Origin of the sequence: Aurantimonas sp. 22II-16-19i (genome assembly GCF_002088275.1) — a bacterium.
Taxonomy (GTDB): domain Bacteria; phylum Pseudomonadota; class Alphaproteobacteria; order Rhizobiales; family Rhizobiaceae; genus Jiella.
Map to the genome: position 1 here is coordinate 1 of NZ_AQQS01000022.1, position 57671 is coordinate 57671.

Here is a 57671-nt window from a genome sequence, read left to right on the forward strand (position 1 = left end):
CGACGACGAGGAGCTGCTCGAGCTGGTCGAGCTCGAGGTTCGCGAGCTGCTCTCGTCCTACGAGTTCCCGGGCGACGACATTCCGATCGTCAAGGGCTCGGCGCTGGCCGCTCTCGAAGACAGCGACAAGAAGATCGGCGAAGACGCGGTGCGCGAGCTGATGGCGGCGGTCGACGCCTACATCCCGACGCCGGAGCGTCCGATCAACATGCCGTTCCTGATGCCGATCGAGGACGTGTTCTCGATCTCGGGCCGCGGCACGGTCGTCACCGGCCGCGTCGAGCGCGGCGTCGTCAAGGTCGGCGAGGAAGTCGAGATCGTCGGCATCCGCGACACCAAGAAGACCACGGTCACCGGCGTCGAGATGTTCCGCAAGCTGCTCGACCAGGGCCAGGCCGGCGACAACATCGGCGCGCTGATCCGCGGTGTGGATCGCGAGGGCGTCGAGCGTGGACAGGTGCTGTGCAAGCCGGGTTCGGTGAAGCCGCACACCAAGTTCAAGGCCGAGGCCTACATCCTGACCAAGGAAGAGGGTGGCCGTCACACGCCGTTCTTCACCAACTACCGCCCGCAGTTCTACTTCCGCACGACGGACGTGACCGGCGTGTGCACGCTGCCCGAGGGCACCGAGATGGTGATGCCCGGCGACAACGTGACCATGGACGTGACGCTGATCGTCCCGATCGCGATGGAAGAGCGCCTGCGCTTCGCCATCCGTGAAGGCGGCCGCACCGTCGGCGCCGGCATCGTCGCGGCGATCGTCGAGTAGTCGGCGCTCGCGCAAGGTTGGTCGTCAGCGCTGACGACACATCGATCCAACATTGCGAACGGGCCCCGAGCGGGCCCGTTTTCGCATCCCGGTCTCGTGGCCGTCTTGGGATCGTCTCCGGGATCGCACGGCCCTCACAAACCGGCCGTGTGGACCTGCGTCGGCGCTTTCGGAACGCAGAAAAGAAAAAACAGGCCCGCCGGGGCCTGTTTTTGTGTCGCCATCCGGAGCAGCTGTCGCCGCGCCTTGCCGGCGCGCCCGCTTTCGTCGCGGCCCGAGCCCTACTTGTCGAGCTGGCAGGTGGTCTCGGGCCGGTCGAAGCCGAGGGTGTCGAGCTCGGAGACCTGGTGCAGGAAGCCTTCCTGCGGCGAAGCGCTGACGACCGAATCCTCGGTGCCGAGCAGCACCGGCTGGCGCAGCTGCCAGTCCCAGTCCCGGAAGGTCAGGCGCTGTCCCTTGAACGCGGCGACGGTGAAGTCGTCGCTCCGGATGAAGGCGTCGATCTTCTCCGGATCGACCGAATTGGTCCGCGAGGCGGCCTCGCCGATGGTGCGCACCGCCGTCCAGGCCTGCATGTCCTTGGATTCCATCCGCCGGCCGGAGGCATCCTCGAAGCGGTTCTGGATCTGCGCGCCGCCCCACTGTTCGCTCGCCGGATGCCAGGAGCCGGGCACGAGGCCGGCTGTCCCGGCGACCGGGCGCGGGATCCAGGTCCGCCAGGGAATGTAGGTGCCGAAGACCTCGCTCTCGTCGGCGACGAGCAGCACGTCGTGGTCGGGCAGGTCCTGCAGGAAGACCGGGATCTGCCGCTGGACGAGGGCCTGGCCGGAATCCGTCGCGCGGGCGCCGCCGCGATCCTCGAAGACCTTCTCCGCGACGATCCTGCCGCCGAACTTCGTCGCCGAGCGCTTCAGCGCCTCGGCGAAGAGCTTGTCCTTCTCGTGGGAGCCCTCGACCAGCGCCCAGTTCCGCCACTGCTTCCACATCAGATATTGCGCCAGCCCGTCGGTGAGCATGGAGCGCGACGGTGCCGTGTGGAGCATGTTGTTGCGGCAGTCGTCGTTGCGCAGGCGGTCGTCCTCGGCACCGGCATTGAAGATGATCGCGCCCGTCTCTGCGGCGAGATCGGCGGCCTTCAGGGTATCGTCGGCGGAGAGGTCGGTGACGACGTAGTGGGCGCCGTCATCCAGGAGCTTGCGGAGTGGCGCGGCGATGTCGTCGCCGGGCTTCAGCGTCACCACGTCGAGCTCGAACTTCTGGCCCATGAAGGAGCCGGTGGTGTCGTTGTCCTTGATCGCCACCTTTGCGCCGGCAACGCCGATGTCCTCGGGCGGAATGTCGAGGACGGACAGGGCCAGCGTGCGCTCGTAGCTGCGCAGATAGCCGATCCGGATCGTCCGCATCGTCTTCTCGGCCGGACTTGCGGCGGGTGCGGCGGGCTTGGCCTCCTGGCCGGTTCCCTGTGCCGCGGCCGACAGCGTCAGCGCGATGGCCGTCAGCGGTGCGAGCGCGAGTGGCAGAAGCCCCCGTCCCAGGCGATCGAGCTCGAACATCTTGGCATTCCTCCCGCATGTCGCGCGGCGACGCCCGGCTTCCTGCCGCGTCGCCGCAATCATTGCTCCTCACGCCCAACGCGCTATCACTTGCCTCGGGCACCGCACATTGCATCCACGGAGAAGCCGAATGTTTGCGTCCACGATGTGTCGCGGAGCAGGTCTCATCAGGCAAGCGCGATTTTTTCCCGTTGTTCTGGTCGCAGTCTTCGCGGCCGGGCCTGCCATGGCTGAGGACGACAAGGTCGCGGTCTTCGGCTTCGAGCTGATCGATTCCAGCCTCGAGGGGTCGATGCTGGGCAAGGACGAGGCGCAGGAGGCCCGGCTGGCCCGGCTGGCCCCGGAGCTGCGCGACAACATTGCCGGCGTCGGCGGCTACGAGATCGTCGACGTCGGTCCGGTCGAGGCGAAGGCCAGCGCCGCCAATCTCCAGAGCTGCGGCAATTGCGCGCTGACATTCGCGCGCGAGATCGGGGCCGACATCGCCGTCGTCGGAACCGTGCAGAAGGTCTCCAACCTCATCCTCAACATCAACGCCTATGCTTTCGACGTCGAAACCGGTAAGGCGCTCGCACGCGGCAGCGCCGACATCCGCTCGAACACCGACGAGAGCTGGGACCGCGGCCTGCGCTACCTGTTCAAGAACACCCTGCGGAAGCAGCTGGAGGCCGCGCGTTGACGAAACTCCTGGCGAGTGTCACCGGGCCCGGGGAAGCCGAGACGGCACTCCTCGGCGGCGCCGACATCATCGACCTGAAAGACCCGGCGAGGGGCGCGCTCGGCGCGGTGTCGCCGGAGGTGCTTGCCGCGACGATCGCCACGGTCGCCGGCCGCCGGCCGGTCTCCGCCGTGGCTGGCGACCTGCCGATGCGGCCTGACCTCGTCGTGGGGGAGGTCGAGGCGCGGCGGGCGGCGGATTTCGTCAAGATCGGCCTCTTCCCGGCGACGTCCGTCGAGCGTCTCGCGGTGATCGGCGCGCTTGCCGCGGTGGCGCGCGACATTCGGCTCGTCGCCGTGTTCTTCGCCGACGGCGAGCCGGATTTCGCGCTTCTCGGTCCGCTCGCCGAGGCGGGGTTCCATGGCGCGATGATCGACACGATGGACAAGGCCGGCGGCGGCCTGTTGACCCGGCTTTCGGTCGGCACCCTGGCCCGCTTCGTCGAGACCGCCCGTGATTTCGGCCTGATGACCGGCCTCGCCGGCTCGCTGGAAGCGCCGGACGTTCCCCGCCTGAAGGCCCTTCGGCCCGATTATCTCGGCTTTCGCGGCGCGCTCACCGGCGGCGCGCGCGGCGATGCGGTCGAGGAGACACAGGTGCGCCGCATCGCGTCGCTGCTGCGCCCCGAAACGGGCGCTGCGGCCGGGGCCGGACCGGCGCCGACGGTTGATCCGGCGCCGGCGGGGCATTCCGGGCTCGACCGCATCTTCGTGCGCGACCTCGTCCTCGACCTGGAGATCGGCGCCTATGGCCACGAGCGCGGGCGCCGGCAGAAGGTGCGCTTCTCGGTCGAGGCGCTGATCGCCCGGATCGCGGCGAACCGCGACGACATCGCCGAGGTCTATTCCTACGATCTGATCACCGACGCGGTCCGGGCCTTGGCCGAAGCCGGCCATACCGATCTCGTCGAGACGCTCGCCCTCGATCTCGCCCGAACCGTCCTGTCGGACGGCCGCGTCTTCGAGGTGAGCGTCCGGGTCGAAAAGCTCGAACTCGGCGCCGGCGCCGTCGGCATCGAGATCCGTCGCCGCCGGTCGGACTTCGCCGACTGATCCGGCGCGGCATCCCGTACCGTCACCCCGATTCGTCCCGGCCGACCAGCCACCGATCGCCCGTCTCGGGACTGCGACCGGCCAGCTTGGCAGCCTGACGGACGGCGGACGGCGGCTTGCGCCAGCCAAGGCTTCCGAGGGTCAGGCAGCACCGCGGCTGGCCGGCGGCGAGCATCGCGCAGACGATCCCACAGACGATGCCGCGCGGCGCGAGCGAGCCCCGCCCTTGCGCCCGGTCCGATCCTGGCGTTCACTACCTGCCAGGCGCACGATCGGCAGATCCAGCGCTCTGGTCGGCGGTGGGCGGATTCGCCACGGCGCTCCAGAGAACCATCTGAATCTGCAAGTGGAAGCCGCAATCGACTCGCAGAGGTCGAAGCGGGTGGGAGACGGCAGCCGGTGTGTCATCACGGGCTGCCGGCAGGAAACGTCAACGGGGCAGGGCATCATGGGTACACTCAAGCAACTTGTTGTCGTCAAGCTGGGCGGCAGTTCGGCGTCCTCGCCGGATCTCGTCCGCTGGGTCAGGGCGATCGAACAGGCCACGGTTCCGCTGGTCGTCGTCCCCGGCGGCGGCCCCTTCGCCAACACGGTGCGGCGCTACCAGCCGAAGCTCGGCTTCGACGACCGCGCCGCCCACGAAATGGCGATCCTCGGGATGGAGCAGTTCGGCCTGGCGCTGATCAGCCTGTCGTCGCGGATGGTCAGGGCGCGCGACCGGGAGGACATCGAGACGGCCATCGAAGCCGGGCGCATCCCGGTCTGGCTGCCGCGCGACGTCGCGCTGACCGCGCCCGACATCGCCCAGGACTGGAACGTGACGTCGGATTCGCTCGCCGCCTGGCTCGCCCGCAGGCTCTCGGCGCGCCATCTCTGCCTGATCAAGCAGCTCGACGTTCCGGAGGGCTCCAGCGTCGAGGCGCTGATCGGCGCGCAGATCGTCGACGAGAGTTTCGGCGAGCATCTGGGCGACACGGCGACCGTCCATGTCGCGGGGCCGGGCGATCTTGCGACCGCGGGGCTCCGGCTGTCGGACGGCGAGGTGCCGGGCAACCGGCTGGCGCGCGCCTCCATGGGCATCGCCACCGCGGCGGAATGAGGCAGGCGAACTTGCGGTCATCGGCGACGCCGGCCTTTTCATCGGCCGGCGAATGTCCGACATAGCCGCAATGGCGAAACCGCGACTTCTCTTCCTGACCGGGCATCTCGCCCGCCCGCGCCTCGAGCGGATCCTGTCCGGCCTCGGGGCTGCGGATTTCGACTGGGCGATCGCCGACATCGGCGTGAAGGTGGCCGCGCTCGCCACCGGCGAGATCATCGAGCGACGCCTGCCACGTCCGGTCGAGGCGACGCAGGTCGTCCTGCCCGGCCGCTGCCGTGCCGATCTCGACCGGCTCGCGGCCTCGTTCGGCGTGCCCTTCGTGCGCGGCCCGGACGAGCTGGCCGACCTGCCGGCCTTTCTCGGCCGCAAGGGCGGGCCGCCGGATCTCTCCCGCCATGCCATGCGGATCTTCGCCGAGATCGTCGACGCCACCGCCCATCCGGTCGAGGCGATCGTCGAGCGGGCGCAAAGGATGCGCGGCGAGGGCGCCGACGTCATCGATCTCGGCTGCCTGCCGGATACGCCGTTTCCGCATCTGGAAGCGACGATCGGTGCGCTGAAGGCTGCCGGCCACCGGGTCAGCGTCGATTCGGCCAACCCCGATGAGCTGTCCCGCGCGACCAGGGCCGGCGCCGACTATCTTCTCAGCCTCACCGAGGAAACGCTGGAAATCGCCCGGGAGGGCGACGCGGTGCCGATTCTCGTGCCGGCCGTGCCCCACGACATGGGCTCCCTCGACCGGGCGATCGACAAGGCGAAGGGGATGGGGATCGACTTCATCGCCGATGCGATCCTCGATCCGATCCATTTCGGCTTTTCGGCCTCGCTCGTGCGCTACCACGAGCTGCGACGACGCCATCCCGACATCTCCATCCTGATGGGCACCGGCAATCTCACCGAGCTGACCGACGCCGACACCTCGGGCATCACCGCGACCCTCCTCGGCATCTGCTCGGAGCTGTCGATCGACAACCTCCTGATCGTCCATGTCAGCCCGCACACCCGCGCGACCATCGCCGAGCACGACGCGGCGCGGCGCATGCTGTTCGCCGCCAGGGAAGACAACGCCCTGCCGCGCGGCTATTCCAACGCGCTGCTGCAGGTCCACGACGTCAATCCCTTCGCCGCGACGCCGGACGAACTCCGCGAGCTGGCGGCGACGATCAAGGACCGCAACTACCGGATCGAGACCGCCGAGGACGGCATCCATCTCTACAATCGCGACATGCACGAGGTCGCGACCGACGCCTTCGAGCTGTTCCCGCATATCGCGGTCGATGGCGACACCGGCCACGCCTTCTATCTCGGCGCGGAACTCCAGAAGGCGGAGATCGCCTGGCGGCTCGGCAAGCGCTATGCCCAGGACGCGCCGCTCGACTTCGGCGTCGGCGCGCAGCGGGACGAGGAGGACCGCACCCGGCTGGAAGAGGCGGGCCATACGCTGAAGGCGAAGAAGAAGAACACGGGGACCGCAGCGGCGGCCGACGAGACCGGCGAAGGGAGTTGAGGCCATGGCCTATATTCGCGAGACCATCCTGACCACCATCTCCGAGGCCGGCGAAGTCCATATCGCGCCGCTCGGGATCATCCAGGAGGCCGACGGCTGGGTGATCGCGCCGTTCCGGCCCTCGACGACGCTCGCCAACATCGAGGCGAACGGCCTTGCCGTCGTCAACTACACCGACGAGGCGAAGATCTTCGCCGGCTGCCTCACCGGGCGCAAGGACTGGCCGCTGGCACCGCTCGACGACTGCCCGGTGCCGCGGCTGGAGGCGGCGCTGTCGCACGACGTCCTGAAGGTCGAGCGTGTCACCGATGACGAGACCCGCCCGCGCCATTTCTGCAAGGTCGTCTCTTCCGGCCAGCACCGGCCCTTTCTCGGCATGAACCGCGCCAAGGCTGCGGTGCTGGAGGCGGCGATCCTGGTCAGCCGGCTGAAGATGCTGCCGGCCGAGAAGATCGAGACCGAAATCGCCTATCTCAAGATCGCCATCGACAAGACCGCCGGGCCTGACGAGGAGCAGGCGTTCTACTGGCTGCTGGAGAAGGTGATCGAGCACCTGGCGGAGGTGGAGGGGGCGGGCTGAGCGCCAGGCGCCCGGGAATGTCGCAGGTGGGCTGCTTCATTGGTGGCGTTGGACGATCATGCTATCATCCGGTCTGACTGAGAGGGAAGACGTTCGTGCCCCAGATCACGATCCGCAAGCTGTCCGATGAAGTCCACCGCGCTCTGCGCGCGCAGGCGGCCAATGAAGGCATCAGTGCCGAGGAAAAGGCACGCCGCCTTTTGGCAGAAGGTCTTTTTCCGTCGGCGCAGTCTGGGTTCGGGGACCGTCTGCGCGAACTTGCCAGGAACGTCGACCTGGACGGTGTGGACTTGGAGCGGGATCGCTCCGGCATAGACGCTGCCGATCTGTCGTGATCGTGCTCGACACCAATGTCTTGTCGGAGACCATGAAGCCTGATCCCGATCCGAATGTCATTGCATGGTTGAACAGGCAGTCGCCGTCGTCGCTCTGGTTGACGACGATCACTGTTGCGGAACTACGCTACGGCGCCGCCAAGCTGCCACACGGCAGGCGCCGCATGGCGTTCGAGCGCATGATCGAGGCCTACGTCTCCGACGCGTTCAGGAATCGGATCGCGACGTTCGACCTCCCGGCGACGACGATGTTTGCCAGGCGTGCTGCAGACGCTGCGCGCGCTGGCCGGGAGGTCAAGGGTTTTGCCGATGCGGCGATTGCAGCCATAGCCTTGGCGAAGGGTTTTTCCGTTGCGACCCGAGACGTTCGCCCCTTCGACGACATGGGCGTCGCGGTGGTTGATCCTTGGTTGCCGCTGTGAACCGACGGTGCCTGAGCATCATTCGATACGTTGCTGCCTATCCACGGGGCGTGGGACGAAACGATAGCTCCACCCCCCGCTGCTGCTGAACACTTCGTCACCGCACGAAACCATCCCGCCCGCCGTCCGTTAGCGTACGGATTTCGAACCGTTCCAATTTGGGCGTGGCCATGCCTCACGCCCCTCGGACGCCAACGAAGGGCAACTCAACGCGATGAAGTTGAAGATCAACGGAACCGAGCACGAGCTCGACGTCGACATGCGGACCTCGCTGCTCGACGCCTGCCGTGACCATCTCGGCCTTACCGGCTCGAAGAAGGGCTGCGACCACGGCCAGTGCGGCGCCTGCACCATGCTGGTCAATGACCGCCGCATCAATTCCTGCCTCACCCTCGCGGTCATGCACGAGGGCGACGAGATCACCACCATCGAGGGCCTGGGCGGTCCGGCCAACCTGCATCCGATGCAGGAGGCCTTCCTGCATCACGACGGCTTCCAGTGCGGCTACTGCACGCCGGGCCAGATCGTCTCCGCGGTCGGCATGCTGGGCGAGGTTTCCGACGGCTGGCCGAGCCACGCCACCGCCGACGTCAAGGACGGCGCGTCCCTGTCGCAGGGCGAGATCCGTGAGCGGATGAGCGGCAATCTCTGCCGCTGCTCGGCCTATCCCAACATCGTCGACGCCATCGAGACCGCCAGCGCCAAGATGAAGGAGACCGCATGAGACCGTTCGAATACGCCCGGGCCGGTAACGTCTCCGAGGCCGGCCAGCTCGCGGGGCGGTTCATCGCCGGCGGCACCAACCTCCTCGACCTGATGAAGCTCGAGGTCGAGACGCCCGAAAAGCTCGTCGACATCACCCGCCTGCCGCTGCGCGAGATCGTGGAGACCGAAGACGGCGGCCTTCGCATCGGGGCGCTGGTGACGAATTCCGACCTCGCCGCCGAGCCGCGCATTCGCCGCGACTACGAGGTCCTGTCGCGGGCGCTGCTCGCCGGTGCGTCCGGCCAGCTCCGCAACAAGGCGACCACCGGCGGCAATCTCCTGCAGCGCACCCGCTGCAGCTATTTCTACGAGACCTCCCAGCCCTGCAACAAGCGCGAACCCGGCTCCGGCTGCGGCGCCATCGGCGGCTTCAACCGCATCCACGCGATCCTCGGGGCGTCCGACAAGTGCATCGCGACCCACCCCTCCGACATGGCCGTCGCCATGCGGCTGCTCGACGCCGTCGTCGAAACGCTGAAGGCCGACGGCTCGAGCCGGGAGATTTCCGTCGGCGAGTTCTACCGGCTGCCGGGCGAGACGCCGCAGGTCGAGACGGTGCTGGAACAGGGCGAGCTGATCACCGCCGTGCGCCTGCCGAAGCCGCTTTCGGGCGAGCATCGCTACCGCAAGGTGCGTGACCGCGCCTCCTACGCCTTCGCCCTCGTTTCCGTCGCCGCGGTCGTCCGGATGGATGGCGGCCGGATCGCTGAGGCCCGTCTCGCCTTCGGCGGTCTCGCCCACATGCCTTGGCGCGACGCGGCGGTGGAAGATGCGCTGGTCGGCGAAGCGCCCTCGATGGCGCTGTTCGACAAGGCCGCCGACATCCTCCTCGCCGAGGCCAAGCGGCAGGGCGAGAACGACTTCAAGATCCCGCTCGCCCGGCGCACGCTGAAAGCGGTGCTGGCCGACGCGACGAAGGGAGCCTGATCATGAACGAGCACGTGATGAACCAGCCGATCGGCGAGACGCGCCTCGATCGGAACACCCAAGGGGTGATCGGCAAGGGCGTCGATCGCTACGAGGGCAGGCTGAAGGTCTCCGGCAAGGCGCCCTATGCCTATGAGCACCTGATCGGCGAGAAGGTCGCCTACGGCTTCGTCGTGCCGGGGCCTGTCGGCCGCGCCAGGGTCCGCTCGATCGACACGTCGAAGGCGATGGCCGAGCCCGGCGTCCTCGCCGTCGTCACCGGCGACGGGCTGCCGCGCTCCTCCGCCCAGCCGATGTCTCCGGCCGGCCAGACGATGGACGGCGAGATCTTCCACTACAACCAGCCGGTCGCGCTGGTGGTGGCGGAAAGCTTCGAGATCGCCCGCCACGCCTCGCATCTCGTCAAGGTGGATTACGAGGAGATCCCGGGTCGCTACGAGATCGAGAGCCGTCGCGGCACCGGTCGCGCCACCGAGGAAGGCCCGATGGCCGCCGACACTAATCGCGGCGACTTCGAGAAGGCCTTCGCCGCGGCCGAGGTCCAGTTCGACCAGACCTATCGCACCCCGGCCTACCATTCGGCGGCGATGGAGCCTCACACCTCGGTGGCCAAGTGGGACGGCGACCAGCTGACCGTCTGGTCCTCCTGCCAGTTGCTCGAGACCAACGTCCAGCAGATCGCCAGCGGCGTCGGCGTCGACGTCTCCAAGGTCCGGCTGCTCAGCCCCTATATCGGCGGCGGCTTCGGCTCCAAGCTCGGCATCGGCCCGGACGCGGTCCTCGCCGCGCTCGGCGCCCGCGAGGCGGGGCGGCCGGTGAAGCTGGCGCTGACCCGCCAGAACGTCTTCCAGACGACGTCGCGGCGCGGCGAGACGATCCAGCGGGTGCGCATCGGCGCGACCAGGGACGGCAAGATCACCTGCTTTGCCCATGAGACGGAGACGCCGAACTCGGAAGGCGAGGGCTTCTTCGAACCCTCCGGCATCTCCAGCGTCTTCCTCTATCCCGGCGCCGACCGGCTGGTGACGCACCGGGTGATCACTTCGGACGTGCTGATGAGCTCGGCCGTGCGTGCCCCCGGCGAGGCGACCGGCATGCTCGCCACCGAGAGCGCCCTCGACGAGCTGGCCGTGCGCTTCGCCATCGATCCGGTCGAGTTCCGCCGGATGAACGAGCCGGAGAAGGACCCGCAACAGGACGTGCCGTTCTCCTCGCGCAAGCTCCTCGAATGCATCGACGTCGGGGCGGAGCGTTTCGGCTGGGCCGACCGTCCGAAGACGCCGGGATCGCGCCGCGAGGGCGAGTGGCTGATCGGCTATGGCATGGCGTCGGCGAGCCGCGCCAACTCGCTGATGCAGTCCTCGGCCGAGATCGAGATGACGCCTGACGGCCGCGCCACGGTCAAGACGGCGATGACCGACATCGGCACGGGGACCTATACGATCCTCCAGCAGATCGCGGCGGAGATGCTCGGCATGCCGCTGGATCAGGTCGACGTCCTCCTCGGCGACACGTCGTTGCCGGCCTCCTCCGGCTCGGGCGGCTCCTGGGGTGCGAACTCCGCCGGCTCCTCGGTCTATGTCGCGGCCGAGGCGGTCATCGCGGAATTCGCCAAGCGCCTCGGCGTCGAGGCCGAGACGCTGACCCTGAAGGACGGCCACGCCATCGCCGGCAACCGCCAGATCCCGTTCACCGAGATCCTGAACGGCGACACCATCCGGGTCGTCGGGACGATCAAGCCCGGCGAGACGTCCGAGAAGACCAACCAGGCGAGCTACGGCGCCCATTATGCCGAAGTCGCAGTCAACGCTACCACCGGCGAGACCCGGGTGCGGCGTCTCCTCACGGTCGGCGCCGCGGGCCGCATCCTCAACGAGAAGACCGCCACGTCCCAGTGCTATGGCGGCCAGATCTGGGGCATCGGCTACGCGCTGGAGGAGGATCTCGTCGTCGACGCGCGCAACGGCCTGATCGTCAATCACGACCTCGCCGAATACCACGTGCCGGTGCATGCGGACGTCCCCAAGCTCGACGTCGTGCTGCTCGAGGAGCGGGACCGGCATGCCAGCCCGCTTGCCGGCAAGGGCATCGGCGAGCTCGCCATCGCCGGCGTTGGAGCCGCGATCAACAATGCGATCTTCAACGCCACCGGTGCCCGGATCCGCTCCTACCCGGTGACGATGGACAAGCTCCTGCCGCATCTGCCGGAAGAGGTCGGCGCGGCGGCCTGAGGTTGGCCGTTGCCAGAAACGGAAAGGCCGGCGTCCACGCGCCGGCCTTTTCTTTCGTCGGTCTCTCGCCGCGATTCCGCCAATGTCCGTCGGAACGCGAATGCGGACGTTACTGGACTGCGTATTCGCCCGCGCTCGGCCAGACGCACTGGGCGGAAAGGTCAGCATAGAAGAGATCGGCGAGGCGTCTCCTCTCGGCTTCGACCAGCGGGCCGTCGATGGCCACTTCGCGGCAACGGCCGTGCTGGCCGGCGGGGACGAAATCGGGATTGGCGAGGACATCGTCGAGATCGCCGTCGAACCAGCCGCGCGAGCCCATGTCGAAGAAGCTCTCGGCCGGCAGGCCGTCAGCGAGCAGCACGTCGTGCTGATCGAGTTCGATGTGCCAGTAGGTGACGGACGGCATCGACGTGCGCTCGATGGTCGTGCCGTTGATCAGGTTCATGATCGGTACGAGCACTTCTTCGCCGTTCTGCCTCACCAGCACGGGATGGCCCGGCGACAGCAATACGTCGCGCTCGGGCACGCCGACGCCGAAGGCGTTCGCCCGCACCTTGACCGGCGCCATGTGCCAATACTCACCAGAACAGTCAGTCGTCCGACTACCGATCCAGACGATCTTGCGCTCGCCACCTGACGCGGTCACTGCCACATCCCCGACAGCCAGTCGTTCGATCGCAACGGGACCGATCGTCGTTTCTATGCTCGCGCCCGTGGTAAAGCACTGGATGGCAAAATCGGCGTCGACAGAAGTCAGTGTATCGCCAAGCCCGTAATTTGCATTATACTGAAAAGCATACAGCCGGCCATTACTGTTCCAGCTGCCAATGAATCCGTCTCCGTTAGACAATGCCGCCACATAGGTTAATACGTTCCCTCCTAAGCCAAACGTATCAACCGCGATATCACCAAGGACGGTCGTGTCATCACCACCTCCATCGTCGACATCTGTCAGGGTGAACCCGCCGCCAAAGTTGGCATTGATATCGTATGTACCGTCTCCATTCGCAACGACTCGGTCTAAGAACATACTGGCTGTTGTGCCCATTTACTCTTTCCTTAGCTCTTTTCCTCAGCTCTTTTCCTTGGACGCGGCGATCAACCAAGATCAATTCAGGAGAGCCGCTGACCCATCCAACATGCAGAAAACCGGTTCCACAGCGAAATGCCTCGCAAGTTCGCATGGCAAATTTCGTCGAACCTCCGATTTCGCTGTCAAAACAGTTCTTCTTTGCATCAGCGGGATTTACTTCACTGCATACTGTCTTCCTCAACGGCATGAGAAGAGGATATGGCGCTCAATCCGCCACTTGCCGCAGAGACGGGCTTGCCGCTTCGTTGGGTCCGAAAGCGGCGACCGAGATGATCTCATTCGCTATTCAATCGCTAAGGTTATTATCGCCTAAAATCAAGTTGCGTCATTCAAGGATTCACTGGCGCCACGCCTCATATCCACGCATTGCGATGACGCCAGGGCGGTGGTGAAATCGGGGCGCTCGCGGCAAGCGCCAGTGCCGCCAATGGCCTCGACCTGAGCGATGTCGTCCGCCCCCTCCGGCTGGGCCAAAGTCTGCTTCAGACGGCCAAGCGCTTGGCCATTCGCTCTTCGATTCGCTTGAACACGTCCCGATGGCGTCGGGGAACTGGTGGCGAGCCGGTGACGACGGAAGGATGCGGCAGCGCAGAACTTGACCTTCACCGGAACGACGTGCCCACCGCGTCGAGCGCAACGGGCGAAATTCCGGTGTCATGGTGACGATCAGGTCGAAATAGCCACTCTCTATGGCCCTCGGAGCGATCGCGCGCGACGTCAGAGGCCGGCGACGTGTCCGGCCACTGGCCAGGCGCACTGGGCGGAAAGATCGGCATAGAACAGATCGGCAAGACGCTTGCGCTCGGCCTCGACCAGCGGGCCGTCGATCGCCACGTCCCGGCAGCGGCCATGCTGGCCGGCAGGGACGAGGTCGGGGTTGGCGAGGACGTCGTCGAGGTCGTTGTCGAACCAGCCGCGCGAGCCCATGTCGAAGAAGCTTTCGGCCGGCAGGCCGTCGGCAAGCAGGATGTCGTGCTGGTCGAGTTCGATGTGCCAGTAGGTCACGGACGGCATCTCGGTGCGCTCGATGGTCGTGCCGTTGATCAGGTTCATGATCGGGACCAGCACTTCGCGACCATCCTGCTTCACCAGGACCGGATGGCCGGGGGAAAGGCGAACGTCGCGTTCCGGGACCCCGGCTCCAAACGCGTCGGCCCGAACTTGCACCGGCGCAGAACCCGATCTTTCGCCTGAACACTCGATTGTTCGTTTGCCGATCCAGGTTACGGGTCGCTCACCGCCGGAGGCGGTCAAAACCATGTCGCCAAGGCAAAGCGCCTCGATCCCAACGGGACCACCAGGCGTCTCGATGCGGACACCGGACGTAAAGCACTGAATGGCAAAATTCTGGCCGCTGGAAGCGTTTATGACTTCGTAATAATTGTATGTGTTGTATGAATAGAGAAAATATCCGCCCCCGACGCTGACGACAATTCCGTTTGCGTTCGAGGCAAAAAAGGTAGCTCCAAAATAAATCGTGTTGCTGGTGGAAATATATTTAACATCCAGCGTATCATTTGTTATGTCTCCGAGAATGGTCAAATCATCATCGGGGCTATCGGAGATATCTACAAAATAATAGTATGATCCAAAATAATTATCTACAGTAAACGTTCCGTCGCCATTGTTCGTGACCTTGTGGCCGGTCATGGGAGTAACGCTTCTCATGACACCCTCTCTCTACAGCTTTGCAGCGCGCGCTCATCGCACTCCAACGCTTGGGCCAAGATCACGAGGGGTCGGTTCACCAGCATCAGAAACCGTCGCGGGATCGAACTACCAGGAGAACATACGGGCCAAGGTTGTGAGAATGCAAGTTCGATTGACGCTGCGGTAGCAGCATTTCTTTCCTTGCGTAACAGGTCAGCGCGACGCTTTCTCTCGGCTTCGACCAGCGGGCCCGTCGATCGTGACCTTGCGGCAGCGGCCGTGCTGGCCGGCGGGGGCGAGGGCGGGATTGGCGAGGAGATCGTCGAGATCTCTCTCGAACCAGCCGCGAGTGCCCATGTCGAAGAAGCTCTCTCTGCCGGCAGCCCATCGGCCAGAAGTACGTCGTGCTGGTCGAGCTCGACATGCCAATAGGTGGCGGACTGCATCGACATGCGCTCGATGGTCGTGCCGTTCATCGGGTTCATGGTCGGCGCGAGCACTTTGGCGCTGCCTCGTTTGACCAGCACCGGATGGCCCGGCGAAAGCAGCCCGTCGCGCCTGGCTACACCGGCGCCGAAGGCGTTTGCCCGCACGCCGAATGGGTGCCAAGCGGACGGTCTCGCCGTCGCGACGACATCACAGCAAAGCAAACCAAGCGGACCGACGCCGACCGCTTCCCGAGCGCAGCGTCAATGCCGCCTCGCATGACCCACTCGACGTGACGGCCGGATGCCCGTTCCGCCGCATCTACCGCGACCGCCCCGCCAGCACCGCCAGCGCCGCTGCGGGCGCTGCCCGGCAGACCGCGTCGCGCAGCTCGGCCGGGCAGTCGAAGAGATCGGGAAAGTCGACGATGCCGCGGTCGAGCCTCGCCGCCAGACGCCTCAGCACCGGGCGCCCCGTGCCGGCGACGACGACGGGTGCGTCTTCCGAAATGTCCTCCCGCGACAGGACGAGCAGCACCGCGTCGTGGATCTTGCGCAGCTGTTCCTCGGCAAAGCCGTGGGCGAGCCACTCCCAGGCGCCGTCGGTGCCGTCCTCGGCGTCGAGGCCGATCATCCGGGCGAGGCGTCGCCGCGAGGCCTCGACGCTCTTCTCCTGCCCGTCGGCTGGCGGATAGAGATCGTCGGCCTCGTCCAATATGCCGACGATGCGCTGGACATCCGCCATGGTGGCGAAGAACTCGTTCATCACCGGCACGCTGCGCCCGGCAAAGGCGGCGCGGCTCGCCACCGCCATCAGCGGCGTGCGGGTGTAGCCCTGATAGACGAGTTCGCCGCAGGCGAGGCGCGCATTGTCGCTCGCCCCGGCCGCCTTCACGACACCGCCCGCCACCGGCAGGATGTCGGTGGTGGTCGAGCCCATGTCGATCACCACCGCCTCCTCGATGTTCGCCGCCGCCAGCGCCGCGCTGGCGTGCCAGTTGGCCGAGGCGATCTCGTCGGCATGGGAGCGGGCGTTGCCCGGCGACAGGAAGCCCGCCGCGCCGCCATAGAGCGACACGTCGCCCGACAGCTTCTCGGCAAACAGCCGCGCCAGGGTCTCCACCCCCTCGCGCCGCGACGAGAAGACGTCGGAGAGTTCGCCCGTCATGGTGATGGCGTGGCGCTCGACCTGGCCCGGCTCGACGGCATCGAGGATGGTGCGCAGACCGGCCTCCAGATGCTCGAGGCCCTGCCAGATCGGCGTTCGCTCCTGCCAGACGCGGATGATCCGGTCGTTCTCGGCGAGCGCCGCCTTCAGATGCGCTCCGCCGACGTCCCAGCCCAAGGTTCTCGTCATGGCGTCATCGTCTCGCAATTCGTCCGTCTGGCCGACGCCTCCGCAAAAGCGCCAAAAGAGCGGCATCCCGTGGCCCGAAGCGGAGCATTCCGGAGGGAATCCCTTGGTCCGCCCGCTCGGCTCGGCGTATATGACCATCGAAAGCGGTCCGGTCTCAAGGTCGAAGATGCAAGTCGTTCCCGTACTCGACATCAAGAACGCGCTGGTCGTGCGCGGCGTCATGGGCGACCGGGCGAGCTACCGGCCGATCGTGACGCCGCTTGCGCCGGGCCCCGAGCCGCTGACCGTGGCGCGCGGCCTGATGGCGGTGCATCCGTTCGAAGCCCTCTACATCGCCGATCTCGACGCGATCGAGGGGGTGCCGCGCCACGAGGCGGGCGAGGGTGGACCGGCAGATGACGGGCCGTCGGCCGGCGCCGGAACGGACGCTCCCGCCGCCCGCCGGCGGCGCGGCGAACCCGATGCGGTGCTGGTCGAGCGGCTGGTCGCCGCCCATCCCGGCGTCACGCTCTGGCTCGATGCCGGCGTCACGAGGCTCGAGGACGCGATGCGGATCGCCGCCATGCCCGGCGTCAGGGTCGTCGTCGGCAGCGAATCGATCGACGGCGCCCAGAGCCTGCGCGGCCTTGCCGGCAGCGCCGACTTCGCGCTCTCCCTCGACTTCCGGGGCGAGACGTTCGTCGGGCCGGCGGAGATCCTCGCCGACGAGAGCCTGTGGCCGCAGACGCTGATCGTCATGACCCTCGCCAAGGTCGGCAGCGGCGCCGGCCCCGATCTCGAGCGGCTGCGGGCGGTGAAGGCGCGGGCAGGGGACCGCCGCGTCTTCGCCGCCGGCGGCGTGCGCGGTCCCGCCGACCTCGAAACCCTCGCCGCCATGGGCATTGCCGGCGCGCTGGTCGCGACGGCCCTCCATGACGGCCGGATCTCGCCAGCCGATCTCGCCGCCCTCGACGCCCGCGCGACGCCCGGCTGAACCGCCAGCCGCCCAGCCGCCATCGCTCCCGCCGATCCGCCGAGAGGCCCATTTGTGCCCCCGAACCCGACGATTTTTCGCGTGCCGCGCCGGCCGCCTTATGCTATCGCACCCCGCGGGCCGGCGTAGCACAGCGGTAGTGCAGCGGTTTTGTAAACCGAAGGTCGGGAGTTCGATCCTCTCCGCCGGCACCATTTGAAACAGCCACTTGGCAGCACTTCGGCGACAATGCCTCTTCGGCGGTCGGCAGCGCGTTCACTGTGCATGAAGTGTTGCAAGAAGAACCCGTCTGTCCCAGCCTTCTCCCACCCATCCTCCCATGCTAGCGGCAGATCGGAAGACGTCCGATCCGGGTCGGCAACTGCGGAGGTGACGATGAGCGCGACTGCGGCGAACGTGCATGGGCGCGCTCGAGCGCCCGTGAGCCCGGTCGATCGGTGCCTGTCGCTGGCGGCGCTGGGACTGCTCTGCGTCGTTCTGGTGGCGATCGGCCGCGGACAGGCCCACTGGGCGCAGGCGCCGTGGCTGGTCTGGGCGCATCTGTTGACGATCGTCTGTGCGCTGGCGCTGACGGTGGTCCAGCTCTGGCGGCCGAAGGGCGGCGCCACCCACCGGGCGATCGGCCTGACATGGGTGATGCTGATGTTCGCGACGGCGCTGATCACCCTCTTCATCGTCGGCGCGGACGATGGCGGCTACAGCATCCTGCACGGGCTCTCGGTCTGGGTGATGATCCAGGTTCCGATGATCGCGATCGCGGCGCGAAAGCGGCAGATCGAGCGCCACCAGCGGGCGGCCAGGGCGATGGTCGTCGGTTCTCTGCTCATCGCCGGCTTCTTCACGTTCCCCTTCCACCGCCTGCTCGGGACGTGGCTCTTCGGCTAGAGCCTGATCCCGAAAAGGCGTCGGGGAGGCCGTGGGGACGGCTTTTTCGCGCTTCCGCCCTATATACCGGGTACAAGCAACGGCGAAAGAGAAACAATGGCCAAGGAACACAGCTCCGTTCTCCAGGCTCGCGCGGATGACGCTGACGAGGCGATGCGGGCGGCCAGCCTGGTATCGGTGCAGGCGCGGCTCGAGAGCGCCCGCGATGCCTGGCAGGGTCTTGCGGACGGCGCGCGGGAACGCGAGAGCGAGGACGCCCAACGGGCCGAGGCGAAGGCCGCGGTCTCGCAGGCCTGAGAGATCCTCTGATCGAACGGCTCGACCCTCACCCGGCCGGGCGTTCCGGTCGATCGGGGCCGGCGCCCCGCCGCAAGGTCTGGGACGCCGGCAGGTCGAGTTGCGCCCGGCACAGCTCTTCACCTTGGTGCAGATTGCCGTGGTGCAGACTGCCGTCTCGATGGCCGGACACCACCGCGCAGGATCGCGGCTGGCCGCCGGAGACCATCAACCGTCGCGGTCGCGGTCGCAACGCCCGTCGCTTGGCTCCGCCGAACCCGCGGCCGCCCTCCGCGACGGCGGCCGCAATGGCGGTCAGGCCGCGGTCTGGCGGCGGGGAAGCTTCCAGTTCGGCCGCACGAAGTGGCAGGTGTAGCCGTTGGGGATCCGCTCCAGATAGTCCTGATGCTCGGGCTCGGCCTCCCAGAAGGCGCCGGCTTCCGCCACCTCGGTGACCACCTTGCCGGGCCAGATGCCCGAGGCGTCGACGTCGGCGATGGTCTCCTCGGCGATGCGCTTCTGCTCGTCGCTGGTGTAGAAGATCGCCGAGCGATAGCTGAGGCCCCGATCGTTGCCCTGGCGGTTCGGCGTCGAGGGGTCGTGGATCTGGAAGAAGAACTCGAGCAGGTCGCGGAAGCTAATCGTCTCGGGGTCGTAGACGATCTCGATCGCCTCGGCATGGGTGCCATGGTCGCGATAGGTGGCGTTCTCGACATCGCCGCCGGAATAGCCGACCCGCGTCGCGACGACGCCCGGCATCCGCCGGATCAGTTGCTGCATGCCCCAGAAACAGCCGCCGGCGAGGATGGCGCGTTCGGTCTTGTCAGTCATGGCTGAGCCTCGTGGTTGGAAGACGCTTCATGTGTCGTCGCGGCCGCCGATCGTCAACGCCTCGCCACAAGACCCTCGCGCGATACCCTCCTTGGACAGCCTTGCCGAGCACCGGCCACCGGCGGTTGCGATCTTACGTGGTCGTGATCGGTGAAAACCACTTTCGGTAGACAGCCAAGCGACCTGGCGCTACTCTGCCATCCGACGTCGAAGGACGTCCGATCGGAGCCGAAAGGCTGGCCTGTCTCGTTCTGCACCTGTCTCGTTCTTTAGGAGAGCGCGTCATGACGCATGCGATCACCGTCGGCACGGCGGCCAATCTCCTCTACGGCTACCGACCTGTCTGGGATCCGAACGGTCCGATCGCCTCGCCCTTCTTCACGCCGCCCCAGCAGCCGCTGCAGCCGCAGGGCCCGACCACCGTGGCGTCGGACTTCCCGTTCTGGTCGGGCACGCCGGTGATCACGCTGCACCAGTCGGTGCAGTCGCTGGTCTCGGCGGTCTATCGCTACGAGGTGCTGCCGCTCTCGAACGATCCGCGGGCGATCGCGGTGCCGTCCGGCCCGCTGGCGCTGAACGATGCCGACGGCGCCGCGGCGCTGGCCGCTGCGGCGCAGTTCCTCGGCATCGACCCCGCCGGGCCGGCCAACTACATGCTCGTCACCTACGAGCGGTGCGCCTCGACGACGACGGGGGACTACACCGACGGCAACGCCTCGCAGGACTATCAGGACGTTCTGACCGCGCAGGCCGCAGCGATCGTCGACGCGCTGCCGAGGGCCGAGGAACCGGTGTCCGGATCGCCGCTCTACGACAGCAGGCTGACGCTGGCCGATGCCCGGCGGTATCTGGCGGCGATCGCCGAGCTCGGCACCCATTTCGTCACGACGATCTTCAACGGCGACAAGCTTCTGCAGGTGTTCGTCTATCAGGACGCCCCGTTCAAGTATCTGCAGACGCAGTTCAAGCTGGCGGCAACGAAGCAGCCCGACGGCACCATGGCGGTGTCGGGCGTCCTCGCCAACAGCTGGGTGATCTATACCTCGCCGCTGGCCGGCGGCGGCTTCGTCAGCGCCTACGGCGCCCTGACGACGATCGGCCGGGACCCGGCGCTCGCCACCGCGATCGCCAATGGCGACTGGGCCAACGGCTACGTTCCCGACGGCACGCCCAGCATCTTCGCGGCCTCCCAGGATTATTCGCGGCTTTCGGCCCTGACCCTCGACGTCACCTATGCCTGCCAGCTGACGCCGATCGCCGAGCTGATGCCGGGCGCGCTCGTCGAAGGTCCGTGGGATCGGCTGGTGGCCGGCGGCCTGATGCAGAAATACGGCAGCGGCGTCGTCATCCCCCTGCGCCGCCCCCTCGACTACGACTGGGCGACGATCTTTCCCCAGACCGACGATTCCTGGGCGTCCGGCATCGTGACGCCGGTCGTCGACATCTATCAGGAGCGCGTCGACCTCGCAAAGGTGAAGCTGATGGGGGCCGAGATCATCGGCGAGACCTATCCGTTGCAGAGCTTCTCCTGTTTCGCGCAGGTGCTGCAGGCGAGTTCCGGCCATGGCGCCCCGCCCATCGCGCTGCCGTCGGACAACATCACCCTCGTCGCGCAGATCATCGACACCACCCAGGCGGCCCAGACCCCGGTGCTGGCCATGAGCGACAAGGGGCTGCAGCAACTCACCGTCGCCTGCCAGGAGATGTATGGCGCGCTCATTTTCCAGAGCGACGCAGCGAGCCCGGTGAAGCGCAAGACCGCCCTCGACGGCTTCCTCATGGAGACGACGGCGACCGTCGATCCCGCGACGCGGCGCTACACGGTCGATGTCGCCGGCGTCCTGACCGATCCCCCGAGCCCCTGCGTCCTGTCCGGTCTGTCCCAGAGCGTCGAGTTCTCGGTGGTCGCGGGGGAGGCCCTGCTGCAGGCGCAGGGCGCCGGCGCCGAGCTCGTCCAGGGGCTGGAGATCGCCTATCTGAACTGGCTGGCGCGCATCATCCCGGCGGACACCGACGACGAGGTGCTGGCGAATGCGAGGGTGCGGGCGCTCTACCTCGCCAATTCCGTTGCGACCTTCGGCGCCGAAACGGTCTTCGTGCCCTATGTCACCTATGACAGCTATTCGAAATATGTCGGCGACCTGGTCAACCAGGCGACGCTGCTGAGCGGCCAGATCGGCAATTACCAGACCCAGCTCGTCACCACCGTCGCCAGCTACAAGGTGATGACCTCCATTGCCGCGGTCAACGACAACGTCCGGGCGATCGGCGGCGTCCTCACCCAGTATTTCCAGGCGCTGGCCGATGGTCGCCAGGCGATGGACCAGTACTACCAGAACATCATCGACCAGCTCGACCTGCAGCTGCAGAAGTCGCTGCAGAACATCACCCAGCTGAAGACGCAGCTCGGCGCCCAGCAGACGCTGATCAGCAATCTCGGCGCGCCTCCCGGCATCGTCCAGCAGTTCGAGATCGACTATGTCAATTACGAGAAGGACGAGATCTTCAAGGCCGTGGTGGGCATCGCCGAGGGGCTGTTCAGCCTCGGAATGGCCTTCGCCGGCATTCCGGCGGCGGCCGAGAAGGGGGTGCTCGACGCGCTGAAGGCGCTGAAGGACGTCTATGACAAGCTGCAGGCGGTCATGAAGGTGATCAGCCAGCTCTCGGTGATCGAGACGGTCACCAAGGACCTCTCCAAGATCAACGCGCTGGCCGCCTCGATCCAGGCGGCTTCCGACGCCGGCGACCTCGAGATGCCGAGCCTCGTCGACCTGCAGATGATCCCGAACAATGTCGAGGCGGCGCTCGCCGGCGTACCGCAGAACGGCAAGCTGCAGCAGGACAAGGCCAATCTGATCGCCGCCGTCAGGAACCTCGTCATCGTCGGTTCGGCGCTTCTCAGCGCCCAGACCGAGGCCAGCCGGCTGCTGGTCGAGATCGCCAACAACCAGCGGCTGAAGACCATCAACGGCCAGCAGCAGGCCAGGATCTCGGCGCTGACCAACGCCCTCAACCTCACCAACCCCTCCGTCCCGCCGGACCTCGCCAAGCTCGACCTGATCGGCATGACCGGGCAGCTGCAGTTCCAGCTGAAGCAGGTACTGAGCACGCTGGCACGGGTGCTGGAGACCCAGAACGGGGCGCTGCAATTCACCTATTTCGGCGATCCGGTGCCGATCACCTCGTTTTCGCTCAACCAGCTCCTGGGGGTGATCTCCAGCCAGGACGCCAGCATCATCGGCGCGATCCAGCACCTCAACCCGCAGCCGCAGAAGGTGAACGACCCGATCGTCGTCAAGGTCGCCTCGATCCCCTACAAGGAGCTGATCGGCGGCCGCTTCAAGCGGATCTCGGTGCACCTGTCGGATCCGGGCTTCCTGAACTACGTGATGGTCCGGATCGACCGGGTGGTGCCGAAGATCTCAGGGGTGAAATCCACCGCCTCGGGCGATTACGAGATCGCGCTCAACACCCAGGCGCAACCTTTCCTCGACCGCGACCAGGAACGCCAGACCCGCACCTTCACCTCGACGATGCGGGCCTTCGGCCCCTATGTCTACGACGTCGCGACCGGTGCCGCGAAGTTCGGCACCAACACCGGCACCTTCGCCGATCAGGTGACGCATCTGACGCCCTTCACCGACTGGAACATCGGCTTTCCGGCCAAGAGCACCAACAAGGACATCGCCTTCGACGATCTCCTGGTCGACATCGAGCTCGAATTCCACGTCACCGCGATCTACAACGATCCGGTCGAGTCCCTGCGGCGCACGATGATGCGCGCCCTGTGCGGCCGCCGTGCCGAGCCGGCGGCCTTCCTTGCCGGGCCTCGGAGGGACAGCGAGGAAACGGTCTTCGCCGCGGTGCCGAGTTCGGCCCCGAGCCTCGGCTATCTCGAAGGCCAGATGTACCAGAACCAGGCGGTGCTGAACGGCTGGGATGCCGCCTTCAGCATGTTGTCGGGGCCGGTGAACGCCTTCCTGAACCAGCAGTTCCAGGCCTATCTGAAGACGCTGCATCCCGGCAGCGACACCGGCCTGATGACGATCAAGGCGTCCTATTTCGGCACGCCGACGCCGGTCGTGTTCCGGGGGCAGACCTTCTGGACCAGCCAGGTCACCCAGCTCCAGATCGACCTCACCAACCCGTTGCTGCAGTTCGTCGCGAGTTCCGACCAGGCGACGGTGCAGCAGTTCATCAAGGGCGGCGAGGTCAAGGCGGGCTCGGTCGACGTCAATGGCAGCGCCACCGTTCCCAGCACCTTCATTCCGGCAGACGCCTATCTGCCGGCCGGCCCCCTGACCTTCACCGCGGATGTCGCGACGGGCGAGCTGGTGATCCCGGCGCGCGACGTGCTCGGCCCCGGCCTCGGCAGCATCTTCCTCACCAGCACGGGGACCTTGCCGGCGCCGCTTCAGGTCGGCGATCCCTCGACGGGTGCCAACGAATACTACATCGTCGGCTGGTCGAGCACGGCAAACGAGACCCGCATCAAGCTGTCCGCCGATCCGGCCGGAACGACGCCGATCACGCTCACCGATCAAGGCAGCGGCACCCAGACCCTGACCCTCAACGTCTCATGGAGTTCGCCGGCCGTCGTCGACACCAGCAAGTCGCCCTACGTCTTTGCCAACGTGCAGCTGTCGACGATCAAGGGCGTCGTCGAGCCGCCGCCGGGGCAGGGCGACAAGGACAAGACCCTGACGGTCACGCTGGACTTCCCGACCGGCTCCTTCGTCCTGCGCAACATCCACGTCAATCCGCCCAACTGGGATCCGGCTCCCAACGCGACGCAGATCTCCGCGGCGATCGCCGACTACTATGCCCAGAACGAGATCCGCTTCGACGTCCAGACCATCAACACGACCAATCTCGCCAGCGATGCGGATCTGACGCCGACGAAGTTCGTGCTGCATGCGATGAACACCAATGCCGGCAACAACGTCCTGCAGATGCTGATGGCCACCACCGGCAAGGTGCAGAACCTGCAGTCCCTGGCGCTGACCGAGCCGGTCGCCTACGACCCGGCCGGACCGGTCGCGGGATCCAGCGATTTCATGATCTCGCTGATGATCAGCTCGGAGCTGACCTTCAAGCACATCTTCGCCGACAGCTTCAATCGCGGCTCCACCAATTTCGAGGTCGAGGCCATCGCCCCCGCCAAGGACTTCGAGGCCTGGAGCGCCAAGATGTCGAAGGGCACCGTGACCGCGCCGGTTCCCTTCGCCGACAGCTACGACGTCGACGGCACGACGACCGAGTTCCGGATCTCGGCCCAGTCGAACGACCTTGTCTGGGACCTCTCCGGGCTGACCTTCGAACGCACCCAGACGGACGGCATCGCCCTTGCCTATACCAACGGCACGGCCAACCCGCCGAGCGGCGGGACCTCGGTGAGCTTCCAGTACCGGCAATATGTCTATGCGCAAGGCGGACCGGAAAGCCCTGGGCACTACTACTGGACGAACTGGCAGACCGCCTCGGCCACCGTCTATGTGACGATGGACGGCACCTATCCGCTGGAGGTCTTCGACAGCGGCACCAACCAGGTGGTCCGGTTCGCGACCACCAATCCGAGCGTGACGGTCGACAAGTCGAGCGACCTGAAGCCGACCGCCGCCTGCCACTGCGACGACAACGACATCAAGATCGCGCTCCTGTCGGCCCTGTCGTCCGCGGTGCCGAGCCAGTTGCAGTCCAACATGAGTCAGATCAGCTTCAAGCCGCTGTCGATCATGGCGCTGGAGAGCCTGCTGTTTCCGGCCGATCAGCTGATCGCCATGTCCACCGCCAAGGTGCCGTCCTCGGCGCTGGTGGTCGGCAGCTTCCTTGCCAAGGTGCGCAAGACGAATGCCACCTACACGGTGACCGTTCCCGCCTCCGCCGGCGCGAAGGGCAGCTTCGGCGGCGTCAACTTCGAGAGCGGCACGACGACCAGCAGCGTCACCAAGACCGGCCTGCCCAAGAGCTTCAGCTTCACCTACGGCCCCATCGACCCGGCGATCGGTGGGCAGGTCAACTACACGATCGATATCGAGGCGGGCGCCGTGACCCCGCCGCTGATCGCCGTCGTCTGGCAGCCGGACATCGAGAATGATCCGCAGAACGTCACCCTGCTTCTGCCGGGATATCCGCTGCCCGGCACGACGGGGAGCTGAGGGTGGCGCTCGCGCCCGGCCCGGAGCGTCGCGTCGCAGCGGGGCAGGGCGCCGAGACGAGCCGGGGCGCCGGGTGGCGGCGATGAATCCGGCGGCCGGCCGGGACAGGGCGGCGGTGCTCGCCGCAATGCGCGAGGCCCCGTCGCTGCCGGAGGGCTGGGACGTCGCTCTGAACCTCTCCGCGTCATCCGTCCGGTCTCTCCTCGCCAGCAGGAGCAGCGGGGCGCAGGCCCGGGACGCGGACGACGCCCTCGTCTTCATCGGGCCCGGCGAGACCGATGGACGTCGTGGCCTCGTCGCCCTGCGCGCCGACCTGCCGTCCCCGAGCCTCGTTCTCAGCCAGAGCGATCAGGCGGCGCGGCTGCTATTCCGGATCGAAGCCGGCACGCTGCAGCCCGGCAGGCTGCCTGGTGAAACCCCGCCCGCCATTCCCGACGCCCGCGCGCTCCTCGAAGGCGTCGGTACCCGCTGGTCGGATCCGCTCGTCATCACCGACGACAGCCCGCTGCATCTGACGGTGCTGGCGCCGCTCGCGGTTCGGAGGGAGCCGGAGGGCGGCTTCACGGTCGAACTCGATCTTACCGCCGCCGGCGTCACTCTGGCCGACGCTCGCGGCGCCGACATTTCCGGCGAGCTCATCTGTGGTGATACCGGCGAGTGGCTGGCGGCGGGCGGGTTTTCCGGCCACATCGCCAGCCTGGCATCGCCGCAGGGGTACCCGCCCCACGCGCTGGCACCGGGGCAGGTCGCCGCCCGCATCGCCGCGTCGCTCGAGGGCGAGCCGCTGCTGCAGATCCTCACGGGACCCGCCTCGGCGCCGCAGCTTGCCGCGGCGAGCGCCCCGGTGCCGCATCCGGACGGCGACGGCTTCAGCGTCATCGTCGGGTCCGAGGCTGCGATGGCGCTGGTCGCCAGCAGCTACAATCTCGGCACCGGCGACATCAAGCTGTCCTGCGTGCCGCCTCAGGACGGGCAGGTCCACTGGTTCCTGCAGGTGCATGAGCCGATGGTCTTCGAGGGCCGCTTCGGCAACACGGACGGGCAGATCTACGTCACCGACCACGCCCGGTTCTACATGCGCTTCGGTGGCTCCTGCGACGAAGGCCTGCAGCTCTTCACCTTCACCGACCCGGCCTCGACGGTCCGGCTCGAGCTGGAGCTTTCCGCCCATTATCCGGTGGCGATCAGCGGAGAGGGGACCGGCCAACTCGTCGGGCTGGAGGAGGGCGCGCAGGCGGTGACGGGCGAGGGGTTCTACGAAAACATCGTCAAGCCGCAGCTTCAGACGTTCCTTCTCGGCGACATCCGGGCCGACATGACGCGGGTGCGGCTGACGGCGGTCAGCGATCTGGTGCTGCGCGATCTGGCCCTGCCCGGCCATGCCTTGACCTTCGAGGTGGCGGCACTTCCGGGCGACCTCCTGATCGCCGGAAGCCTGGCCCCGACCCCCTGAGAGCGCGTCCACCGAAAGCGAAACCGATGGCCGATGATCCGACGCTCAGCAACCTGCTCGCCCAGATGGCGCAGGACAAGGAGGTGCTCAACGGCTGGGACGCGGTGCTCAACGTCCTCGAAAGCGCGGTCGACGCGTTCTTCCAGGCGCAGTTTGTGGGCCTGACCGCCGGCAGCGGCCAGATGACCATCGCGCAGGTCTTCTGCGGCCCGGCGCTTTCCAGCCCGCACGGCACCTATTGCGTCGTCACGCAGGTCTCCTTCACGTTGGCCGCGCCGAGCTTCGTCTTCACCGGCGGCTCGAACACCGTCACCGTGACCCAGGCGATCACCGCTGGCAGCACCTGCTCGGGCACGATGCCGGTCGCCTCCGGGTTCCAGCCGGCGTCCTGCGGCTGCACGCCGAACGACGGCCGTGTCACCTGGGGGCCGGTCCAGACCATCGATGTCGGCAGCAATCCTTCGATCTCGGCCGCGGTCCCGCTCACCTCGGTCACCGGCCTGATCGACGCGACCACCCACACCGTCCTGCTCGACTTCGCCAATGGCGCCTTCACGGTCACCAATGTGACCATCGACGGCGTCACGTCGCAGGAGCTCGCGGACCAGATCCGCAGCTGGTTCGCCACCCACGGGGTGACCTATCAGGTCGCCTCGGTGGATTTCGGCAGCGGCACCATCGCGGCGCTGACGCCGACAGGGTTCCAGTTCAACGTGTTGCAGACCAATTCCGGCAACATCGTCGTGCAGCTGCTGATCACCACCGACGGCACGCCCGCCAGCGGCGACCCGATCGTGCTGGAGCCGGTCCCGACCGCCAGCGGCTACACCTGCAGCCTGATGATCAGCTCCCGCATCGTCTTTGCGAACATCCTGTGCGTCGGCTTCAACGGCGCCGGCAAGCCGTTCAGCCTCTATCCCCAGTCACCGTCGGCTTCGGAGGGATACAGCGCCTATATCGCGCCGCAGATGCATTTTTCCGGCTCGTTCAGCTATGGCAGCTGTTGCGACAAGACCACCGTCACCTATTCGCTCTATCTCGGCGGAACCTATTCCGGCACCGCGACCGACGGCTTCTTCCTCTACCAGTCGATCACCCCCAGCGGAAACGTCGGCAACACCATCACGGTTGCGGCCAACAACCCCGTCAGCCTGTCGGGAAGCGGCGCGTCCCAGGCGATCCAGATCACCCCGCAGGCACCCTCCGTCACCGTGACCGGCGGCGCGTCGGGAACCATCAACAGCGAGCTGCAGTCGATCCTGAGCAGTGACTTCACCAGTGCGATGGCCGGCATCTCCTTCGGGCCGATCACCTATTTCGCCCTGCGCAACGTCCTGTTTCCCTCCAGCCTGATGACGATGAGCGTCGTCGCGGTGCCGACCGACCTCGTCATCGTCGGCACCTTCGAGGCGAACTGACCGCCGGCATGGACGAGAACCTTCGCCCGAACCTCCGCCTGGGAGACCCGGTCGACCTCCTGTCGGGCCTGAAGCCCGCTTTCGTCGCGCCGGAGCTGCCCTGGCACCGCCCTGCGGGCACGCCGGTGGTGAGCGAGACCGCGCCCGTTCCGGCCGGACCGGCCAGATGGGACCCGCCGGTCCTCTCCCTCCACGACAGCGTCGAGGATCTTCTCTCCCACGTCTTCGACTATTCCGTCGCTCCGATGGTCGGGCTCGACGGGCCGCTGTCGGTTTGCGCCGGCAGCCTGATGGCCGGGCAGGATCTCTCGGACCTCGAGGCCCGGCTGGGGCTCGACCTCAGCCTGCGCCCGGCGCACGCCCATCTCCTCGTCCGCCTCGGCGGCCGGCGCGGCACCGCCACCCACACGCAGGAATGGCTGGGGCTCAACCGCAAGGTCCGGATCCTCCAATGGCTGACGCCGGAGGGCCGGGCAGCGATGGCGCGGCTGCGCCTGCGGGAGATGCGGCGCGAGGGGGCCGAACTCCATGGCGACGTCACCGCCCGGCAGGCAGGGCGCTATCTCGCCTACTTCGAGGATTTCGGCACCCATGTCGTGCGCTCCATCACCTATGGCGAGCGGCTGTTCCAGCTGTTCGAGGTGAGCGGCGACCTTCTGGCGAGCCTGCGCCGGGTTTTCGCCGAGGCGCCTCGCCCGTTCTGCGGCCCCGCCGCCTTCGCCATGGCGCATCTCACCCGGTCACCGTGGACGGCGAAGGCGAGCCCGATCCTCTCCGTCGGCGACTGCGACATCGCGCGGCGGGTCACCCGTCACGCGATCTGGGCGAGCGGCAGCCCGGGCGACCCGCCGTCCCTCCTGTCCCGGGGCGCGGTGGTGCCAGCGAATCTCGAGACCGTCCTCGCCGAACTTCCCGCCCGCAGCATCACCGCGGTCGGCTTTGCCTGCCAGGCGCTGTTCATGGAGGACCACCGGGCCGATGCCTGGGCGCGGCTGATGCGCGGCAGCCTCTGCCAGCGATTCCCCGGCCTGCGGCAGGTCGGCTGGCGCGAGCGGGGGAGCTTCCGGCCGCAAGCCTTCCTGAAGAGCGCTCGCCTGTCGGGCGATGAGGCGCTGTCGAAGCCGGCCCTGCCGTCGCTGCCGGAGATCGCCTTCGCGCTCGACGTCACCGCGAGCGGCCGGCTCGCCGACCCGGTCCCGCCATGCCTCGCCTTGTTCGCGGCGACGGATCCCGGCACCGGCTGCGCGGCCTGGCTCGAGTCCGGTGCGTCGGTGGCATTCGATCCCAGCCGCTTGACGATCCCGTTTCTCGACGGAGCTTTGTCCGTGACGTCCGGGGATGGCCGGCGCTGGTGTCTCGTCGAAAGTGCCTGGATCGGAGGAGACGGCGCGCCCGGCGTCGTCGCCGATCCGGCAACGCCGAGCGAGGATCTGCTCATCCGGTTCCGGCCGCAGCTCTCCGCCTATCTGCGGCTGGTCGCGCGGCTGCAGACGCCGCTGTTTCCCACAGACGTCGCGGCCGCCATGCGCCGCTGCGCCGTCTGGCTGGCCGAGGTGACGGCCGTCCACCCGGCGCTCGCGACGCTTCGGCTCCAGGCGCTGGCGGTGGCGCGGGGGCTCGGGCGCCACGACCCGCGTCAGCTCACCCTCGGCGACGAACATCTGGCGGACCTCGCCGCGCTCCTGCGATTGGCCGCAGCGCTGTCGGGCTTGCACCCTGACGGCGATGATCTGCGCCCTGCGTCCCAGCAGCAGGACCTCCGCCTGCGGGCCTTCCATCGCCGCCTGCCGGAATATTTCCCTCCGGCCGCGTTGGCCGAGCGCGTCGCGGCGGCGGCAAAGGCCCTTTGCCGAAGCTTCGCCGGTCTCGCCGGAGCGCCGGATCTGCCCGACCATGCGCGGCGGCTCTTCCGGGCCGGCGCGGGGCTCGCCGGGCCGCCGGACCCGCGCGTCCTGCCGCATGGCCTGATGCCGGGCGAGGCTCCCTATCCGCTGCTGTGGAATGCGCTGCTGGGGCTTCGGGCGCGCCATGCCGGTCTGCGGGCGGTCCTCCTGGCGGGCGAGGATCGGCTCGGCGAGGCCGCCGAGATCCTCTCACGCGAACCCATCGGCGCGGCGGATGCGCCGCCGGATCCTGCCGCCGACGCCGCATCCGCGCTCGCCGCGCTGGCCGACGACCTGCGCGGCTGCGATGCCGCGGTGATCGCAAGGCTCCCGGGAGAGATCGCCGAACTCGTCGCGGCCAGCCGCTCGGCCGGTCTCCTCTGGCGCGCCGATGACCTCGCCCTGTCGGGCAGCCCGACCGCAGAAGTCGGGCCGCAGCTCCACCGGCTGCTCGTCGTCCTCGAAACCCTCGATTTGGCTTGCCTCGCGGGCCTGCCACTGGCCCCGCTCGCGAGCCTCGCCCCCGATCTCCTGGCCGCCCGGATCAACGACGCGCTCACGGCGCTGGCACGGCATCCGGCACGCGCCTGACGGCGAGGGCGGCATAGTGGCCGCCGAAGGCGAAGGAGTTCGACAGGGCGGCGGCGGTCTCCATCCGCCGCACCGGCTCCCCACCGGCCGCGCCCGGCGGTGCCGGGACACCGTCCGGCGGCAGCAGGTCGACGGGGCAGGGCGCTTCCTGCCGGCGAAGCGCCAGGATGGCGGCGACGGCCTCGACGGCGCTGCCGGCGCCCATGCAGTGCCCGATCGCCGCCTTGCAGGCGCTGACGCGGATGTCGTCCGCCCGTGCCCCGAACAGTTCGCGGATCGCCTGGCTCTCCAGCGCGTCGTTGAGCTCGGTCGCCGTGCCATGGGCGTTGACGTGGCCGATGTCCTCGGGGGCAATACCAGCGTCGGCGATGGCCGCCCGCATCGCCCGCGTCATCCCCGGCAGCGTCGGCTTCGTCAGGCTGGCCGCGTCCGAGACGGCGCCGACGCCGCAGATCTCGCCCAGGATCGGCGCGCCGCGCGAGCGTGCCCGCTCTTCCCGCTCCAGCACCAGCACGGCGGCGGCCTCGCCGATGACGAAACCCGTCCGGTCCGGCGAAAACGGCCGCATGATGCCGGCGGCAGGATCGATCTCCGGGCTCATGATCGCCAGCGCGTCCCAGGCAGCGAACAGCGCCGACGTCGGAAATGCCTCCGCCCCGCCGGCGAGGCAGAGGTCCATCTCGCCCCGGCGGATGGCATGGACGGCGTCGGCGATCGCATGGGCCGAGGCGGCGCAGGCCGTGACATGGGCGGTCGCCGCCCGTTGCAGCCGGTAGCGGGCGCAGAGTGCCGCCGTCGCGCCGTTCAGCATCATCCTGACCACCGCGGTCGGCCGCAGCCTCTGGTGGCTCGCGGCCCGCAGCACGCAATCCTCTATCGCCTCCGCCGGGCCGAAGGCCGTCCCCATCATCGCCCCCGCCGCTGGGCCGATCTCGTCCGGACCCAGCCCCGCATGGCCGAGCGCTTCATCGGCCGCGGCCATCGCGAGAAGGCCGACCCGGTCGTAAAAGTGCAGCTCCGACCTGCGGACGAGGCCCTGCCAGTCGAACCCGGGGATCTCGGCGCCGAACCGGCAGGCCAGCCCGGCGGTATCGAAGCCCTCGATCCTGCGAATGGCGGATCGGCCGGAGAACAGGCCGGCCTCGAAGGCGGCAAGCCCCGCTCCGAAGCCCGACAGGACGCCGATGCCGGTGACGACGACGCGGGAGGCCGTGCGCTCACCCATTGGCATTGGCCGGCTGGACCCCCCGGTCCTTCAGGATCAGTTCCTCGGTCAGCCGCAGGACGTCGCCGAGATTGTGGATCTCGTCGCGGTGCCGCTGGATGTCGGAGCCGACCGGCACGTCGTATTTCTCCTCGATCTCGAACATGATCTCGATGAAATCGAGGGAGTCGATATGGAGATCCTCGAGCGTCCGGTAGTCCTGCAGTTCCTCCGGCGCAACGTCGAGATAGCCGGAAATGATCGCAATGAGCTCACTCTTCATCGACCTCGTCTCCCTTCGCGGCGCGCCGGCCCTCTTCGGCATCCGAAGAGCGAGGCGGGAGCCGGCAGCTTACACCCGGAAATTGCGATTGGCGCCCCGTAATGTCGGCGTCCGGTCTCGCCCATATCCCGGCGGCGGTCGCCGCTCCGGACGCTCTCGGCCGGAGGGGGGAGTTCATTTCGCCGGCTCGGCGAGGTCGTCGGCGATGATCGCGCCGATGGCCGCCAGGCTGTCGCCGCCGATCAGAATGGTGATCGGCAGAAGCACCCCGAATCTCTCCTCGATGAGCCGCTGCATCTCCACGGCGCCGAGGGAATCGAGCCCCATCCGGGTCAGCGGGATGTCCGCCGAGACCTGCCCGGGCGCCGCCTTCAGCACCTCGGCGAGGATCGGCCCCAGATGCTCCGCCACGACCCTCGGCCGCTGGCCGGCCGGGTGCCGGCCGAGGTCGCTGCGAAGGTCGGGCCGCGTTCCGCCTGACGCGACGGTGCCTTCCCGGAAAAACGCCATCCTGTCGGTCTGCGCTGCGCGCGGATCGTAGCGCGCCCAGCGACCCCAGTCGATCGGCCGGGACAGGCTGACCTGCGCCAGCCCCGCGCCCATCGCCGCGCCGAGGCCGGCGAGGGCGGACGCCATGGTCATGGCGGGCATGCCGGCCGCCACCAGATGCGCCGCGACCGCCGGATCGGCGGCCATCCCGGCGCCGGCGACAGGTCCGAAATTGACGCTGAGCGCCGGTAGTCCGGCCTTGTGGCGGGCGAGGGCGAGCCCGTCCAGATAGGCGTTCGCGGCGGCGTAGTTGGCCTGGCGCGGGTTGCCGGTGAGCGCGGAGAGCGACGAGGCGAGGACAAAATGATCGAGGGAAAGGTCGCGGCTCGCCAGATCGAGGGCCTCGGCCCCCTCCGCCTTCGGCCTCAGGACACGCTGCAGATCCTCGATCGTCAGCGCCGCGGCCGCACGATCGGCGGTCGCGCCGGCCCAGTGGAAGATCCCCGCGAGGGCCATGTCGGCGGATGCCAGCCGCTCCAGAGTGAGGCGCACCGCCCGTCGATCGGCCGGATCGAGGGTCTCGACGTGAAGCTGCGATCCGAGCGCGGCGATCTCGCGGGCGAGGGGGGCGATCCGCGCCTGCGGCGGCCGGCCCCGGCTGGTCGCGACGATGCGCCCGGCGCCGCGCCGCGCCAGCCAGAGTGCGAGCTGTTGGCCGAAGCCGCCCAGCCCGCCGGTGATCAGATAGGCGCGCGACCGATGAAAGCGCACCGAGCCGTCCCAGTCCGGCGGCAGCAGGGCTGGCCGGAGGCGCGGCAGCAGGCGGCGCCCCCGGCGGAACGCCACCTCGCTGGATTTGCCGAAAGACGCGATCTCCGCCGCCACGGCCATGTGCCAGGGCTCGTCCCGCGCCACGTCGACGAGCGTCGTCCCGCTCGCCGCCAGCTCGTTGCAGAGGGTACGGCCGAGGCCCCAGACGGCCGCCTGTTCGGGCTGGACCGGCAGGTCGGCCCCGCAGGCGGACGTTGCGTTGCGGGTGATCAGATAGAGCCGACCGCGTGCCGGATCGTCGGCGAGGGCGAGGAGGTCGCCGAGCCTGTCGGCGAGCGGCCGAGGACCGTCCGGCACGACGACAACGGTCGCCTCGGACGCATCGTCCTTCGCCGCCAGACCACCCATCTCCGCCCATGCCCTCTCCAACAGGGCGCCATCCGGACCATCCGAAGCCAGCACGGCAACGCGGCGGCCGATAGCGGCGCTGCAGGTCGCCTGCGTCTCCTCCCACCGGGTGATCAGCGACAGCTCCGGCAGCGGGGCGGTCTCTGGCGCCGGCCTCAGCGGTTTGACCACGATCCCGTCCATCTCCGCCAGGCAGTGGCCGGCCCTGTCGTACAGCCTCGCATCGAAGCGCAGGCCGCGGCCGCGGTGGTCCCGCAGGCTCACCATGGCCCACAGGGACGGCGGCAGTTCGCCATGCAGCGTATAGGCATCGATGCCGGCGGGAACCAGCGGCTCGCAGGCGACCGTCAGGGCCAGCGCCGCCTGCAGGACGCCGTCGAGAAGGCATGGCGCCGTCTGCACGGACGGCTCGCCAGACACGCTGCGATCGACGGCCAGCTGGGCAAGCACCGTCCGGCCGTCCGCCGCCAGGGAGAGGCTGCGAACCACCCTGAAGGCCGGGCCGTGCGCGAGGCCGAGGGCGGCGAGCCGCGCCTGATGCCGGTCGGTCTCCAGAGGATGCGGGGCGGCAGCCGCCAATGCCGCGATCGGTCGTGCCTCGGGGCGATGCCATGCGTCCGCCATCGGCGCATCCCCCGGCGGCGCCGCTGCAATCTGCGCCGAAAGGACGCGAAGGGCGCCGCTCGGACAGGCGGGATCACAGGCGAGCACTTCGAGCCCGCCGCCGAGATGCCGCGTGTCCAGCACCTGTCCCTGCCGCCGGTCGAGCCGGAACGGGGTGTGGAAGCGGATGTCGGCGAGGCGCACCGGCAGCGCCGGAGCATCCGTGTCGCGCACGGCCAGCGCCGTCCGCAGGGCAGCTTCCATGGCGGCGGTGCCGGGCAGGATCGCGACGCCCTCGATCCGGTGGTCGCCGAGAAAGGCGAAGACCTCCCGGTTGAGATCGGCGATCCAGCTCCGGGGAACCGGCGCCGGCTCCGCCCAGGGACTGGCGGCCGGATCGCCCAGCCGGTCGTGGGCCTGCACCTCGGCCTCGCGCCAGAGGCGCCGCCGATGCCAGCCGGTGACGGGCAGCGGGCAGGGGCTGCCGCCCGGCGCCATCCGCTTCCAGTCGATCCGCCCGCCGCTCAGATGGAAGCGGCCGATGGCCTGGCGCATCGCCCCGCGCTCGTCCTCCTGTCCGTCGAGGACCGCAATGACGGCGATCCTTCGCGCCTGCGCGCCGACGGCCTTCTGGACCGGGCTGCGAAGCACCGGCTTCGGCCCGATCTCGAGGCAGTGGGTTGCGCCGAGGGCGAATGCGGCTTCGAGAGCCGCCCGAAACCGCACCGGCGCGCGGACGTTCCTGCACCAGTAGGGCCCGTCCATCACGTCGTCGCCCGACAGGCGTCTGCCGGTGACGCTGGAGACCAGGGGGATCTCAGGCGGTCGCGGCACGAGGCCGGCGAGCCGGTCGCCGAGCTCGCCAAGGATCGGGTCCATGTTGGCGCTGTGATAGGCGATGTCGCCGTCGAGGCGGCGGAACGGCACGCCCTGGCGATGCAATTCGCCTTCGGCTTCGGAAAGAACGGCGTTCCGCCCCGCCAGCGTGATCGACGCCACAGCGTTGACGGCGGCGACCTCCAGCCCCGGCAGGCGCGCGCAGAGGGTCTCGGCTTCGGCCTCGCCGAGCGCTGCCGCCAGCATCCCGCCGTGTCCGGCCCGCCGGGTCTGCAGATCGGTCCGCGCCCACGAGACGACGAGCGCCTGCTCCAGGGTGAGATGCCCGGCGCAGTGGGCGGCGGCGACCTCGCCGGCGGAATGGCCGAGGCAGATGTCCGGCTCGACGCCGTAGCGCGCCAAAAGCTTTGCCAGCGCGACCTGCAACGCGAAGCTCGCCGGCTGGCCGATCCGGCCGTCGAGACGTGTCCTGTCGTTGCCCGCCACGCCCATGGCGTCGATCAGCGAGACGCCTGCCAGCGGCCGGAACGCCGCGTCGATCTCCTCCATCGCGTCCCGGAACACCGGTTCGCGGGCGAGGAGGTCGCGCCCCATCCCGGGCCATTGCGCTCCCATGCCGGAAAACACGAGCAGCGTCCGGGGCTCTCCGGCCGCGGCCATGTCGCAGCGCCGGCAGTCGGCGGGGCGAACCGCCCGGATCTTCGCCGCGATCGCCGCGGGAGCCTCGTCGCGTTCCACCCACACAGCGCCGCGATGGGCCCGGTGGCCCCGGCGCCTCGCCAGCGTATGAAGCAGGTCCACGGGCGAGGCGGTCTCGGCGTGGTCCGCGAGGCGCGGCAGCCAGGCGGCCAGCGCCTCGGCCGATTGCGCCGACAGCGGCAGCAGCGCCGGCCCGAACGCTTCCGGCGGTCCTTCCGCCACGGTGGTCCTGCAAGGCGCCGGGCCGATGATCGCATGGGCGCTGCTGCCGCCATAACCGAAGGCGTTGACCGCGACGTGGGGCGCCTCCAGCGGCTCGCAGGCCTCCGGCAGGCGCAGGCCGAGCGCCGAAAAGGGGATCGCCGGGTTCCGATGCCCGACCAGGAGATGCGGGGGAACCCGCCGCTCGCGGCAGATCAGCACCGCCTTGATGACGCCGGCGATTCCGGCGGCAGCTTCCAGATGGCCGATATTGGCCTTCATCGACCCGATCGCGACCGCCCCGCGCCGGGCCCCGTGGTCACCTGATGCATGCCGCCCCGATCGATCATCCCCGGAGGCATGGTCCGGGGATCCATGGCCGTAGACGGCGCCGATCGAGCGCGCCTCGACGAGATCGCCCTGCACTGTGCCGGTGCCGTGGGCCTCGACATAGCCGATGTCTCGCGCCGCAAGGCCGCAGGCCGCGAGTGCCCTTCGCATCACCGCCGCCTGGGCATCGCCGTTCGGCGCGGAAATGCCGGCGCTGCGGCCGCCATGTCCGGTGGCGACTGCCTCGACCACGGCGACGACTGGATCATCGTCCGCCAGGGCATCGGCCAGCCGCTTCAGCACCACGACGCCGCAACCCTCGCCGCGCCCGTAGCCGTCGGCGAGGCTGGAGAACGGTTTGCATCGCCCGTCGGCGGCGAGCAGCCCGGCCGCCGACATGGCGATCTGGTATTCCGGCCGGAGCATGACGCTCACACCTCCCGCCAGCGCCATGCCGCAGGCGCCGGCCTCGAGGTCCCGGACGGCAAGGGCGAGGGCGGTGAGGCTCGATGCGCAGGCGGTATCGACTGTCAGGCTGGGGCCGCGCAGGTCGAGGGCGTAGGACAGGCGGTTGGCGAGCATCGCCAGCGTCGAGCCGGCGGCCGAGAACCGCCCCAGCGCGCTGCGCGCCTGCGCCGAGAACTGGTTGAGGAGATGATCCGTTGTGAAGCCGCCGACATAGACGCCGACATCCTGGCCGGCGAGGCCGAAGGGATCGAGGCCCGCGGTCTCAAGGGCCTCGAAGGCGACTTCGAGCACGAGGCGCTGCTGGGGATCGAGGCCGGCGATTTCGTCCGGCGAGAAACCGAAGACGTCCGGGTCGAAGCCGCGGTAGTCATGGTCGAGGAAATGGCCGCGCCCGGCCTCGGTCTTGCCGGCCGCACGGTCGCTGGCGACGAAGCGCCCCGCCGACCAGCGGTCCGGCGGCACCTCGCCGCAGAAACAGCGCGCCTCGAGCAACTGGCCGAAGAACTGCGAGGTCGTTGCCGCGCCGCCGGGAAACCGACCCTGGAACCCGATGATCGCGATCTTCGACATCTGGCGGCCCGATCGGAACGGCGGCGCGAGACCGGACCGTAGCTTGCGCTACCGCCGAAGACAACCGGGCGTCCTTCGGCGCGCGGCAGGCCGCCGGCCCTCCCGGTAAAACCTCTGCCGGCGTTCGCTCAGCTCTCCGGCTGCAGTTCCAGATATTCCGGGTAGCGGCCGATGATGCTCGGCAGGGCGCTCAGCGTGCCGGACAGATGCTGCCGGATGGCGGCCTCGGCAGCCGCCGCGTCGGCACTCTCGATGCCGGTCAGGATGTCCGCGTGGCAGTCCAGGATGCCGGTCGTCTTGCCGGGATCGGGAAGGTTCAGGGCTCGCAGCCGGTCGATATGGCCGGAACGCTCGGAGATCACCCGCCAGAGCTGCGGAAACCCGGCCGCGTCACAGAGCGAGAGGTGGAAGTGCCGGTCGAGAATGGCGAATCGCTCCAGGTCGTCGGCCTCGACGGCGGCCCGTTGCAGCGACAGGATCTGCCGCGCCCGCAGCGTCGCGGACGCATCGCCCCGGCTGACGAGCGTCTTCATCACCTCGACTTCCAGGGCGACCCGCAGGAACTGGGTCTCCCTGGCATGGGCGACGTCGATCTTGGCGACGACGGTACGGGACTGCGGGAAGATCTCGACCAGGCCCTCGCGCTGCAGCTGGAAGAAGGCGTCGCGCACCGGCGTCTGGCTGACGCCGTATTCGGCGGCGAGCTGGGCGCGGGACAACAACTCCCCCGGCTTCAGCCGCAGATCGACGATGCGCCGCCGCAGCGATCCGTAGATACCCTGGGAGGCGAGAGGGCGCCGCTCGAAGTCGCTGGGAAAGTCGAGATCGGGCGCAAGCGCCGCGTCGCCAGTCGAATGCATGGGCTGTCCGTCCGTCAAATCACGTGGCGCAGATGGTAACAGAGCTTGCGAGGGTCCAACAAATATATTAGTGCTTCAGCGCTCCGGTTGCGACCGGTGAAGTTTTTTCCAGGGAGGAAATTCATGTCCATCCGCACGATCGTACTCGCCGGCCTCGCCTCGGCGGCGCTCTCGGCGCCCGCGCTCGCCGAGACCTACACCATCCAGACCTCGTTCAACGCCGGCGACTTCTCGACGACCTATCTCACCGAGAACTGGCTGCCGAAGATCAAGGAGATGACCGAGGGCCGGGTCGAGATCAACCTGACGCCGTCCGGCTCGGTCGTGCCCTCCAAGGAAACGCCGCAGGCGGTCTCGATGGGCGTCCTCGACGGCGACTTCACCTCGGTCAACTACTTCTCCGGTCAGGAGCCGGCCTTCGCCATCCTCGGTGACCTCATCTCCGGCTACGACACCCCCGCCCAGATGCTCGGCTTCTGCAAGGACGGCTCGGGCGAGAAGGTCTGGCAGAAGGCGCTGGACGAGATCGCCGATGGCCAGGCCCATCTCATCGGCTGCGGTCCCTACAGCCGCGAGTCGCTTCCCGCCCGCGTGCCGATCAGGACCTTCGAGGACCTGCAGGGCAAGAAGATCCGCTCGCCCGAGGGTCTCGCCTCGGCGGTGTTCGCGGCGGCCGGCGCGAGCCCGGTGTCGATCCCGTTCTCCGAAGTCTATGGCGCGCTGGAGAAGGGCATCGTCGATGCCGCCGACGCCTCGGCCTACGTCAACAATGCCGCCACCGGCCTCAACGACGTCGCGCCCTATCCGCTCTATCCGGGCATCCACTCCATGCCGGCCATGGAGCTGACCATGAACAAGGACAAGTGGGACGGCCTCGAGCCGCAGGACCAGAAGGCGCTGCGCGACTGGTTCTACATGGCGATGGAGGACCTCACCAACGTCGTTCACGAGCAGGACGAGAAGCTCGCCCAGGAAGACGCCAAGAAGGAAGGCATCGAGGTCATCGACTGGTCCCAGGACAGCCGCGACAAGATGCGCGTCGTCGCCCGCAAGGAGTGGGAAAAGTTCGCCGAGAAGAGCCCCCTCGCCAAGGAAGCCCTCGAGGCGAACCTCGAATACATGAAGACCATCGGCCTGATGAACTGAGCCGGGGCCGGCTCCGGCCGGCCTGCGACCCTCCGGGTCCGGGCGCCCCCGCGGCGTCCGGATGTTGAGGCGATCGCACTCGACGACCCCACCCGCCTCGGCTGTCCCTGCTGCCCATCGCGGCCGCAGGCGCATGTCCGGTGGGCAGCCTTTCCCTTCGCTCCTTCGTGTCCCCGGAGACCCCATGAGCAAGTTTCTGTCGCGCTATGCGGCGGCGATGGACCGCGCCAGCGTCTTCATCGGTCACGCCTGCTCGGCGCTATTCTTCGCCTGCATCGGCTTCTCGGCCCTCGAGGTCGTCATGCGCTACGGCTTCGATCATCCGACCTCGTGGTCGATCGAACTGACGATGGCCCTCTGTGCCATGGCCTGGGTGCTCTCCGTCGGCTACGTCACCGAGCGCAACCGCCACATCTCCATCACCATGCTGGAACTCGTCGTCGGTCCGCGGGTCTGGCGCTGGTTCCGCCTGATGCAGATCCTCGTCGCGATCGTGACGATCTCGATCTTCGCCATGGCGGTCTGGGACCCGGCGCTCCGGGTGTTCTCGCGGCCGGAATCTTCCGGCACGTCGCTGAACTCGATCCAGCCGAGCCTCCTCAAGGTCTTCATCCTGGTGGGCGCGGTCCTCTACGTCCTCCAGCTCCTCGCCAATCTGATCCGCTGGGTGCAGGGCACCGAGAAGGCCGCGACCCATGGGCATTGAGTACATCACCCTCCTGATCGTCGCCTCGCTTCTGGCGCTGATGGCGATCGGCATTCCCCTCGGCATCACCACGCTGCTGGTCTCGCTCGGCACCGCGGTGCTCTATTTCGGCGAGCGGGCGGGCTTCTTCCTCGTCTCGGCCAACGTCACCGAGGTGCTCCACAAATACGAGCTGATCGCCGTGCCGTTCTTCGTCTTCATGGCGAACGTCCTGGAGCGCTCGGGCATCGCCCACACGCTGTTCGAATCGATGGCGATCCTCGGCGGACGGTTCCGCGGCTCGGTCGCGGTGCAGACGACGATCGTCGCGGTGCTGCTCGCCGCCATGAGCGGCATCATGGGCGGCGAGATCGTCATGCTCGGCCTGATCGCTTTGCCGCAGATGCTGCGCCTCGGCTACGACCGGAAACTCTCGATCGGCATCATCTGCGCCGCCGGCGCGCTGGCGACGCTGATCCCGCCCTCGGTGGTGCTGATCGTCTACGGCCTCGCGGCCCAGGTCTCGATCACCAAGCTGTTCGCAGCCTCCGCGGTGCCCGGCCTGCTGCTCGCCGGCCTGTTCATCACCTACATCCTGATCCGGGTCCGGCTGAACCCGGCGATGGCGCCGATCTACGACATTCCCGAGACCGGCCTGCCGTTCTTCAACCGGCTGAAGTTCCTCAAGGGCGCGGTGCTGCCGGGCATCCTCATCGTCGTCGTCCTCGGCATGATCTATGGCGGCATCGCCACGGTGACGGAAGCCGCCGCCATCGGCGCGGTGGGCGCGGTGATGGTCTCCGCCGTCACCGGCCAGCTCTCCTGGACGATGGTGCGCAACGCCATGCGCCAGACGGTGCTGACGGTCGGCTCGATCATCTGGCTGGTGCTCGGCGCGGTCTCGCTGATCGGCATCTACAACCGCATCGGCGGCGGCGACTTCCTGCGCGATCTCCTCGGCTCGCTCGACATCGCGCCGATCATGGTCATCGTCGTCATGATGCTGATCGTCATGGTGCTCGGCACGTTCCTGGAATGGATCGCGATCCTCTTCATCACCGTGCCGATCTTCGCGCCGGTGGTGGCCGATCTCGGCTACGATCCGATCTGGTTCGGCGTGCTCTTTGCCATGAACATCCAGATCTACTACCTCTCGCCGCCCTTCGGGCCCGCCTGCTTCTTCCTGAAGTCGGTGACCAAGGACATCGAGCTGCAGGAGATCTTCGCGGCGGTGCTGCCGTTCATCGGGCTGCAGGCGATCGGCCTCTTCCTGGTGCTGCTCTTCCCGCAGATCGCCCTGTGGCTGCCATCCATGCTCGGCAACTAGACGAGGAGGCTCACGATGCAGACCGATCTTCACGACGAAAGCGAAGAGGGCATCTCGGCGGCGGCCTTCGACGCCGAGGAGAAGAGCGACCAGGCGGACTTCGGCAACTGGCCGGAGATCGTCGGCCTCGTGCTCGTCCTCCTCATCACCTACATGATCCTCGAAGTCACCGGATAGCTTCATGCCCTCGAAGACCTACGCGGACCTGCGCTCGGCACGCTGGTTCGCCCCCGACGACCTGCGCAGCTTCGGCCACCGCTCGCGGATGATGCAGCTCGGCTATTCCGAGGACGACTTCGTCGGCAAGCCGATCATCGGCATCCTGTCGACCTGGTCGGAGCTGAATTCCTGCCACGGCCACTTTCCCGAGCGGGTCGAGAACGTCCGCCGGGGCGTGCTGGCCGCCGGCGGCTTCGCCGTCGAGATGCCGGCCCTCTCGGTGGACGAGAGCTTCACCAAGCCGACCTCGATGCTCTATCGCAACATGCTGGCGATGGAGACCGAGGAGATGATCCGCGCCCATCCGCTGGACGGCGTCGTCCTGATGGGCGGCTGCGACAAGACCACGCCCGGCCTGATCATGGGCGCGATCACGGCCGGGGTGCCGATGATCTACCTGCCGGCCGGCCCGATGCTGAGCGGCCACTATGCCGGCCGTGTTCTCGGCTCCGGCTCGGACGCCTGGAAATACTGGGACGAGCGCCGCGCCGGCAACGTCACCGACGAGGAATGGCTCGGCGTCCAGGGCGGCATCGCCCGCTCCCACGGCACCTGCATGACCATGGGCACCGCGGCGACCATGATGTCGATCGCCGACGCCCTCGGCTTCACGCTGCCCGGCGCCTCCTCGATCCCGGCGGTCGACAGTGGCCACCAGCGCATGTCGACCGACTGCGGCAAGCGCATCGTCGACATGGTCTGGGAGGGCATGACGCCCGACATGGTCGCGACGACGCCCGCCTTCCACAACGCCGCCAAGGTGGCGATGGCCACCGGCTGCTCGACCAATGCCGTCGTCCACCTCATTGCCATGGCGCGGCGCGCCGGCGTCGACCTGACCCTCGACCATCTGGACGAACTCGGCCGGGTGACGCCACTGATCGCCAATGTCCGCCCCTCCGGCAAGGGCTACCTGATGGAGGACTTCTTCTACGCCGGCGGCCTTCGCGCGCTGATGAAGCAGATGGAGGCGATGCTCGACACCTCGGTCCTGACGGTCAACGGCAAGACCCTCGCCGAGAACATCGCCGGCGCCGAGGTCTACAATGCCGACGTCATCCGGCCCCTGTCGAACCCCGTTTACAAGGAAGGCTCGCTGGCCCTTTTGCGCGGCAATCTCTGCCCCGACGGCGCGGTGATCAAGCCGGCGGCCTGCGACCCGAGGTTCCACGTCCATGAGGGGCCGGCGCTGGTCTTCGACAGCTACCCGGAGATGAAGAAGGCCGTCGACGACGAGAATCTCGACGTCACCCCCGACCACGTCATGGTGCTCAGGAACGCCGGGCCCCTCGGCGGTCCGGGTTTCCCGGAATGGGGCATGCTGCCGATCCCCAAGGCGCTCATCAGGCAGGGCCACCGCGACATGCTGCGGATCTCCGACGCCCGCATGTCCGGCACCTCCTACGGTGCCTGCGTCCTGCACGTCGCACCGGAGAGCTTCATCGGCGGTCCGCTGGCGCTGCTCAGGACCGGCGACACCGTCCGCCTCGACCTGCCGAACCGGCGGCTCGACATGCTGGTCGACGAGGCCGAACTGGCGAAGAGAAAAGCCGAATGGACGCCGCCGGAGCCTCGATTCCAGCGCGGATGGGGCTACATGTTCTCCCGCCACGTGACGCAGGCCGACAAGGGCTGCGACTTCGACTTCCTCGAGCGTGACTTCGGCGCCGCCGCCGGCGAGCCGGACATCTTCTGATCGAACGGCCGGCCAGCCGGCCGGCCCCCATCGGTGAGCGCGGCGGCGCCGACGCGCCCGCGCCCGCCGATCCCCTTGAATTGACGAAAGAGGTCCAACAATGGCACTCGAACTGACCGGCAAGCATCTGATCGCGGGCGAATGGAAGGCCTCCGGCCAGACATTCCAGTCCGAGCCCGCGAGCGGCGAGGCGCGCGAATTTTCCGTCGGCACGCCCGACCTCGTCGACGAGGCGGTGCGGGCGGCCGAGGAGGCCTTCTGGAGCTATGCCGCCACCAGCCGCGAGGCGCGCGCCGCCTTCCTCGAGACGATCGCCGAGGAGATCGACAAGCGCGGCGAGGAGATCACCGAGATCGGCACCGAGGAGACCGGACTGCCCGCCGGCCGCCTGCAGGGCGAGCGCGGCCGCACCACCGGCCAGCTGAGGCTCTTCGCCAGCCATATCCGCGACGGCGCCTATCTCGACCGGCGCCATGACGCGGCGCTGCCCGACCGCCAGCCGGCGCCCCGTCCGGACATCCGCATGATGATGCGGCCGATCGGCCCCGTCGCCGTCTTCGGCGCGTCCAACTTCCCGCTCGCCTTCTCCACCGCCGGCGGCGACACCGCTGCGGCGCTTGCGGCCGGTTGCCCGGTGGTGGTCAAGGGCCATGGCGCCCATCCCGGCACCGGCGAGATCGTCGCCCAGGCGATCGCCGCCGCTGTCAAGAAGCACGACCTGCATCCGGGCGTCTTCTCGCTGGTCCAGGGCGGCAAGCGCGACGTCGGCGAGTCCCTCGTCACCCATCCGCTGATCAAGGCCGTCGGCTTCACCGGCTCGCTCGCCGGTGGCCGGGCGCTGTTCAACCTCTGCGCCCAGCGGCCCGAGCCGATCCCGTTCTTCGGCGAGCTCGGCTCGGTCAACCCGATGTTCCTGATGCCGGAAGCGGTGAAGGCACGGGGCGAGGCCATCGGTAAGGGCTGGGCCGGCTCGCTCACCATGGGTGCCGGCCAGTTCTGCACCAATCCGGGCATCGCCATCGTCGTCGACGGCGAGGGCGCCGACGCCTTCACAGCCGCCGCCGTCGAGGCAGCGAAAGACGTCGCCAAACAGGCGATGCTCACCGACGGCATCGCCGAGGCCTATCGCAAGGGCGCGGCGCGCGTCGAGGCAACCCCCGGCGTCAAGGCGCTGATCGGCGAGGCGAACGCCTCCCGCCATGCCTCGCCCTACATCTTCGAGACCACCGGCGAGGTCTTCGGCAGGGACGAGACGCTGACCGAGGAAGTCTTCGGGCCGCTCGGCATCGTGGTGCGCGTCAAGGACGTCGCCGAGATGGAGACGCTCGCCAAGGGCCTCCACGGCCAGCTCACCGTCACGCTGCACATCGATGCCGGCGACGCCGAGGCGGCCGGACGCCTGATGCCGACGCTGGAGCGCAAGGCCGGCCGCATCCTCGCCAATGGCTTTCCGACCGGCGTCGAGGTCTGCGACGCAATGGTCCATGGCGGCCCGTATCCGGCGTCGACCAACTTCGGCGCGACCTCGGTCGGCACGCTGTCGATCCGCCGCTTCCTGAGGCCGGTCTCCTACCAGAACCTGCCGGAAGCGATCCTTCCCACCGACCTCAAGTGAGACTTCGATGAACGAGGCAACCCGCGAAAAGCTGATGGGCGTCTCCGTGGCGACGCTGGCCACGGCGCTCTACAAGCGTGGCCTGCGCAGCCAGGTGATCCAGGGCGTCCACCCGGTCAAGGCCAAGGGCCGCAACATGGTCGGTCCGGCCTTCACGCTCCGCTACATGCCGGCGCGCGAGGACCGCAACCAGCTGTCGGAGTTCAGGAAGCCCGACCATCCGCAGCGGGTTGCCATCGAGACGTGCCCCGCGGGGCACGTCCTCGTCATGGACAGCCGCAAGGACGCCCGCGCCGCCTCGGCCGGCGACATCCTGATCACCCGGCTGATGGTGCGCGGCGGCGCCGGCATCGTCACCGACGGTGGTTTCCGCGATGCCGTGACGATCGGCGAGCTCGATATCCCGGCCTACCACACCCGGCCGTCGAGCCCGACCAACCTCACCCTGAACGAGGCGATCGCCATCAACGAGCCGATCGGCTGCGGCGACGCCCCGGTGTTTCCGGGCGACGTCATCGTCGGTGACGACGACTGCGTCATCGTCATCCCGGCCCATCTCGCCGACGAGATCGCCGACGAGGCGGTCGAGATGTCGGCCTATGAGGACTTCGTGGTGGAGAAGGTGAAGGGCGGCGAGACCATCATCGGCCTCTACCCCCGCACCAAGGACGAGCACCTCGCCGCCTTCGAAGAATGGCGCAAGGCGAACGGCCGCTGAGGCTCTCGCCCGGTCTGGAGCGCGATGAGATCAGCTTCGATCGACATGCCGCTCCATCGTATTGTTGCCGCATGATCTTTCCCAAAGACCGGTTCCCACTGTTCGGAATCATGCTCTGAAAGTTGCGAAGGGGCCGCGTCGCCGAGGTGGCGCGGCCCTTGGCGTCGCGCCTCCGCAACGCGCATTGCGAAACCCTTTTCCGGCCATTGCCCTTTCTGCCGCCAGCAGCTATCGGTCAGCGATGGAAAACACGATCGTCACGACGATGAACTGGTGGTGGGCGCTCTAGCGGAGCGGCCGAGCCGACATGCGTCGTGATCTCGAACGAAGGCCGCCTCGAAGTCCGGGCGGCCTTTTTGCTTGTGGCGTCCGGACCAAAGGGCACAACCCCCGGGGGGAATTTCCGATGGTGAGCGAGCATCTTCAGGACGGCGCGGAGCGCTACGAGACCGCCGGCGGCGTCACCGTGACGCGCAGGCGCGAGAAGGTCGCCTATGAGGGCGCCATCGATCCCTATTTCGACCGGCTGGACGGCCGTCGCGGCGCGATCCTGTTCTCCAACTACGAATATCCCGGCCGCTACACCCGCCAGGACGTCGCCTTCGTCGACCCGCCGCTGGCCATCGCCTCGCGCGGCCGGGCGCTCTGGATCGAGGCGCTGAACGCCCGGGGCAGGGTGCTCGCCGGCTTCCTCGCAAAAGCCCTCGACGACTGCGCCGACGTCGCCTCCGTCACGGTCGGGGACAACCGGATCGACGTCACCATCGCCGAGCCGGAACAAGCCGTCACCGAGGAGGAACGCTCGCGCATCCCGACGGTGTTTTCGGTGCTGCGGACGATCGTCTCGCTGTTCCGTTCATCCGAAGATGCGGCCATTGGCCTCTACGGCGCCTTCGGCTACGATCTCGCCTTCCAGTTCGATCCCGTCGCCGAGGTGCAGGCCCGCGATCCGGCCCGGCGCGACCTCGTCCTCTATCTTCCGGACGAACTGCTCGAGGTCGATCACTATTCCGCCGCGGCCTATCTCACCCGCTACGACTTTGCCTTCGCCGGCACTTCCACGGAAGGCCTGGAGCGGGGCGGCCCTGATGCACCATTCGTTGCGTCCGACACGATCCCGGCGCGGGGCGATCACCAGCCGGGCGAATATGCCGAGCTGGTGCGCGCCGCCAAGGAACAGTTCCGCTGCGGCAACCTGTTCGAGGTGGTTCCAGGCCAGGTCTTCTACCAGCGTGCCGAGCACCGCCCGTCGGAGATCTCCCGGCGGCTGAAATCGGTGAACCCGTCGCCCTACTCCTTCTTCATCAATCTCGGCGACAACGAATTCCTGATCGGCGCGAGCCCGGAGATGTTCGTCCGGGTCAATGGCCGGCGCGTCGAGACCTGCCCGATCTCCGGCACGATCAAGCGCGGCGAGGATGCGATCTCCGATTCCGAGCAGATCCTCAAGCTGCTCAACTCGAAAAAGGACGAGTCCGAGCTGACCATGTGCTCCGACGTCGATCGCAACGACAAGAGCCGGGTCTGCGAGCCGGGCTCGGTCAAGGTAATCGGCCGCCGGCAGATCGAGATGTATTCCCGCCTGATCCACACGGTGGACCACATCGAGGGCCGGCTGCGCGACGGCATGGACGCCTTCGACGCCTTCCTCTCCCACGCCTGGGCGGTCACCGTGACCGGCGCGCCAAAACTCTGGGCGATGCGCTTCATCGAGAGAAACGAGAAGAGCCCGCGCGCCTGGTATGGCGGGGCCGTCGGCATGGTGCATTTCAACGGCGACATGAACACCGGCCTGACGCTGCGCACGATTCGTCTCAAGGATGGGATCGCCGAGGTGCGCGCCGGCGCGACGCTGCTTTACGATTCCAATCCCGAGGAGGAAGAGGCCGAGACCGAGCTGAAGGCCTCCGCGCTTCTCGGCGCGATCCGCGACGCCGGCGCCTCGAACGCCGCGGCCGGGGCTCGGGAAGCCTCGAAGGTCGGGGAGGGGCTGAACATCCTCCTCGTCGACCACGAGGATTCCTTCGTCCACACGCTGGCGAACTATTTCCGCCAGACCGGCGCCAAGGTCTCGACGGTGCGCACGCCCGTCCCGGCCGAGGTCTTCGAGCGGATCGATCCCGACCTCGTGGTCCTGTCGCCCGGTCCCGGCATGCCGTCCGACTTCGACTGTAAGGGCACCATCGCCGCGGCGCGGGCCCATGGCGCGGCGATCTTCGGCGTCTGCCTCGGCCTGCAGGCGCTGGCGGAAGCCTATGGCGGCGCGCTGCGGACGCTGCACGTGCCGATGCACGGCAAGCCGTCGCGGATCCGGGTCGACAAACCTGGCATCATCTTCTCCGGCCTTCCCAAGGAGATCACCGTCGGGCGCTATCACTCGATCTTCGCCGATCCGGTGCGCCTGCCGAAGGACTTCGAGGTGACGGCCGAGACCGACGACGGCATCGTCATGGCCTTCGAACATCGCAGCGAGCCCGTCGCCGCCGTCCAGTTCCACCCCGAAAGCATCATGACGCTCGGCGGCGACGCCGGCATGCGGATGATCGAGAACGTCGTCGCCCATCTGCCGAGACGCGCCAGGGAGAAGGCCGCCTGAGCGCGGGCGGCCATTTGTGACAATGCCAGAATCCAACGCTCCGCTCGCCAAGCGCGTGGCGGCCGCGACGGTCGCCGTCGCGCTCGTCGTCCTTGCGATCAAATATCTCGCCTACGTCCTGACGGGATCGGTCGCGCTGTTCTCGGACGCGCTGGAATCGATCGTCAACGTCGTCGCCGGGCTGATCGCGCTCTGGGCGGTGACCGTCAGCTACAAGCCCGCCGACAACGACCATCCCTTCGGCCACACCAAGGCGGAGTATTTCTCCGCCGTGGTGGAAGGGGCGCTGATCGTTCTCGCCGCCCTCCTGATCCTGCGCGAGGCCTGGGGCGCTTATCTGGAGCCCCGCGGCTTCGAGGCGCCGGTCGAGGGGCTGTTGCTGAGCGGTCTCGCCACCCTCATCAATGTCGGCTGGGCGACCTTCCTGATCCGCTTCGGCAAGGCCCACCGCTCGCCGGCGATCTCCGCCGACGGGCGGCACATCATGGCCGACGTCGTCACCTCGGTCGGCGTCGTCCTCGGCCTGATCGTCGCCACGCTGACCGGCTGGACGATCCTCGACCCGCTGCTCGCCGCGCTGGTCGCCCTCAACATCCTGTGGGAAGGTGCCCGCGTCGTCACCACCTCGCTCTCAGGGCTGATGGACGAGGCGATCGATTCCGAATCCGACGCCAAGGTCCGCGAGACGATCTCCTGCAACGCCGACGGCGCCATCGAGGTGCACGACCTCAGGACCCGTCTTGCCGGGCGGGCGATGTTCATCGAGTTCCACCTGGTGGTGCCGGGCGAGATGACCGTCGCCGACTCGCACCGCATCTGCGACCGCATCGAGGACGCCCTGCAGGACCTCTTCACCGGCGTGCGCGTCCTTATCCACGTCGAGCCGGAGGACGAGGCCAAGCAGACCGGGGTGCCGGTGCTGTGACTGTCGGGGAGCGAGGCTGGAAGCGTTGCGCCTGCCGCTGAACCCGTGAAAGATCATGAACTCCGCGCGATCCGCCTAGCCCCTCGCGAGGGCGAGGCCCCTATGCGTCGATGCCCGATGGCGTGGAGTCCCGCCGGTCTTCCCCCGGCCGGTCCGGGCGACATCTGCCACTCGCGCCAGGCCTTGTCCGTATGAAGCCCGGGGCTCTTGTGCGGACGGGTGGTGATGCCATCCGACGCGTCGGCATTCTCGGGCACCGTCCCTACAGGGTTCACACATCTCCTGTCAGATACGAACGAGCGGCCGCCTGTTCTCCGGTCCGACGTCGCAGAACCGGTCAAGGCAGCAAAGCTTCGTCATCGCGGGCTTGACCCGGGATGACGAAGCGGCGGTGCTTCCAGCGCTTCTGCGACGTCGCTTCGTCGTGCCAGATGTCGATCGCAACACCGGCGCGAGATGGGTGAATCTTCTAAAGACAAGACCCTAAAGCGACGAGGGGCGGGGCTGGCGCCGGCGCCTGCTTTCCCGCAGCCGCGCGCCGCGAACGTCCCTCGCAAGGCGCCGGTCGCAACGGCGCCTGATCCGACCTGTGTTCGATGCCGGTTCGGCCCCTGTCCTCACTGATTCACCAGCTCGATATTCCCGATCACCGGCTGTGCCCCCGCTTCCGGATTGTCGGCCGGGACGACATAGTAGCTCAGCGGATCGCTGATGACGCCGGACTGGATCTGCCGGGTGATGTCGAAGACGAACCGCACCGGCTTGGCGGCGGCATCGGTGCCGAAGGGCTGGGCATCGAAGAACTGCAGCGAGCCGACATAGTTGGGGCTGTCGCCCGTCGACGGCTGGCTGCCCGGCTGGCCGGCGAAGACGTTGTAGACCGTGCCCGGCTGGACGTCCGTCCGGATGCCGGAAAGGACGAGATACTGGCGCTTGTCCGAACTGCGCAGGCTTTCCGAAAAGCTCTGGATCGAGGCGCCGCGCAGCATGGGTGACAGCGTGATCGCCGTCGGCGCCGCGCCGAGCACCAGCGGCTGGCCGGTCGTCGCCATCGTCTGGGACGGTATCGCGGGCTGCTCGGGCGTCTCGCCGTCGCCGGGCGAGGGGGCTGCGGCCGGTGGCGGGGTCCCGCCCGCCTGTGCGACCTGCGTGCCGCCGCCGAGGATGTCGTTGACCGCCGCAGCGCCGCTGGTCGCCGTCGATGCCCGCCCGACCGAGGCCACGGCCGCCTGCTGGCGCGGCAGGACGTCATAGGCATAGCCGAGCGGCTCGATCGCCGTGACCTGTCCGTTGGTGACCTCCGTCCGATGTCCGGACGCGTCGGCGAAGACGTGCACCTGCCGGCTCGCCCATTGCGCCCCGGTCGGGTTGCGCCCGCCATTGGCGTTCCATCCGGCCCAGATCCGGTCGATGTTGCAGTGATGGATCCAGAAGATCGGGTCCTGGGCGGCGAAGGGCACCGAGCCCATGTTCTGCGTGCCGCCGGTGTTGACGTGGATGAAGCCGTGCAACTCGTTGTCGATGCGCTCGTTGAAGCCCTGCGGCACGCCCTGCGGGCCGCTGTAGTACTGCCGCTCGTCCATCACGTCGAGGGACAGGAGATTGCCGGGCAGCCCGCCGCGGATGCGGTTCAGCGGCGTGCCCTCGTTGATGCCGGGGTTGCGATTCGCCTGGTAGAGCGCCGAAAACACCGGATCGTCCGGCTGGCGGAATTCCACCGGGATCGAGGCGTCCTCGGTATAGTTCCAGTAGGGCAGCGTGAAGCTGTCCTCGCTGGTCACCCTGCGGATCGTGTCCTCGAAGAACAGGATGAGCGCCCTGTGCCAGGGCAGGAAGTTCGGCTCCCAGGTGTTGCTGCCATGGGCCTGGCAGGTGCTCCACACCAGGTTGGCGAGGTCCCGGTCCGGGCTCGGCTGGCTGCCATAGATCCGGTTGAGCTCGGCGAGCTTGCTGCTCGAGCCGCTGACCGCGTGGGTGTACCACTGGAAGACCCAGGAGGAGGGAGTTCCCGCGCCGCTCTCCTTCATGATCCTCACCGCCCGGGCATAGGTCTCGAGATTGCGCTTGCCCTCCTGCGTGCGGGCGTCGTGACGCACCCGCAGCGGCTGGGCGCTGGCGAGCTGCCCGAAGCTTCCCGGCAGCAGCGTCACCACCGTCAGCGATGCCACGACCTTCAGAATTGTGCGTCTCGACATCATCATGGGACAGACCTCCAGCGGGAAGAACGAACGAGCGAGAGCGCAGTCATACGCCGGTTCGACTTCCGGCGCATTACAATGACGTTGCGTCACAGTAATGTTTTCCGGCCGCCCCGTTCCGTGCCCCCCGTCGCGCGGTTTCCTGGCTGCAGGCGGTCGAGGGCTCGCGGCATATTTTGCCGTCTTGCATTTCGGACCGGATCGGCTAGTTTCGCGCCCCATGAAGACGACGATGACCCCTTCGGCTTTCGGCCCGCGCGATACTCGCGCCGTCTCGTCGCGCGCCCTGCTTCCGCTTCTTGGCCTCCTTATCGGCGACCGTCGGACCCGGTGAGTCAGGGGCGTCCGGCGGTCGAAGCCGGCGCGGTCTGTTCGGACCGATCCGCATCCGCCCCTCGCACCCTCACCAACTCCGTTCCTCCACGGAGCCGTTCGTCGATGAAGACGGCGCTGCGGCATCGCCAACACCCCCGATCGACCATCGGCGGGCCCGATGCACAGAGCCGATGAGCCCGAGCGCCTTTCCTGCCTCCCCACGGTGGCAGGGCGCCCGCCAGCTCCCCGCGCGAACGCTCCGAGCGATCAAGGTTTGAAGCCGATGTCAGTCAGTCCCGCCACCTCATCCGCCGCCGCGCACTCCGGGGAAGAGCCCGCCGCGAGCCCGCGGACCACCATGCCGGACGCGCCGCGCAAGTACCGCCCCTATGGCCAGATCGACCTGCCCGATCGCACCTGGCCGTCCAACACCATCACGCAGGCGCCGGTGTGGTGCTCGGTCGATCTCAGGGACGGCAACCAGGCGCTGGTCGATCCCATGGGCCAGGACCGCAAGGCCCGCTTCTTCGCGCTGTTGCTGGCGATGAACTTCAAGGAAATCGAGATCGGTTTCCCCTCGGCCTCCCAGACCGATTTCGACTTCGCCCGCTGGTGCATCGAGCAGGGCGGGGCGCCCGAGGACGTCTCGCTGCAGGTGCTGGTCCAATGCCGCCCGGAGCTGATCCAGAAAACCTTCGAATCCCTGGAGGGCTCGGTCCGACCGATCGTCCACTTCTACAATTCCACCAGCGAGCTGCAGCGCCGCGTCGTGTTCCAGAAGGACCGCGCGGGAATCCGGCAGATCGCCGTCGATGCGGCGAAGATGATCACCGACATGGCGGCTAAGGCCGGGGGCGGCTACCGCTTCGAATATTCGCCCGAGAGCTTCACCGGCACCGAGCTCGATTTCGCCGTCGAGATCTGCAACGCGGTCGCCGAGGTCGTGAAGCCGACGCCCGAGAACAGGCTGATCTTCAATCTCCCTGCGACCGTCGAGATGTCGACGCCCAACGTCCATGCCGACCAGATCGAGTGGATGTGCCGCAACCTCGACAATCGCGACAGCCTGATCGTCTCGCTGCATCCCCACAACGACCGGGGCACCGCCATCGCCGCGACCGAGCTCGGCCTGATGGCCGGCGCCGACCGCGTCGAGGGCACCCTCTTCGGCAATGGCGAGCGGACCGGCAACGTCGATCTGGTGACGCTCGCCCTCAACATGTACACGCAGGGGATCGATCCCGGCCTCGACGTCTCCGACATCAACAGGATCAAGGACGTCTACGAATACTGCAACAGGCTGACGATCCCCGAGCGCCACCCTTACGTCGGCGAACTCGTCTACACCGCCTTCTCCGGCTCCCACCAGGACGCCATCAACAAGGGCATGAAGGCCCGGCGCGCGGCCAACAGTGAGGTCTGGGAAGTCCCCTATCTGCCGATCGACCCGAAGGACGTCGGCCGCAGCTACGAGGCGATCATCCGCATCAACTCGCAGTCGGGCAAGGGCGGCATCGCCTACATCCTGCAGGCCGACTACGGGCTCAACCTGCCGCGCAACCTGCAGATCGAGTTCCGCGAGGACATCCAGCGGATCACCGACGAGACCGGCGTGGAACTGCCGGCACGGGCGATCTACGACCGCTTCATCGAGCGCTATGTCGAGCAGCCGGCGGGCCGGATCAAGTTCGTCGACCACTTCACCCGGCCGAACCAGACCGTCAAGGGCGAGCGCATCGTCGAGGCGACGATCCTCGACGACGGTCGGGAAATCACCATCGAGGGCAACGGCACCGGCCCGATCGATGGCTTCATCGACGCGCTCAAGCGCCATCTCGGCATCGAGTTTTCGGTCTTCGACTATTCCGAGCACTCGCTCGGCGCCGGCTCGGACGCGCGGGCGATCTGCTACATGGAGATCGCCCATCCGGGCGGGCGGCTGTTCGGCGCGGCGATCAACAAGAACATCGTCTCGGCCTCCCTCGAGGCGATCGTCTCGGCGGTCAACCGCATCGTCGCGGCGTGAGCGGCCGGTGATCGAGACGCCGCGCCTCCATGCGCTGGAAACGGGAGGCGGCGACGAGCCGCCTGTCGTCTTCCTGCACGGCTTCGACGGCAGGGCCGAGGCCTTCGATGCCGTCGCCGCCAGCCTGGCAGGCGAGGGGCGACGCTGCCTCGCCTTCGACCTTCCCGGCCATGGCCGCTCGGCCGATTATCCGGGCTTCGGCCCGCCCAAGACCGCCGCCCGGGCGGTTCTCGCCGAGCTGCAGCGACGCGGCATCGCGCGGGCCCATCTCGTCGGCCATTCCATGGGCGGCGCCGTCGGCTGCCTCGCCACCCTGTTCGAACCGGGCCGGGTCGCCTCGCTGACGCTCCTCGCGCCCGGCGGCTTCGGGCCCGAGATCGGCCTCGATCCCATCCGCGCGGCGATGACGGCCGAGACCGTGGGCGACCTTCGCACAGCGCTCGGCCGGATGACGGCCCCCGGTTTCGCCGTCCCGCCGGACGCTGCGAGGGGCAACAACTGGCCGGAGGGGCGGGCGGCCATCCGTTCCGTCTTCGACCTCCTGTTCGGTTCCGGCAGCCAGGGCGTCCTGCCGCTGGCGGCGATCGCCGAAACGGGCAGGCCGATCGAAGTCCTCTGGGGCGAGGCGGACCAGGTGACGCCCGTCGGCCAGAGCGACGACCTGCCGCCGCCCTTCGCGGTGACCCGGCTTCCCGGCGTCGGCCATATGCTGATGCTCGAGGCGCCCGCAGAGACCTCGGCCGCGGTCCGCCGCGCCGTGGCGAGGGGCGAAGCTGACTGAGCGGCCGTGACGCGGCGTAACGGCAGTTTCCTTCGGCGGCAAACCCCGGTACGGTAAACATTCGGTAAAGCGGCGCGATTCGAGGCAGGAATGGGCGAGACCAGGGAAAAGACCGTCCAGCTGACGGGCCAGCTCACGGGAACGAAGCGGCTGGCGGATGCGGTGCGTCAGGCCAAGATCGCCACGGCCCAGCGCTCCGACGTCGTCGTCGACATCCGCGAGGCGGACCGCGCCCGCCTCGACATCCTGGCGGAAGAACTGCAGCCGATCATCCGCGAGCTCGAGCCCGGCGACGACTATTTCGACTTCACCGTCTCCGGCGGCAGCCATCCGCGCCTGTGGATCGATGGCACCGCCAATGTCCTGATGGCGCGCGACCGGCGAACCTACCGGTTCGTCCGCGAGACCCGGCTCGGTCGGCTGACACTGGCCGAATCCACCGAGCCGCGGGTGATCGCCGACCATGTGACGGATTATGTCGCCGAGCGCATCGTCGAGCGCGAGAAGGCGTTCGCCGCCGACGACGTCATGCGGCTCGCCGAGACCCACCAGCCGCCCCGCGCCGCCAAGGCGGCGCCCGAGGCGGACGAGCCGCTCCGCATGAAGGAGCCGGCGTCGCAGGCGCGGCTGGCCCGCTCGCGGGCGAGCGATGTCGCCATCGCGCTGATCTGGCTGATGATCGGCGCCGTCATCGGCGCCGCCATCCTGCTCGCCATCGCCTCCTATCGCGGCGTGGTCATCCCGGGCTGACGATTCGTTCCCGGCGCGGTCCCGGCTGACAGGTCTCTCCCGACCGGACCGACCACCGATCCTCCGCGTGGATTGCGTCAGGGCGAGACCAGCCGGAACAGATGGGCGAGATCCTTGAAGAAGATCCGCATGTGCGCTGCCGGATCGCGGCGGCTCAGCTTCTTGTTCATGTAGGATTCCCAGGTCAGGCGCTGCACGTCCTTGTCGCGGCAGATCGAGACGAAGCGCTCCCGCTGCTTGTCGGAGCGGTACCAGAAGGTCTGCATGATCCCGAGGATCCAGAACACCCGGCCATGCTCGCGCATGAAGGCTTTTCGCGCCGTCGCGAGGGCCTTGACGTTGCCGGTGGCGAGGAATGCCGTCGCGGCTTCGGCGACCATCACGGCGCTGACCATGGCATAATAGATGCCCTCGCCGGAGGCCGGGGCAACGACGCCCGCGGCATCGCCGGCGAGGATCACGTCGCGGCGGTTGTCCCAGCGCTTCAGCGGCTTCATCGGGATCGGCGCGCCCTCCCGGCGCAGCGTCTCGGCGCCGGCGAGCCCCGCCGCGGCCCGCAGCCGCTCCACCGCCGGGCGCAGGCCGTAGCCCTTGATCGCGCTGCCGGTTCCGATCGAGGCGGTCTCGCCATGGGGGAACACCCAGCCGTAGAAGTCCGGCGAGATGCGGCCCTGATAGTAGACGTCGCAGCGCACCGGGTCGTAGTCGGCGCCCTCTGCGGCGGGCTTCGCCCGGACGATCTCGTGATAGGCGAAGACGCAGGGCACCTTGTCGGCGCCCTTGATCGCCTGGCGGCCGACGGCCGAGCGCGCGCCGTCGGCGCCGACGACGAGGCGGGTCGCGATCAGCCTCTCTCCGCCGCCCGTTTCATCCGCGCCGCAAGGCTGGTAGCGAACCATGGTCCGCCCGCCGTCGCGCTCGATCGCGGTGAAGCGGCCGGTCAGGCGCGTCGCCCCGGCCGCCGCCGCCCGCTCGCGCAGCCATTCGTCGAAATGCTCCCGGTCGACCATGCCGACATAGCCGTTGTCGATGGGCATCGGCACGCGCTTTTGCGACGGCGCGACCATCTGGGCGCTGGCGATGCGGGCGACGAGGAGGTCCGGTGCGATGGCAAAGTCCCGCACCAGGCGCGGCGGGATCGCCCCGCCGCAGGGCTTGATGCGGCCCGCCCGGTCGATGAGCGCCACCGTGTGGCCGGCCCTCGCCAGATGTTCGGCGGCCGTCGCGCCGGCAGGGCCGCCGCCGACCACGACCACGTCGAAGAAGGCCATGTCGCGTCTTGCATCCGTCATGCCGGCACCACGTCGCTGGAGGAGGGCCCCGGCTCTCGCCGCGAGGATGCGGGCGGCGCCGAAGGCCGGGTCACGGCACGCAGGGCGAGCCGCGCCGAGAGGATGAAGAGCAGCGCCTCGGCGCCGAAGACGAAGGCGTAGGCGCTGCCGCCCCCGCCGAGGTTCTGGCCGAGGATCTGGCCGGTGAGATCGACCGCCACCGTGCCGAGAAAGCCGCCGAGGCCGAAGGCGATCGCCTGCGAGGCGCCCCAGACGCCCATCCGCACGCCCTCGCGTCCCTTGGCGCCCTCGCGGGCAAGGCCCATCATCCGGGCGATGGCGGCGACGGCGAAGACCCCGTTGCAAAGGCCGAGGGCAAAGACCAGCGGCGTCAGGGCGACGAGTCCCGGCAGGAAGCCCGAGGTCGCAAGGAGGCCCAGCGCCAGGGCCGAGCCGAGACAGCCGGCGACGCAGAGCCCCGTCAGGATGCCGGGGAGGCGGCGGGCGAGGAGCGGCGCCGCGAGTGCGACCAGCACCATGCCGAGCACCGTGCCGCCATGCTGGGCGCTGGAGAGGGCGGTGGTCTCGCCGGGCGTCATGGCGAAGACCAGGCCGGCGAAGGGCTCCAGCACCAGGTCCTGGGCGCTGTAGGCCAGCATCGACACGAAAATCAAGATGGTGAAGCGCCGCGTCTCGGCCTCGGCCCAGATTTCCGCGAGCGCCACC

The 57671-nt window shown here is 68.2% G+C and carries 42 protein-coding genes and 1 tRNA gene (1 of these 43 running past the window's edge); 31 read left to right on the plus strand and 12 right to left on the minus strand.

Features of this window, described 5'->3' with window-relative positions; all coding sequences use genetic code 11:
* Positions 1-769 (plus strand): elongation factor Tu (locus ATO4_RS16830; RefSeq protein WP_083592702.1); only part of this gene is annotated, 769 nt, incomplete at its 5' end.
* Positions 770-1050: 281 nt separating this feature from the next.
* On the opposite strand, the gene ATO4_RS16835 is transcribed toward ATO4_RS16830, so the two are convergent.
* On the minus strand, positions 1051-2322 hold the full coding sequence (locus tag ATO4_RS16835) for an ABC transporter substrate-binding protein (protein ID WP_083592703.1): 1272 nt from the start codon (positions 2320-2322) through the stop codon (positions 1051-1053).
* Between the two features lie 226 nt (positions 2323-2548).
* Here ATO4_RS16835 and ATO4_RS16840 point away from each other — a divergent pair, with 226 nt between their 5' ends.
* From ATO4_RS16840 to ATO4_RS16885, 10 genes are all read left to right on the plus strand, one after another.
* Positions 2549-3001, plus strand: a complete 453-nt coding sequence (locus ATO4_RS16840; RefSeq protein ID WP_245308790.1) for a DUF3280 domain-containing protein — start codon at positions 2549-2551, stop codon at positions 2999-3001.
* Positions 2998-4092, plus strand: a complete 1095-nt coding sequence (locus ATO4_RS16845; RefSeq protein WP_083592704.1) for a (5-formylfuran-3-yl)methyl phosphate synthase — start codon at positions 2998-3000, stop codon at positions 4090-4092. Before ATO4_RS16840 ends, ATO4_RS16845 begins: the two co-directional genes overlap by 4 nt.
* A 448-nt stretch (positions 4093-4540) precedes the next feature.
* Positions 4541-5191, plus strand: a complete 651-nt coding sequence (locus tag ATO4_RS16850) for an amino acid kinase (RefSeq protein ID WP_083592705.1) — start codon at positions 4541-4543, stop codon at positions 5189-5191.
* Between the two features lie 70 nt (positions 5192-5261).
* Positions 5262-6701 carry a DUF6513 domain-containing protein gene (locus tag ATO4_RS16855; RefSeq protein WP_083592706.1) on the plus strand — a complete coding sequence of 480 codons (1440 nt, stop codon included), beginning with the start codon at positions 5262-5264 and terminating at the stop codon, positions 6699-6701.
* A 4-nt stretch (positions 6702-6705) separates the two neighbouring features.
* A complete protein-coding gene (locus ATO4_RS16860) occupies positions 6706-7281 on the plus strand; it encodes a DUF447 domain-containing protein (RefSeq protein ID WP_083592707.1) in 576 nt (191 codons plus the stop codon).
* A 95-nt stretch (positions 7282-7376) separates the two neighbouring features.
* Positions 7377-7616, plus strand: a complete 240-nt coding sequence (locus ATO4_RS16865; RefSeq protein WP_083592708.1) for a hypothetical protein — start codon at positions 7377-7379, stop codon at positions 7614-7616.
* Positions 7613-8038: a PIN domain-containing protein gene (locus ATO4_RS16870; protein WP_083592709.1), complete on the plus strand. Its 426-nt coding sequence runs from the start codon at positions 7613-7615 to the stop codon at positions 8036-8038. The genes ATO4_RS16865 and ATO4_RS16870 overlap by 4 nt, the downstream gene beginning before the upstream one ends.
* A 214-nt stretch (positions 8039-8252) precedes the next feature.
* On the plus strand, positions 8253-8762 hold the full coding sequence (locus ATO4_RS16875) for a 2Fe-2S iron-sulfur cluster-binding protein (protein ID WP_083592710.1): 510 nt from the start codon (positions 8253-8255) through the stop codon (positions 8760-8762).
* Positions 8759-9730 (plus strand): xanthine dehydrogenase family protein subunit M, encoded by a 972-nt coding sequence (locus ATO4_RS16880; RefSeq protein ID WP_083592711.1) that lies wholly within the window; start codon positions 8759-8761, stop codon positions 9728-9730. Before ATO4_RS16875 ends, ATO4_RS16880 begins: the two co-directional genes overlap by 4 nt.
* 2 nt (positions 9731-9732) lie before the next feature.
* Positions 9733-11961 (plus strand): xanthine dehydrogenase family protein molybdopterin-binding subunit, encoded by a 2229-nt coding sequence (locus ATO4_RS16885; protein ID WP_083592712.1) that lies wholly within the window; start codon positions 9733-9735, stop codon positions 11959-11961.
* A 109-nt stretch (positions 11962-12070) separates the two neighbouring features.
* Here ATO4_RS16885 and ATO4_RS16890 read toward each other — a convergent pair whose 3' ends face one another.
* The 3 genes from ATO4_RS16890 to ATO4_RS16905 form a co-directional block, all read right to left on the minus strand.
* The gene (locus ATO4_RS16890) at positions 12071-13009 is read right to left on the minus strand and encodes a Hint domain-containing protein (protein WP_083592713.1); all 939 of its coding nucleotides are present in this window, start codon (positions 13007-13009) and stop codon (positions 12071-12073) included.
* Between the two features lie 762 nt (positions 13010-13771).
* On the minus strand, positions 13772-14704 hold the full coding sequence (locus tag ATO4_RS16895) for a Hint domain-containing protein (RefSeq protein ID WP_245308791.1): 933 nt from the start codon (positions 14702-14704) through the stop codon (positions 13772-13774).
* 747 nt (positions 14705-15451) lie between these two features.
* Positions 15452-16486, minus strand: a complete 1035-nt coding sequence (locus ATO4_RS16905) for a hydantoinase/oxoprolinase family protein (protein ID WP_245308792.1) — start codon at positions 16484-16486, stop codon at positions 15452-15454.
* 166 nt (positions 16487-16652) lie between these two features.
* Between ATO4_RS16905 and ATO4_RS16910 the strand changes: the two genes are divergently transcribed.
* The 4 genes from ATO4_RS16910 (at position 16653) to ATO4_RS16925 (ending at position 18641) form a co-directional block, all read left to right on the plus strand.
* Entirely contained in the window at positions 16653-17459 is an 807-nt protein-coding gene (locus ATO4_RS16910; protein ID WP_083592771.1) for a HisA/HisF-related TIM barrel protein, read from the plus strand.
* Positions 17460-17578: 119 nt separating this feature from the next.
* Positions 17579-17653 (plus strand) — tRNA-Thr (locus tag ATO4_RS16915).
* Between the two features lie 226 nt (positions 17654-17879).
* Positions 17880-18344 (plus strand): hypothetical protein, encoded by a 465-nt coding sequence (locus ATO4_RS16920; protein ID WP_210191088.1) that lies wholly within the window; start codon positions 17880-17882, stop codon positions 18342-18344.
* A 96-nt stretch (positions 18345-18440) separates the two neighbouring features.
* Positions 18441-18641 (plus strand): hypothetical protein, encoded by a 201-nt coding sequence (locus ATO4_RS16925; RefSeq protein ID WP_083592718.1) that lies wholly within the window; start codon positions 18441-18443, stop codon positions 18639-18641.
* A gap of 294 nt (positions 18642-18935) precedes the next feature.
* Here ATO4_RS16925 and msrA read toward each other — a convergent pair whose 3' ends face one another.
* Positions 18936-19451, minus strand: a complete 516-nt coding sequence (gene msrA / locus ATO4_RS16930; RefSeq protein WP_083592719.1) for a peptide-methionine (S)-S-oxide reductase MsrA — start codon at positions 19449-19451, stop codon at positions 18936-18938.
* Between the two features lie 284 nt (positions 19452-19735).
* On the opposite strand from msrA, the gene ATO4_RS16935 reads away from it, so the two are divergent.
* The 4 genes from ATO4_RS16935 to ATO4_RS16950 all read left to right on the plus strand — a co-directional run bounded on the left by ATO4_RS16935 (position 19736) and on the right by ATO4_RS16950 (position 30954).
* Positions 19736-25609: a hypothetical protein gene (locus ATO4_RS16935; protein WP_083592720.1), complete on the plus strand. Its 5874-nt coding sequence runs from the start codon at positions 19736-19738 to the stop codon at positions 25607-25609.
* An 82-nt stretch (positions 25610-25691) separates the two neighbouring features.
* Complete coding sequence (locus ATO4_RS16940; protein WP_083592721.1) at positions 25692-27062, plus strand: hypothetical protein; 1371 nt, start codon at positions 25692-25694, stop codon at positions 27060-27062.
* A 26-nt stretch (positions 27063-27088) separates the two neighbouring features.
* Positions 27089-28480: a hypothetical protein gene (locus tag ATO4_RS16945; RefSeq protein ID WP_083592722.1), complete on the plus strand. Its 1392-nt coding sequence runs from the start codon at positions 27089-27091 to the stop codon at positions 28478-28480.
* Between the two features lie 8 nt (positions 28481-28488).
* A complete protein-coding gene (locus ATO4_RS16950; RefSeq protein WP_083592723.1) occupies positions 28489-30954 on the plus strand; it encodes a hypothetical protein in 2466 nt (821 codons plus the stop codon).
* Here ATO4_RS16950 and ATO4_RS16955 read toward each other — a convergent pair.
* From ATO4_RS16955 to ATO4_RS16970, 4 genes are all read right to left on the minus strand, one after another.
* Complete coding sequence (locus ATO4_RS16955; RefSeq protein WP_176223034.1) at positions 30920-32179, minus strand: beta-ketoacyl-[acyl-carrier-protein] synthase family protein; 1260 nt, start codon at positions 32177-32179, stop codon at positions 30920-30922. The genes ATO4_RS16950 and ATO4_RS16955 overlap by 35 nt on opposite strands.
* A complete protein-coding gene (locus ATO4_RS16960) occupies positions 32172-32441 on the minus strand; it encodes a phosphopantetheine-binding protein (protein ID WP_176223035.1) in 270 nt (89 codons plus the stop codon). The genes ATO4_RS16955 and ATO4_RS16960 overlap by 8 nt, the downstream gene beginning before the upstream one ends.
* A 174-nt stretch (positions 32442-32615) precedes the next feature.
* Complete coding sequence (locus ATO4_RS16965; RefSeq protein WP_083592726.1) at positions 32616-37817, minus strand: type I polyketide synthase; 5202 nt, start codon at positions 37815-37817, stop codon at positions 32616-32618.
* Between the two features lie 128 nt (positions 37818-37945).
* On the minus strand, positions 37946-38677 hold the full coding sequence (locus tag ATO4_RS16970; RefSeq protein ID WP_083592727.1) for a GntR family transcriptional regulator: 732 nt from the start codon (positions 38675-38677) through the stop codon (positions 37946-37948).
* Positions 38678-38800: 123 nt separating this feature from the next.
* Between ATO4_RS16970 and dctP the strand changes: the two genes are divergently transcribed.
* The 9 genes from dctP to ATO4_RS17010 all read left to right on the plus strand — a co-directional run bounded on the left by dctP (position 38801) and on the right by ATO4_RS17010 (position 49604).
* Positions 38801-39823, plus strand: coding sequence for a TRAP transporter substrate-binding protein DctP (dctP, locus tag ATO4_RS16975; protein ID WP_083592728.1), 1023 nt, complete (start codon positions 38801-38803; stop codon positions 39821-39823).
* 184 nt (positions 39824-40007) lie between these two features.
* Entirely contained in the window at positions 40008-40529 is a 522-nt protein-coding gene (locus ATO4_RS16980; RefSeq protein WP_083592729.1) for a TRAP transporter small permease, read from the plus strand.
* The gene (locus ATO4_RS16985) at positions 40519-41835 is read left to right on the plus strand and encodes a TRAP transporter large permease subunit (protein ID WP_083592730.1); all 1317 of its coding nucleotides are present in this window, start codon (positions 40519-40521) and stop codon (positions 41833-41835) included. Before ATO4_RS16980 ends, ATO4_RS16985 begins: the two co-directional genes overlap by 11 nt.
* A gap of 15 nt (positions 41836-41850) precedes the next feature.
* Positions 41851-42012: a hypothetical protein gene (locus ATO4_RS27795; protein ID WP_176223036.1), complete on the plus strand. Its 162-nt coding sequence runs from the start codon at positions 41851-41853 to the stop codon at positions 42010-42012.
* Between the two features lie 4 nt (positions 42013-42016).
* Positions 42017-43750, plus strand: a complete 1734-nt coding sequence (gene araD, locus ATO4_RS16990; protein WP_083592731.1) for an L-arabinonate dehydratase — start codon at positions 42017-42019, stop codon at positions 43748-43750.
* 100 nt (positions 43751-43850) lie between these two features.
* Positions 43851-45365, plus strand: a complete 1515-nt coding sequence (locus ATO4_RS16995; RefSeq protein WP_083592732.1) for an aldehyde dehydrogenase (NADP(+)) — start codon at positions 43851-43853, stop codon at positions 45363-45365.
* Positions 45366-45372: 7 nt separating this feature from the next.
* Positions 45373-46083, plus strand: coding sequence for a ribonuclease activity regulator RraA (locus ATO4_RS17000; protein ID WP_083592733.1), 711 nt, complete (start codon positions 45373-45375; stop codon positions 46081-46083).
* Positions 46084-46489: 406 nt separating this feature from the next.
* Complete coding sequence (locus ATO4_RS17005) at positions 46490-48679, plus strand: anthranilate synthase (RefSeq protein WP_083592734.1); 2190 nt, start codon at positions 46490-46492, stop codon at positions 48677-48679.
* Positions 48680-48701: 22 nt separating this feature from the next.
* Positions 48702-49604, plus strand: a complete 903-nt coding sequence (locus ATO4_RS17010; RefSeq protein ID WP_083592735.1) for a cation diffusion facilitator family transporter — start codon at positions 48702-48704, stop codon at positions 49602-49604.
* A gap of 617 nt (positions 49605-50221) precedes the next feature.
* Here the strand turns inward: ATO4_RS17010 and ATO4_RS17015 are convergent.
* Entirely contained in the window at positions 50222-51805 is a 1584-nt protein-coding gene (locus ATO4_RS17015) for a tyrosinase family protein (RefSeq protein ID WP_176223037.1), read from the minus strand.
* A gap of 670 nt (positions 51806-52475) precedes the next feature.
* On the opposite strand from ATO4_RS17015, the gene leuA reads away from it, so the two are divergent.
* The 3 genes from leuA to ATO4_RS17030 all read left to right on the plus strand — a co-directional run bounded on the left by leuA (position 52476) and on the right by ATO4_RS17030 (position 55674).
* Positions 52476-54143 carry a 2-isopropylmalate synthase gene (leuA, locus tag ATO4_RS17020; RefSeq protein WP_245308797.1) on the plus strand — a complete coding sequence of 556 codons (1668 nt, stop codon included), beginning with the start codon at positions 52476-52478 and terminating at the stop codon, positions 54141-54143.
* A 7-nt stretch (positions 54144-54150) separates the two neighbouring features.
* Positions 54151-54924 (plus strand): alpha/beta fold hydrolase, encoded by a 774-nt coding sequence (locus tag ATO4_RS17025; protein WP_176223038.1) that lies wholly within the window; start codon positions 54151-54153, stop codon positions 54922-54924.
* Between the two features lie 90 nt (positions 54925-55014).
* Positions 55015-55674 (plus strand): hypothetical protein, encoded by a 660-nt coding sequence (locus ATO4_RS17030; RefSeq protein WP_083592738.1) that lies wholly within the window; start codon positions 55015-55017, stop codon positions 55672-55674.
* Between the two features lie 77 nt (positions 55675-55751).
* Here the strand turns inward: ATO4_RS17030 and ATO4_RS17035 are convergent, their stop codons facing one another.
* Positions 55752-56945: a geranylgeranyl diphosphate reductase gene (locus tag ATO4_RS17035; RefSeq protein ID WP_083592739.1), complete on the minus strand. Its 1194-nt coding sequence runs from the start codon at positions 56943-56945 to the stop codon at positions 55752-55754.
* A gap of 17 nt (positions 56946-56962) precedes the next feature.
* Positions 56963-57671, minus strand: the 3' portion of a protein-coding gene (locus ATO4_RS17040) for a BCD family MFS transporter (protein ID WP_245308793.1). The gene runs 815 nt beyond the window's last position; only the last 709 of its 1524 coding nucleotides appear in the window; its start codon lies beyond the right edge, outside the window — the gene reads right to left on this strand; it ends in the stop codon at positions 56963-56965.

Bases quoted from the DNA above. Each gene is read 5' to 3' on its own strand.
- ATO4_RS16985 (WP_083592730.1), top strand. From the start codon at position 40,519: ATGGGCATTGAGTACATCACCCTCCTGATCGTCGCCTCGCTTCTGGCG.
- ATO4_RS17010 (WP_083592735.1), top strand. From the start codon at position 48,702: ATGCCAGAATCCAACGCTCCGCTCGCCAAGCGCGTGGCGGCCGCGACG.
- ATO4_RS17035 (WP_083592739.1), bottom strand. From the start codon at position 56,945: ATGGCCTTCTTCGACGTGGTCGTGGTCGGCGGCGGCCCTGCCGGCGCG.
- ATO4_RS16880 (WP_083592711.1), top strand. From the start codon at position 8,759: ATGAGACCGTTCGAATACGCCCGGGCCGGTAACGTCTCCGAGGCCGGC.
- ATO4_RS16935 (WP_083592720.1), top strand. From the start codon at position 19,736: ATGACGCATGCGATCACCGTCGGCACGGCGGCCAATCTCCTCTACGGC.
- ATO4_RS16925 (WP_083592718.1), top strand. From the start codon at position 18,441: ATGGCCAAGGAACACAGCTCCGTTCTCCAGGCTCGCGCGGATGACGCT.
- ATO4_RS16890 (WP_083592713.1), bottom strand. From the start codon at position 13,009: ATGGGCACAACAGCCAGTATGTTCTTAGACCGAGTCGTTGCGAATGGA.
- ATO4_RS16960 (WP_176223035.1), bottom strand. From the start codon at position 32,441: ATGAAGAGTGAGCTCATTGCGATCATTTCCGGCTATCTCGACGTTGCG.
- ATO4_RS17005 (WP_083592734.1), top strand. From the start codon at position 46,490: ATGGTGAGCGAGCATCTTCAGGACGGCGCGGAGCGCTACGAGACCGCC.
- dctP (WP_083592728.1), top strand. From the start codon at position 38,801: ATGTCCATCCGCACGATCGTACTCGCCGGCCTCGCCTCGGCGGCGCTC.
- ATO4_RS16950 (WP_083592723.1), top strand. From the start codon at position 28,489: ATGGACGAGAACCTTCGCCCGAACCTCCGCCTGGGAGACCCGGTCGAC.
- ATO4_RS16905 (WP_245308792.1), bottom strand. From the start codon at position 16,486: ATGACGAGAACCTTGGGCTGGGACGTCGGCGGAGCGCATCTGAAGGCG.
- ATO4_RS16945 (WP_083592722.1), top strand. From the start codon at position 27,089: ATGGCCGATGATCCGACGCTCAGCAACCTGCTCGCCCAGATGGCGCAG.
- ATO4_RS16885 (WP_083592712.1), top strand. From the start codon at position 9,733: ATGAACGAGCACGTGATGAACCAGCCGATCGGCGAGACGCGCCTCGAT.
- ATO4_RS16965 (WP_083592726.1), bottom strand. From the start codon at position 37,817: ATGTCGAAGATCGCGATCATCGGGTTCCAGGGTCGGTTTCCCGGCGGC.
- ATO4_RS16875 (WP_083592710.1), top strand. From the start codon at position 8,253: ATGAAGTTGAAGATCAACGGAACCGAGCACGAGCTCGACGTCGACATG.
- leuA (WP_245308797.1), top strand. From the start codon at position 52,476: ATGCCGGACGCGCCGCGCAAGTACCGCCCCTATGGCCAGATCGACCTG.
- ATO4_RS17000 (WP_083592733.1), top strand. From the start codon at position 45,373: ATGAACGAGGCAACCCGCGAAAAGCTGATGGGCGTCTCCGTGGCGACG.
- msrA (WP_083592719.1), bottom strand. From the start codon at position 19,451: ATGACTGACAAGACCGAACGCGCCATCCTCGCCGGCGGCTGTTTCTGG.
- ATO4_RS17030 (WP_083592738.1), top strand. From the start codon at position 55,015: ATGGGCGAGACCAGGGAAAAGACCGTCCAGCTGACGGGCCAGCTCACG.
- ATO4_RS16840 (WP_245308790.1), top strand. From the start codon at position 2,549: ATGGCTGAGGACGACAAGGTCGCGGTCTTCGGCTTCGAGCTGATCGAT.
- ATO4_RS16940 (WP_083592721.1), top strand. From the start codon at position 25,692: ATGAATCCGGCGGCCGGCCGGGACAGGGCGGCGGTGCTCGCCGCAATG.
- ATO4_RS16850 (WP_083592705.1), top strand. From the start codon at position 4,541: ATGGGTACACTCAAGCAACTTGTTGTCGTCAAGCTGGGCGGCAGTTCG.
- ATO4_RS16860 (WP_083592707.1), top strand. From the start codon at position 6,706: ATGGCCTATATTCGCGAGACCATCCTGACCACCATCTCCGAGGCCGGC.
- ATO4_RS17015 (WP_176223037.1), bottom strand. From the start codon at position 51,805: ATGATGATGTCGAGACGCACAATTCTGAAGGTCGTGGCATCGCTGACG.
- ATO4_RS16855 (WP_083592706.1), top strand. From the start codon at position 5,262: ATGGCGAAACCGCGACTTCTCTTCCTGACCGGGCATCTCGCCCGCCCG.
- ATO4_RS16955 (WP_176223034.1), bottom strand. From the start codon at position 32,179: ATGGGTGAGCGCACGGCCTCCCGCGTCGTCGTCACCGGCATCGGCGTC.
- ATO4_RS16980 (WP_083592729.1), top strand. From the start codon at position 40,008: ATGAGCAAGTTTCTGTCGCGCTATGCGGCGGCGATGGACCGCGCCAGC.
- ATO4_RS16895 (WP_245308791.1), bottom strand. From the start codon at position 14,704: ATGACCGGCCACAAGGTCACGAACAATGGCGACGGAACGTTTACTGTA.
- ATO4_RS16970 (WP_083592727.1), bottom strand. From the start codon at position 38,677: ATGCATTCGACTGGCGACGCGGCGCTTGCGCCCGATCTCGACTTTCCC.
- araD (WP_083592731.1), top strand. From the start codon at position 42,017: ATGCCCTCGAAGACCTACGCGGACCTGCGCTCGGCACGCTGGTTCGCC.
- ATO4_RS16835 (WP_083592703.1), bottom strand. From the start codon at position 2,322: ATGTTCGAGCTCGATCGCCTGGGACGGGGGCTTCTGCCACTCGCGCTC.
- ATO4_RS27795 (WP_176223036.1), top strand. From the start codon at position 41,851: ATGCAGACCGATCTTCACGACGAAAGCGAAGAGGGCATCTCGGCGGCG.
- ATO4_RS16995 (WP_083592732.1), top strand. From the start codon at position 43,851: ATGGCACTCGAACTGACCGGCAAGCATCTGATCGCGGGCGAATGGAAG.
- ATO4_RS16910 (WP_083592771.1), top strand. From the start codon at position 16,653: ATGCAAGTCGTTCCCGTACTCGACATCAAGAACGCGCTGGTCGTGCGC.